Genomic DNA, 56,366 nt, shown 5'->3' with positions numbered 1-56,366 from the left:
GCGGGCGAGAGGCGCGCCAGGATGGGCAGGTCGCGCAGGGGCAAGCGCTCGGGGCGCGGGAGGAACAGCGTCGCGCCGGAGAGCTGCGTGGCGTGGCGCAGGAGGCCGTACGCCGTGGCCCGGCCCATGCTGGCCGGCGTCGCCACCCGCGCGTTCAGCCGCGGCGAGGCGAGGATCGCGCGGGCGAGGTCCACGCCGAGATCGCCGTGGTGGGCGGGCTCGGGCAGGGAGCGCCCGGAGAGGCCGGCGTAGATCAGCTCGCCCACGCCCCCGGAGAAGGTGAGGGTGGGCGCCGCGATCCCCTCCGGCAGCGCGAAGGGCACCTGCACGTGGCGCGCGGCCGCGGGCGCGGCGAAGGCGCCGGCGCGCCCCGAGATCGCCGCCTCGAGCAGATCGACGTAGAAGGCGACGACGGCCTCGGCCTCGGCCTGCGAGAGCACCTCGCCGGGGCCGCGGCGGAGCCCGAGGTGGTCGAAGGCGGCGCGGGCCTCGGGCGAGAGCGAGCGGATGCGGCGCGAGCGCGGGTCGAGCGCGACGTGCCGCGCGCCCACGAGGAGACAGCCGGTGCGCTGGACCTCGCCGGCCAGGCCGAGCGCGAGGTTGGTGGTGCCGCCGCCGATGTCCAGGTTGACGAGGGGCTCGCCGGGGCGCGCGCGCGACAGGGGAGCGGCGCTGCCCATGAAGGCCACCCACGACTCGAGGCAGGGATCCTCGGCGACGGCGAGCAGCGCGTCGCCGACGCGCGCGCGGATCAGCGCCGCGAGCGCGTCGGCGTTGCTCCGGCGCGCGGCGAGGCCGGTGATGATCGCCCCGCCGCCGAAGAGGGCCCCGGGCGCCACGCCGGCCTCCGCGAGCCAGCGATCGAGGAGCGCCGCCGCGGCGTCGAGGTCGAGGGCGTCGCCCGCGAGGGGTGTGAGCGCCATCTCCGATCGGTAGCGCTCCTCCAGCGCGCCGAGCTCCACCCGGCCGCTGCCCGCCGCGCGCGTGAGCGTCGCCGACGCGGCGACAGCGCAGCTCGTGGTGGAGCCGAAGTCCAGGCCGAGCAGCGTGACCTGGGCGCCCATCACCGGACGTTCCTGATCCTCATGGCCAGGCCACAGTCCTACCGCACCTGCGCTCGCGCGCCGCACTACGTCGGGGACGTCAGAGCACCCGCTCGAACGCGCCCTGCAGCGCGTCTCGCCCGCCGCGCTCGACGACATCGCCGTGCGCCACGACGATGCGCTCCGGCGCCCACGCGAGCATCCGCTCCACCGACGCCCGCACCGCCGCGCGATCGCGCATCATCGAGCGCGCGAGGCGCGACGGGCCGAACCGCCCGTAAGCGTCGTTCAGGCGCATGAAGAGGCGCGTCGGGAGGTGCTCGCTCTGCGCGATGTGAAAGCAGAGATCCCAGACGAAGAGCGTTTTGCTCGGCCGGTGGAAGAAGACCACCTCGTCGAGCTTCGGCATCCCGCCGACCACCCCCTGGTCGATCTCCGCGGACCAGAGCGGGTCCGGCGCGCCGTCGAGCACGCTGGTGAACGTCACGTCGGGGCGCTTCTCCTGGAGCCCCCGGGGGCCGTAGAGCCGCGCCCCCGGGAACAGCCGCGCCGCCGCCGCGAGGCCGAGGTGGTGCAGCAGGTTCGGCGCCACGATCGCCCGCACCTCCCCGAGCGCGCGGATCTCGTCCGCCTCCCGCTCCACGCTCGGGAGCGGCGAGAACAGCAGCAGCCCGCCGTCCTCGAGGCGCACGACAGGAGATCGCACGGGAAAACGGAGAAACCCGACCTTCAACGTGTCTTCCGCAGCCCAGAGGGATTGATCGAGCCGTCGCAGCATGGTCCAATTGGTAAATCATCTTGACCATTTGGTCAAGTAAGTTGACCATTATGAACAAGCACCGCCTCGATCCCTCCGACATCGCCGAGCTCGAGCGCCGCAAGCGCGCGAGCCTCGGGCAGCTCCTGCTCCGCTCGGCGCGGCTGCTCGACGAGCGGGCGGTGGCGCGCGTCGCCCGGCGCGGCGCGCCCGGGGTGCGCAGGGCGCACACGGCGCTCATGCCGTACATCGATCTCGAGGGCACGCGGCAGATCGACCTGGCGGAGCGCGCCGGCGTGACGAAGCAGGCGGTGGGTCAGCTCGTGGAGGAGCTCGAGGCGGCGGGCGTGGTGGAGCGGACGCCCGATCCGGAGGACCGGCGGGCAAAGCGGGTGCGGTTCACGCCGCACGGGCTGAAGGCGCTCCTCCACGGGCTCGGGGTGCTGCAGGAGCTGGAGGAGGAGCTCACGCGAGCCATGGGCGAGAAGCAGATGGCCTCGCTGAAGAAGGGGCTCACCGCGCTGCTCGCTGCCCTGGAGGCGCCGGAGACGGGGTAGTCTGCGGCCGCGATGGCCGGACGACCGGGACACGATCCGGATACGCCGCCCTCACGGGCTCGCCGCCGAGGGCTTTCCGTGGCGGCGCCGCCGCGATAGGACAGCGCCGTGACACGCACCATCCCACGGTGGATACCCCTCCTTGCAGCGCTCTCCGCCGGGTGCGCCCCGGCGCCGCCCCCCGCAGCCCCGACGGCCGAAGAGACCGCCGCGAAGAAGGCCGCCAGCATGGCGCTCACCGCGCTGTCGAACCGCAAGTTCGACGTCCAGGGCTGCGACGGCTCCAAGGCGCACGTGGTCCAGGAGGCCGAGGCGCGCGCGGGCACGCCCCAGGTCGACCACTGCGTCATCCTCGTCGCGCGCAGGAGCGACCGGACATGGCTCGTCGCCGTCCGCTCCTCGCTCTCGTCAGGCTCCGTCGGGGCGCAGGCGCTCGTGACCGTGCTCCCCGAGGCCGAAGGCGTCGGCGCCATCGAGTACACGCGCTGATCCGCGCGGCGCGGCGCTCACCGCGCCGTGGCGACGAGGAACAACCTCCGGAACGGAAACGGCGTCTTCCCATCCGCGGCCTTCGGATACGCCGCCGCCACCCGCCCGCCGTATTCCTCCAGGAACTCGGCCCGCTCCTGCTCGTCGAGCGCCGCGAGCAGCGGCCGCAGCGCCGTCCCCTTGGTCCACTCGACCACCGGATTCGCACCCTCGAGGACGTGCAGATACTCCGTCTCCCAGATCTCGATCCGCGCCGCGTGCGGCGCCAGCACCCCGTAATACTCCGCCGGCGCCGCGACCGGGCTCTCCCTTACCACCGCCGCCAGCTTGTCGCGAAAGCGAGGCAGCCGGCTCGCCTCCACCATCGCCGTGTGCGACGGCGCGCCGTGGTTCCTCGGCATCTGCACCGCCAGCACGCCGCCGGCCGTGAGCCGCCCGAGCAGCGCCGGGAACAGCGCCCGGTGGTCGTCCAGCCAGTGGAGCGCGGCGTTGCTGAAGATCAGCGCCGGCGGCGCCGGCGGCGCGAAGCGCGCGATGTCGCCCTCGACGAACCGCGCCCCGGGCAGCGCCGCGCGCGCCTTCGCCAGCATCTCCGGAGAGCTGTCGACCCCGAGGAGCCCCCGGCCCGGGAAGCGCTGCGCCACGAGGCGGGTGATGTTACCGGCCCCGCACCCGAGATCGACCATGTCGCCCGGCGCGGTGAGGTCGATCCGGCCGAGCAGGTCAATCGCAGGGCGCGCCCTCTGGTCCTCGAACTTCAGGTACTGCGCAGGATCCCAGTCCGCCATCGCGCCCTCCACCGGAGCACGGCAGAGCGTGAGCTCACGCGCCGCCCTGTTCTCTCCCTACTTTCAGCAGATCCCGGCGCGCCTGTCGACGCCGAAACCGAGCGCGACCCCGGCGACCATCGCGACCCGCGGCAGCGCCGGAGCGGCCGAGCGCCGCGCTGGACATCCCTGCACGGGAGCGGCACCCTCGCGCCGGTGGATGCTCCGGAGATCTCCGATCTCCTCGTCGCCTATGATCCCGACACCCTCGCGCGCCTGCCCGTGCGCCGGAGCGCGGTGGTCGAGCGCCTCCGCGCCGCAGGCCGCCCCGGCGCGGCCCGGCTCGCGGCGCGGCTCCCGGCGCGGGACGATCTCCTCGACGAGGCCGCCGTCGACGCGCTCCTGCTCCGCGTCCACGCCGAGCTGCAGCGGCTGTCCGAGGAGTTCGATCAGGGAGCGCGCGTCCGCTCCGTGCTCGCGCCGCTGCTCGACGCGCTGCGCGCCGCCGGCGCGCCCCGGCCCCTGCGCGTCGTCGACGTGGGCTGCGGGCTCGGCTACGTCGTCCGCTGGCTCGCCGCCCGCGGCGCGCTGGGCGCCGACGTCGAGCTCGTGGGCTGCGATTACAACCGCGCGCTCATCGAGAGTGCGCGCGCGGCGGCCCGCGACGAGGACCTCTCCTGTCGGTTCCAGGTGGCCAATGCGTTCACCCTGCGCGAGCCCGCCACGGTCTTCCTCTCGACCGGCGTCGTCCACCATTTCCGCGGCGAATCCCTCGTGTCCTTCTTTCGCGAGCAGGCCAGGGCCGGCGCCCTCGCCTTCGTCCACTTCGACATCAAGCCGACCCACCTCTCGCCCCTCGGCGCGTGGATATTCCACCAGGCCCGCATGCGCGAGCCGCTCTCCCGCCACGACGGCGTCCTCTCCGCCCTCCGCGCCCACGGCGGCGACGCGCTCCTCGCGGCGGCGCGCGCGGGCGCCGAGGGCCTCTCCTCCGCGCTGTTCGACGGCCACATCGGGCCCCTTCCCGTCCTGCGCATCATGCACGCCGTGATCGGCCTCCGCCCCGACCTGCGAGCGCCCTTCGTCGAGCGGCTCGGCCCGCGCGGCCGCCGGCTCGGAGCGTTCTCGTGATCCCCGCCCTGCTCGCGCTGCTCGCCCTCGTCGACGCCGCGTTCTGCGGCTTTCGCGACGCCGCCGGCCGCAACCCGCGCATCGAGAAGCGCTCCTATTTCCTGCGCGCCGTCCGCCGCGGCGCCCTCGCGGGCCTCGCCGCCGTCGCCGCGCTCGCGGCGCTCACCTTCGCCGTGCTCGGGCTCGCGCCCGACCCCGCCGGCCTCTGGGTCGATCTGCTCGCGGCCGGACAGCGCCTGATCCTCGTCTACGGCGCCTACGCCGCCCTCGTCTGCGCGGCCCTGCTCGCCTACGCGCTGCCCGTCCACGAGGCGCGCGTGCTCGCCAGCGTCATGATCCTGGGCCCGTTCACCATGGTGCGCCCCTGGGTCCTCGCCGCGGGCGCGCTCCTCGCCGCGCTGGGCGCCGCGCGCGCCGAGACGGCCGCCCTGACGCTCGCCTCGGCGCTGGCGATCGGCCTGATCGAGCGGCTGCTCGGGCGCGGCTGGCGACGCGGCCGGCCGGTGCCGTTCCAGCCTTCGTAAACTGCCTTTCTCAAAGAGCAAACCGCCCTTCTCTAGGGGCTCAGGCCGCTACCGCTCACCGCGCGCGATCTGCGCGAGCAGCACGTCGGGGGCGATCGGCTTGACCAGGTGCGCGTCGCACCCGGCCTCCCTGGATCGGCGCAGATCGTCCTGCTGGCCGTAACCGGTGAACGCGATGATCTGCAGCGCCCTCGCGCCCGGCCCGCGCCGCATCCTCCGGGCGACCTCGTAGCCATCCATCTCCGGAAGGCCGATGTCGAGCAGGACCACGTCGGGCGCGAAGCTGCGCGCCATCTCCAGCGCCGATGCCCCGTCGTGCGCCAGCCCGATCGCGTGGCCAGCCTGCTCCAGGAGCAGCGCGAGGGCGAACGCGTGATCGCGGTTGTCGTCCACGACGAGGATCCGGCGCGGGAGCGCGCTCGGGCCCGGCCCGGCCGCCTCCCCTGGCCGGGCCGCCGCCTCGGTGGCCGGCAAGCGGACCGTGAACTCGCTGCCGCGGCCCTCCCCCTCGCTCGCCGCCGCCACCGAGCCCTGGTGCATCTCGACCAGCCTCTTCACGAGGGTGAGCCCGAGCCCGAGCCCGCCGCGCGCGCGGTCGAGCGTCGGGTGCGCCTGCTCGAACAGGTCGAAGATCCGCGGCAGCATCTGCTCCGGGATGCCGACCCCCGTGTCCTTCACCCGGACCACGATCTCCGCCCCTTCCCGGCCCGCGGAGAGCCAGATGCGCCCGCCTTCGTGGGTGTACTTCGCGGCGTTCGTGAGGAGGTTGACGATCACCTGCTCCAGGCGCGCGGTGTCTCCGAACACCGGCAGCGGCCGCGGACCGACGTCGAGCGCGAGCTCGTGCTTCGAGGCATCGATCAGCGGCGCGGCCGCCGCCACCGCCTGGCGGACGACGTCGCGGAGATCGAGCGGCGCGCGCTGCAGCGCGATCTTGCCGCGCGTGATCCGCGAGACGTCGAGCAGATCGTCGACCATGCGGCCGAGCTGGCACAGCTGCCGCTGCATGACCGACCGCGCCCACGCCCGCCGCGGCTCGGGGACCGAGGGCATCTGCGAGACGCTGAGCGAGAACTGGATGGCCGAGAGCGGGTTCCGCAGCTCGTGCGCCAGCATCGCGAGGAACTCGTCCTTGCGGCGATCGGCCTCCAGGAGCGCCCGCTCGGCGTGCTTGCGCGCGGTGATGTCATGGCAGGAGACCGCCACGCCGTCGCCGATCTTCACGGCCATGCTGCGCATCCACACGCGGTGCCCGGCGACCGTGAACTCGGCCTCTATGTCGTGCGGCTCGCCGGTCTCGACGGCCCGCACGTAGAGCGGGAACATCTCCGCCCGATCGTCGGGCATCACGTCGAGGAGCCTCCGGCCGACGAGCGCCCCCACCGGCACGCGCAGGAGCCGCGCGGCCGCCGGGTTCGCGAAATCGAACAGGAAATCGACGATCGTGCCCCCGGCGCCGCGCACCGCCTGGAGCACGACGAACGCGTCGGGCGAGAGCTCCTGGGCCGCGCGGAAGCGCTCCTCGGTCTGGCGCAGGTCGGTGATGTCGATGTTGATCCCGATCCACTCGCGCACGCGCCCCTCGGCATCGAGCAGCGGCACCGCCCGGGCCTGCGTGCGCCGGTAGCTGCCGTCCTTGGCCCGGATCCGGTACTCCGTCTCGTAGCGCGACTTCGTCTCGACCGCGCGCCTCCAGGCCTGCACCGTCCGCTCCCGGTCGTCCGGGTGGACGACGGCCAGCCACCCGCGGCCGAGCATCTCCTCGGGACTCTGACCGGTGATGGTGCACCAGTGCGGGGAGTGCTGCTGGGTGAGCCCCTCCGGCGACGTCGCCCAGACGACCTCCGCGGTGGCCTCGACGAGGCCGAGGTAACGGTGCTCGCTCCAGCGCTGCGTCTCCTCGGCCTGCTTGCGCTCGGTGATGTCCTTGACCACGCTGATCGTCCGCACCGGCTCGCCGCGCTCGTCCCTGATCACCGCGCCGCGCACCACCGCCCAGCGGACGCGGCCGTCCTTGCGGACGTAGCGCTTCTCGCTGCGCCACTCGAGGTGCCCTCCGTTCAGGGCCTGCATGGAAGTGGCGGTGTCCCGGGGGCGATCGTCGGGGTGCGTGAGGTCGGCGAAGGGGCGATCGAGGAGCTCGGCCTCGGAGTAGCCCGTCAGCTCGCAGAAGGCCCCATTGCACCCCACGATCCGCGCCGTCACCGGATCTCCCACGACGAGCGGCACACCGGCGAGCTCGAGCGCCTGGAGCAGGTCGCGCACGCTCACGAGGTCCGCGCAGATCCCGCTCGCGCCCGGGCGCGTCCCCCCCGAGCCAGCCCTTTTTGCCTCGGAGAGCGCGGAGCTCGCCGCGCCCTCCAGCTCTTCTTGAGTCGATGTCACCCGCCCCCCGCGACGCCCCCGCCGAGGCAGCCGGCCTGCGTACCGGTGGCCGAGCACGTGGCGTCGCGGACAACGTAGAGCAACGGCGCCCCCCCGGGAGCTCTGGAATCGAGCCGGCTCGGCCCTCCACAGCGGCTCCGGCGCGGCGAGGGCGCGGCGTGGATCGGAGTCGCCTCTCGCGAGCCCCCCTCGATACGGCGCCTCTCACCGCGGCGCGGGGCGCGAGGTCGAGGACTCGCCGCGCCGACGAACTCCTCGACCCGCCGCGCGAGCGCGGAGTAGCATCGCGCGCCGCAATCCACCGTTCACAGAGGACCGCCGCGCGACCCGTCGCCGGCCGCACGCAAGACCTATGAAGCTCGCCGTCATCTCAGGCAGTCACCGCAATGGCTCCGAATCGGGGAAGATCGCCCGCTACGTGCAGCAACAGCTGACACCATCGGCGGACGTCTCCTCCACGTACACGCTCGATCTCGCCGACAACCCCCTTCCGCTCTGGGACCCGGAGGTATGGCAGCCGTCCGAGAAATGGGAGCGCGTCTGGGCCCCCATCTCCGCCGAGCTCAAGACGTCCGACGCCTTCGTGATCGTCGCGCCGGAGTGGGGCGGCATGGTCCCGGCCGGACTGAAGAACTTCTTCCTCCTCTGCTCCCGGGGCGAGCTCGCGCACAAGCCCGCGCTCATCATCGGCGTCTCCGCGAGCACGGGCGGCTCCTACCCGATCGCGGAGCTGCGCATGAGCAGCTACAAGAACACGTACCTCTGCTACATCCCGGACCACGTGATCGTGCGCAACGTCCGCGGCCTCCTCAACGACCCGGAGGCGCCGCAATCCCCCGACGACGAGCGCATCCGCGAGCGGCTCCGCTACGCGCTGGGCATCCTCCTCCAGTACGGGAAAGCCCTGCGGCACGTCCGCGAGAGCGGCGTAGTCGATCTGGCCAAATACCCGTACGGGATGTGACCGGCCCCCGGCGCCGAACAGGCTAGTCTCGCCGGGTGCCGAAGATCCTCGTCATCGACGATCAGCCCGCCGTCTGCGTCGCGCTGACGACGCTGTTCGAGCTGCACGGGCACGAGGTCCGCGTCGCCGCCACGCCCGACGAGGCGATGGCGGCGGTGCTCGGCGACGAGCTCGGCGCCGTGGTCCAGGACATGAACTTCCGACAGAGCGCCACCTCGGGCGAAGAGGGGATGGATCTGCTCCGCCGGATCAAGGCGGTCGACCCGGAGCTGCCCGTCGTGGCCATGACCGCGTTCACGTCGATCGCGGGCGCGGTCGAGCTCATCAAGGCCGGGGCCAGCGACTACGTGCCCAAGCCGTGGGACGACCAGAAGCTCGTCGCCACCGTCGGCAACCTCGCGCGGCTGCGGGCGCTCGAGCAGGAGAACGCGCGCCTCCTGGCCCAGCGCGGGCGCGCGCGGCACAGGCTCGCCGAGCGCCACGATCTGGCCGGGCTCGTGTACGTGAGCGACGCGATGCACGAGGTCGTGAGCCTCGCCGTCAAGGTCGCGCCCGCGGACGTGCCCGTCCTCGTCACCGGGCCGAACGGGACCGGAAAGGAGCTCCTTGCCGCCATCGTCCAGGCCAACTCGCGGCGGCGGGACCGGCCGTTCGTCAAGGTGAACGCCGGGGCGCTCCCCGACGAGCTCGTCGAGGCGGAGCTGTTCGGCGCCGAGCCAGGCGCGTTCACCGGCGCGACCCGCCTCCGCATCGGCCGCTTCGAGGAGGCCGACGGCGGCACCCTCTTCCTCGACGAGATCGGCACGCTGTCGCTGAACGGCCAGAAGAAGCTGCTGCGCGTCCTCCAGACCGGCGAGTACCAGCGGCTCGGCAGCAGCGTCACCCGCAAGGCCGACGTGCGCGTGCTGAGCGCGACGAACCGCGATCTCCCGCGGGCGATCGCCGAGGGATCGTTCCGCGAGGACCTGTACTTCAGGCTGAACGTCATCGAGTTGACGATCCCCGCGCTGCGCGATCGCCCCGAGGACATCGTGCCGATCGCGAGCCACCTGCTCGATCGCCTCGCCGCGCGCGCGGGGGGCGGCGAGCGCGTGACGCTCGGCCCGCGCGCGCGTCACGCGCTCACCGAGCACGACTGGCCGGGCAACGTGCGCGAGCTCGAGAACCGGCTCACGCGCGCGGCGCTGGTGCGCAAGGGCGAGACGATCGAGCCGCACGACCTGGGGCTCGACGCGGCCGCGCGCGTCCCGCCGGGCCCGGGGGGCGCGCACGGCGTCGCGCCCTCCACGCACGCCGCGTCGGCCGCGTCGGCCGCGTCGGCCGCGCCTCCCGCGTCATTCGCCGAGCGCGCCGAGATCGAGCGCGCGCTCGTCGAGGCGCGGGGCGTCGTCGCAAAGGCCGCGGCGTCGCTCGGCCTGAGCCGGCAGGGGCTCTACCGGCGCATGGACCGGCTCGGGATCCAGATAGAGCGGAAGCTCAAGTAACGCGCTCGGGGAAGCTGGAGCAGGGCGCTCGCGGGAGCTCAGGGAGCGCGCTCGTCCGGCGGCGGCGGCAGCCGGCACTCCGCCTCGGCCCCGCCCCCCTCGCGGCGCCGGAGCGCGAGCGCGCCGCCGTGCGCGGTCGCGATCTCGCGGCAGAGCGCGAGGCCGAGCCCGCGGCCCTGCTGCTTCGTCGAGTAGAAGGGCAGGAGCGCCTTGCCCGGCGCGTCGTCGGGGAGCCCGTGGCCGCGATCCGCCACCGTGAGCGCGAGCTCGCCGGTCGAGAGGCGCCGCACCGAGACCTCGATCTGCTCGGGCGGGCTCCCGGCCTCGACCGCGTTCTTGAGCAGGTTCAAGAGGAGCTGCTGGATCTGCGCAGGGTCGAAGAAGCCGGGCTCGGCGGGGGCGTCGCGGAGCGTGAAGGGCGCGAGCCCGCGCAGCCGCTCGAGGAAGGGGTGCCACGCGACCCGCTCGGGGGCGGGTGGCGGGAGGCGCGCGAGCTCGGCGTACGCGGCGAGGAAGCGGGCGAGGTGCGCGCTCCGCTCCTCGATGGTGTCGAAGACGACGCGGAGGCGCTCCCGCTGCTCCGGGCGATCGAGCAGGAGGCGGCCCGAGTGGATCAGCGACGAGACGGGCGCGAGCGAGTTGTTGAGCTCGTGGCTGATCAGCCGGATCGCGTTCCTGTAGAGCTCCGCCTCGCGGCGCGAGATCTCGCGCGTGAGCGACCGGACCGAGACGAGGACGTGCGCCTGCGTGTTCAGGCGGAAGGCCCGGCGGGCGACGTACAGCGTCTCGAGCTCGCCCCGGCGCTCGACGGACACGAGCGCGTCTCGGCCCGAGGCGATCGCGGCGCGGAGCTCCTCGGGCTCCCCCGCGAGCAGCGCGGAGAGCGTCCTCTGGCCGATGCGCTCGCCCGCGGCGAAGAGGGCGCGCGCGGCGCCGTTGCCGTACACGATCCGGCCCGCCTCGTCGTGGAGCACCATGGCGACGGGCGTGGCGTCGAGCGCCGTCTCGAGCAGGAGCTCCTTCTGGTAGAGGTCGTCGCGCTGCGCGCGCAGCGCGTCGCCGAGGCGGTTGTGGCGCTCGACGAGATCCCCGAGCTCGTCCCGGCGGTCGCGCCGGACGCGCCAGGTGTAGTCGCCTTCGGCGAAGCTCGCGAGGCCGTCCGTCACCGCGCGGAGCACGCCGAGCGCGCGCCCGAGCAGGAGGCGGGAGCCGATCGCGCCGGCGATCAGCGCGAGCCCGAGCCCCGCGAGGGCGCACAAGGGCAGAGGCACCTGCGCCCGCGCCGCGGCGAGGCTTCCGGCGCAGGCGGCGGCCGAGCTCAGGAGGCTCACCGCCGCGTGGCGCGCGCGGAGCGGCGCCGGCCTCATGATCGCGACGCCTCGGCGGGGGAGACGGCGCTCGCGCGGAGCGCCGGCAGGAGCGCCGCCACCATGCCGGCGAGCCACACGGCCACGGCGACGAGGGCGACCGTGCGCGGATCCAGCGGCAGGTCGAGCTCCGGGGCCGCCGCGCGCGCCGCGGCCCGCAGCGCGGCGAGGGCGGCGGCGCCCACGGTGAGGCCGGCGGTCGTGAGGAGCGCGTTCTCCATGAGGATGAGGCGCGCCACGTCGGCGCGGGTCGCGCCCAGGGCGCGGCGGATGCCGAGGGCCTGGCGGCGCTCGGACACGAGCAGCGAGGCCATCCCGATGCGCCCCAGGAAGACGACGATGAGCATCATCCCGATCAGCGCGAGGGCGAGGGCGCCGGCGCCGCGGTTCGTGTGGGTGTCGAGCTCGGCGCCCTCGTCGAGCGCGCGCACGAGCACGACGCGGCGCGGATCGGCGCGCTCGAGGGCCTCGCGCACCCGCGCGCCGGCGCGGTCGTCGCCCCCGTCGGAGTCGAGCCGGATCAGGTAGGCGAGCGTGCGGCCGAGCGGCGGCCCCTCGGCGGCAAAGAGCACGCTCCCGGCGTCGGGCCCCAGGGCGGCGCGGAACGACGGCACGACGCCGACGATGGCGAGCGGCTTCTGCCGGGCGCTCCGTCGCACGATCTGCCCGACCGCGCGGCCGTCCGGGAAGAGGCGCGCCGCGAGCGCCTGCGTGACGACGGCGGGCGTCGCTGCCGTGTCCGCGGCGTCCCCGGGGGCGAGCAGGCGTCCTTCGAGCGGGGCCAGGCCGAGGACGGCGGCGACGCCGCCGCGGTCGTCCAGCATCCACGCGAGCGCGCTCGCGCCGCCCGGGGGCGTCGCCTCGACGAGCTCCCGGTGCGTGATGTTGAACGGCGCCGAGCTCGCCTCGGCGGCGCCGCGAACGCCGGCGACGCGCGCGAGGGCCTCGGTGTCGCGGCGGACCGCGGCCTCGTGCTCGCCGCGGGACGCGAAGCTCGGGCCGTCGCGCTCCGTCACGGCGAGGAGCAGCGAGCGCGTGTCGATGCCGCGCGGCGCGGCGGCGGCGCGGGCGTAGTGGACGGCGAGCCCCGAGGCGTGCACGGCGACAGCGAAGCCGAAGGCGGTCTCGAGCACCATCAGGAGCGCGGGGATCTTCTGGCGGGCGAGCGCCCTGACGATGGGGCCGATCACGAGCGCCGGAGCCCTTCGGCGGGGGGTTGCCTCGCCGCGCGCCACGCCGGGAACGCGCCGGCGAGGAGGCCCAGGACGAGCGCGGCGGCGAGCGTCGCGGCCGAGGTGCGCGCGTCCAGGTGGTAGTCGATCGGCCGGAGGCGGATGACGCGGTTGACGACGGCGAGCACCGCCGCGGCGACGCCGAGGGAGAGCGCGGCGCTGCCCACGGCCACGAGCGCGGCCTCGAGCAGGAGCTCGAGGAAGACGGCGCGGGAGCTCGCGCCGAACGCGCGGTAAACGGCGATCTCGGCGCGCTTCGTGCGGAATTTCCCCTCGAGCAGCCGCGCGGCGTTGAGGGTGCAGGCCCCGAGGAGCACGTCGGCGAGCAGGGCGAAGAGCGTCGTGCCCGGGTCGTCCACGAGGAGGGCGTGCACGCGCTCGCGCGGCACGATCTCGGCCCCGAGGACGCGCCGACCGCGCGCGCGCTCGCGGGCCACGTGGGCGTCGAGCTCGGCCTGAAACGCGGCGCGGCGAGGCGCGTCGGGGAGCTCGACCACGAGCTCGATCCAGCCGTTGTCGGAGGCCGCGAGGGCGTCGAAGCCCCCGCTCGGGTCCTCGCGCTCGTGGATCAGCGGCGGCCGCACGCCGAGCGCGATGCCCACGGCGCTCGGCGCGAAGACGATGGGGTGGACCGGGGCGCGCCCGCCGGGAGGGGCCGGGATGGCGACGACGCCGGCGACCCGGAACGGCTCTCCGAACAGGCGCAGCGTGCGCCCGAGGCCGCTCGCCCCGGCGAACAGCGCGCGCTCGGCCGCCTCGGTGAGCACGACCGGGCGATCCTCCCCGGCGCCCTCCGCCAGCGACCAGAGCGCCCCGCTGCGGACCGGGATCCCGAACATCCCGAACAGATCGTGGGTGCAGAACGCCACCATGACCGGAACGAGCGGGCCGCCGTCGGCGCTGCCGGCGGCCATGGCCGCGAAGAGGTCGGTCTTGCGCGAGGGGTGGGGGCTCCCGAGGAGGACGCGATCGCGCAGGCTCGGGGGATGGATCGCCCCCGGCTTCACGGGCGAGCCGCCCTCGTGCGGCACGGAGACGAGGTAGACCCCGCGCGCGGACGAGAGCGGGTCGGAAACGCGCTCGGAGAGGACCGCGCGCGCCGCCGTCCACGCCGCGAGGCCGAGCGTGAACGCCAGCAGCACGATCGCTGTATGGCCCGGCTGCCGCCCGAGGCTCCTCCGGGCCAGCCAGAGCGTGTGGCCGAGCCTCATGCGCGGCCCGCCGCCGTCGCCGGCGCCTCCGCGCGCGCGGGGTCCGAGGGCGCCGCGCCAGGGTCGGAGGACGCCCACGGAGGGTCGGAGGACGCCCACGGATCGATGAGCTTGCCGTCGAGCACGTGCACCTTGCGGCGCGCGCGCGCCGCGAGCTCGGGGTCGTGCGTGGTCATGACGATCGTGGTGCCGCCGGCGTGGATGCGCTCGAGCAGGTCCAGGATCTGCCGCGCCGAGCGGGAGTCGAGGTTGCCGGTGGGCTCGTCGGCGAGCAGGAGCGAGGGCTCGCCGACAAGCGCGCGTGCGATCGCGACGCGCTGCTGCTGGCCGCCCGAGAGCTCGCTGGGCCGGTGGTGGAGCCGCGCGCTCAGACCGACGTCCGCGAGCGCACGTTCGACGCGCTCGCGCCGCGCGCGCGCGCCCATGCCGCGGACCCGCAGCGGCACGTCCACGTTGTCGAACACGTCGAGATCGGCGATGAGCTGAAAGCTCTGGAAGACGAAGCCGATCTTCCGGTTCCGGAGCGCGCTCGCGCGGACGTCCGACAGCCCCTGCACCGGCTCGCCGTCGAGGAGGTACTCGCCCCCGTCGAGCGGGTCGAGCAGCCCGGCGACGTTGAGGAACGTCGTCTTCCCGGAGCCGGAGGGGCCCATCACGGCGAGGAACTCGCCGCGCGCGACGTGCAGCGTGAACCCGGAGAGCGCGTGGGTCTCGACCAGGCCGCGCCGGTAGACCTTTGTGACGTTCGTCATCCGCATCATGTCGGTCTCGGAGGCGCGTCGAGGGCGCCGTCCCTCCTGGCGGGCGCCGGTGTCCGGCGGCTCTCGGTCGTCGGGGCCGCTGGGCACGAGCCATCGGCCATCGTCACGAGCGAAGCAATACCCGATCTTCATCCGGAAATGACGGTCAATGAAGGTCAACGACGGTCAACGACGGTCATCGATGGTCGCCGCGCTCGAGCGCCGCCCCGCGGGCGACGACCCCTCCGCCGCGACGGCGCCTGTCGCGCCGCACGCCGCTCGTCAGGCCGGGCGCGACGAACCGGCCCGCGCCCACCTCCCGCCGAAGGGCGCTTGGCAGGAAATGCAGGTACTTTATCTCCACGGCCATCTGCCCGACAGCTACCGTCGTCGCGTGAAGCGGCTCCCTGCATCGAAATTCGCTCCCTGGGCCACACCGCGCGCGCACCGCCATGGACCGACGCGCAGGGTCGTGGCCGTGGCCTACGACGGCGCGAGCGCCATCGACGTGGTGGGGCCGACGGACGTATTCGCCCTGGCCTCGGAGGTCGCCAGGGCGAAGGTGCCCGGCGCGCCCCCCGCGTATGCGATCGAGATCGCCGCCGTGTCCGGCGGCGTGATCCGAACGTTCTCGGGGGCGCAGATCGTCGCCCACAAGGCGCTCGCGGAGCTCGCCCCCGGCATCGACACGGTGCTGGTCGCAGGAGGCGAGACCCGTGAAGCGACGCGGGACGCCCGGCTGCTCGACTGGCTCCGCGCGACGACACCCCAGGTGCGGCGCCTGGGCTCCGTCTGCACCGGCGCCTTCATCCTCGCCGCCGCGGGGCTGCTCGCGGGGCGCCGAGCGGCCACGCATTGGCATTCCGCGGCCGCGCTCGCGCGCGAGTTCCCCGGTGTCGAGGTCGACCCCGACGCGATCTTCGTGCGGTCCGGGAAAATCTATACGTCGGCGGGCATGACGGCGGGCATCGATCTCGCGCTCTCGATGGTCGAAGAGGATCTCGGATACGACATGGCGCTCACGGTGGCGCGGGGGCTCGTTGTGTTCCTCAAGCGCCCGGGCGGACAGTCCCAGTTCAGCCGCCCGCTCCTCGCGCAGACGGTCGCCACGGGCCCGCTGCAGGGCGTGATCGACTGGGTCCTCCGGCACCTCGACGCCGACCTGCGCGTCGAGGCGCTGGCGGAGAGGGCCGCGATGAGCCCGCGCAACTTCGCGCGGACGTTCACCCGCGCGATGCGGATGACCCCGGCGAAGTTCGTCGAGGCGGCCAGGCTGGAACAGGCGCGCTCCTGCCTCGAGGGGGGCCGAGCGTCGATGAAGCAGGTCGCCCGCGACTGCGGCTTCGGCACGGACGAGCGGATGCGGCGCGCGTTCCAGCGCACCCTGCAGGTCACGCCGGAGGACTACCGGCGGCGCTTCGGTCGATCGTGAGCTGACGCCCGGCGCGCGGCCGAGGGCGGTGGTCGCTCGCCGGCTCCCTCGTGCGCGGCCGCGCGCGATGGGGGCGCCGGGGCCCTGCGCGTGTGTGTCCTGAAAGCAGGGGTCGATGTCCTTTCGGTCCCCGTCGGCGTCGCTCACACTCAGGTCCACGAAGCGCGTTCCGTCGAGCGTTCGTGAAAGCCAGGCGCGGGGACGCGTCGAGGCGAGGCTCCGCGACGGGGGCGCGCACCAGCAGATGACGGAATGAAAGGATCGAGGACAAAAAGATGGCGAACGCAGTCGAACTCAAGCTGCCAGATCCACAGCCGCCGCTCCAGGTCGGCATGGTGCTCTACCCGGGCCTCACGATGCTGGATCTGATCGGCCCTCACAACGTGCTGACCGCTCACGCGACGACCTATCTGCTCTGGAAGACACGCGACCTCGTCACGTCGGATTCCGGGGTATCCATCCAGCCGACCGCGACCTTCGGCGACTGTCCCGACGACCTGGACATCTTGTTCGTACCGGGCGGCATGGGCACACCCGACGCCATGGCGGACGAGGAGATCCTTCGGTTCTTGAGGGATCGGGGCGCTCGTTCCAGGTACGTGACCTCCGTATGCACAGGATCGCTCGTCCTGGCCGCGGCAGGTTTGATGCAAGGATACAAGGCCACGACGCACTGGTCGACGCGCCACATCCTGGAGGCGTTCGGCGTGGAGTGTGTCCGGGCGCGCGTGGTGGTCGATCGCAACCGGGTCTCGGGCGGCGGGGTGACAGCGGGCATCGACTTTGGGCTGGCGCTCCTGGCGCTGCTGCGCGGGGACGACGCCGCGAAGATGACGCAGCTGATGCTGGAATACGACCCCGCCCCGCCGTTCAACGCCGGGGTGCCCGAGGCCGCGGGGCCCGAGCTGACCCGGCGCATCCTGAGCGTCCTCGAGCCGTATGATCTGAAGATGCGGAAGATCGCCGCGGAGAGCGGCGCGGCGATCGCGAGCGCCGGCGCGTGAGATCACGTCACGCGCGCCGGCGCTGCGCGCGCCGCGCGCGGATGCATCTGGACAGGCCAGGACTGGCTGAACTTGCGAGGCTGTTGCATTGGGATTGCCCCGGCACGCTTGCCCGCTCGTGAAGCAGCTCGCCCGCCTCGCGGCCGCGACGCGGCGACGGCGCCTATCGCTCTGGTGCGCTAATGTCGCTGCGGATGAAGCAGCAGCAAGAGCAGCTCTGGCTCGACGCCTTCATCGGAGGGCTCCCCCTCCCCGTCCTCGTGCTGAGCCCGGCTGGGGTCGCGACCTACGAGAACCCGGCATATCGGGCGAGGTTCGGCCCGGGCGCCGACGAGGGCGGCGAGATCGCGTCCGCGCTGCGGGGCGGTCACTCCTCGGCGCTTCGCGCGGCGCTCGACGGCATGTCGCGCGAGGTGCCGCTCGGCTCGATCCGGGGCGCGCCGTTCACTGCACACTACTTCCCGATCCGCGATGCTTCAGGCGCCGTGGCGTTCGTCGGGATCCTGTTGGTCGAGGAGCGCGCCGCCCCGGTGCCGGCTGCTCCAGCGCTGACCCCCGAGACCAACAACATCGCGGAGGTCGAGCGCAGCCTTCGCCGTATCCTCGATATGATGCCGCAGCTCGTCTGGTCGACGCGGCCCGACGGCTATCATGATTTCTACAACCGCCGCTGGTACGATTATACCGGCGAGACGCCCGACGCCACGCGCGGCGCCGGCTGGAACGACCAGGTGCACCCGGACGATCAGCAGCGTGCCTGGGAGCGGTGGAAGCACTCCGTCGACACGGGGGAGGACTACCAGATCGAGTACCGCTTCCGGCGCGCCGACGGCGAATACCGCTGGTTCCTGGGCCGCGCGCTGCCGATGCGCGACGACGCAGGGCGCATCCTCCGCTGGTTCGGCACCTGCACCGACGTCGACGATCAGAAGCGCCTCGAGCAGCAGCGCGCCGAGGTCCTGGCGCAGGCCGAGGAGACCAGCCGGCTGAAGGACGAGTTCCTCGCGATCGTCTCGCACGAGCTCCGCACGCCCCTGACTGCGATCCTCGGCTGGGCGCGCATGCAGCGCTCACGGCCGGAGCTCGCGGCCAAGGCGATGGAGGTCATCGAACGCAACGCCGTGGCGCAAGCCAAGCTCATCGAGGAGATCCTCGAGAGCTCCCGCATCGTGACCGGGAAAACCCGCCTCTACCTGAGGCAGACGCGCGTGAACGAGCTCGTCCGCGCCGCGGTCGACGCCATCCGGCCGGCCGCTGACGCAGCGGCCATCGGCCTCGAGGTTCACCTCGATCCCGGTATCGGCGACATCGTCTGCGATCCCGATCGTCTCCAGCAGGTGGTCGCGAATCTGCTGGTCAACGCCGTGAAGTTCACGCCGAGCGGCGGGCGAGTCGTGATCGAGACGGCGCTCCGCCCCGGCGGCGTCGAGGTGACGGTGACGGATACCGGAAAGGGCATCGCGGCCAGCTTCCTTCCGCACGTGTTCGAGCGGTTCCGCCAGGCGGAGGCGGCCACCACGCGGCAGCACGGCGGGCTCGGTCTCGGGCTGGCGATCGTCAAACACCTGGTCGAGCTCCATGGCGGCACCGTCCAGGCGCGGAGCGACGGCGAGGGGAGAGGGGCGTCCTTCAGCGTGCGCTTGCCGGTGCGGGCCGTGTCCCTGGCGGCGAGAGAGGGCTCCGAGGTCTCGTCCGAGGTCGAGCGTCCCTCGGCCGGGACGATCACCCGGCTCGACGGGCTGCGTGTGCTCGTCGTCGACGACGAGCCGGACGCGCGGGAGCTCGTCACCATGGTGCTGCGCGAGGCAGGCGCCCAGGCGGACGAGATCGGCTCGGCCTCGGCCGCGCTGGAGATGATGAGTCGCGCTCGACCCGACGTGCTCATCAGCGACATCGCCATGCCGGAGCAGGACGGCTATGCCCTCCTTCGCGAGCTCCGGTCCCGCGCCCCGGACCTCGGTGGGTCCGTGCCGGCGCTGGCGCTCACCGCGTTCGCCCGGCGCGAGGACATCGTTCAGGCCCGCGACGCCGGGTTCCAGCTCCACCTCGCCAAGCCGGTCGACCCGGGCGAGCTCGTGGCGGCGGTCCATCGGCTCGCGCGCAGCGGCGCCTGAGACAGCACAGATCTCCTCGCGGCGGTGGCGCCCTCCAGCGGACGAATGCCACCATCCAATAGAACGCCTCTTCGAGCATGCGCCGTATCACACGGCCTCGAGCCCGCGCCTCCGGGGTGTGGTGGGCGTCGAGCTCGTCGCCATGGGCGCGCTCCGACGTCCACGTAGATTGATAAGGACGAAATCCCTCGCTCGTCCTCCGCAAGAAATCGACGCCGGACCGCGAGCGGACGACACCTGTCCGCCTCCCCGCGGACACCTGTCCGGACGCGGACACGCGCCCTCGCGCGCGGCCTGCCGATTGCGGCCGTTCCTTTCAGGCACGCTCGCTGCTTAGACACCCTGGCATGCGTCATCTCCTCTTCTTATTTCTCCCCTCCGTCGCGGCGCTCCTCCTCGGCTGTTCCCCCGAGGCGGCGCCGGGCGCGAGCACACCGACATTCCACAGGGACATCGAGCCGCTGCTCCAGAAGAGCTGCCTCGGCTGCCATGCGGAGGGCGGCACCGCGCCGGTGAGCCTGGCCTCGTACGAGAGCGCGAAGGCCCTCGCGCCGGTCATCGCCGACGAGACCGAGGCGCGGCGGATGCCGCCGTGGGGCGCCCTGCCGACCGACGAGTGCGCGCCCCCTCGCCCGTTCCGGGGGGATCTGCACCTCTCCCTCGACGAGATCGCCCTGCTCCGCGCCTGGAGCGACGCCGGAGCGCCCAAGGGCGATCCCGCGGACGCCCCGGCCCCCTACACCCCCGTCGCGGCGGGCCTGTCGCGAACGGATCTCGAGCTCTCGCCCAAGGCCCCCTTCGCCGCGGCGGAGGGCTCCGACAGCTTTCGCTGCTTCGTCCTCGATCCGGGGCTCACGGAGCAGGCGTGGGTCCAGGGCTACGATGTGCTGCCAGGGAACCGCTCCGTGGTGCACCACGCGCTGCTCTTCATCGACCCGAACCGCGAGAGCGCGGCGCTCGGCGGCGAGAGCGGCAGCTACGAGTGCTTCGGCGACGCGCGCCTCTCCGAGACGGCGTTGCTCGGCGCCTGGGCGCCCGGCGCGCAGGCGTTCGAGCTGCCGCCGGACATCGGCATCTCGGTGCCGGCGGACGCGCTCCTCGTGATGCAGGTCCACTACCACCCGAAGCCCGGCGAGGCGCCCTCGCCCGACGCGACCCGCGTCGCGCTCCGCCTCGCGGACGAGAAGCCGAGCCGCGCGCTCTCGAACCTGATGCTCGGCAACGCGGAGGCGCCGCTCCGGGACGGCAACGGGCTCCTGCCCGGGCCGGACGATCGCGGGAGCGTCGAGTTCCGGATCCCGGCCGGCGCCCGAGGGCACGTGGAGCGGATGCGGTACACCATCGACTTCCCGATCCCGGAGATCTCGATCTACGGCGCCAGCGTCCACATGCACCGGGCCGGCGTCGACCTCAAGGTCGACCAGCTCCGCGCCGATCCGCAGGGCGACGAGGTCGATCGCGAGTGCCTCGTCCAGACGCCCGCGTGGGACTACAACTGGCAGCGGCTCTACAGCTACGACGCGCCGATCGACGACCTGCCCACGCTGCGGTCGGGCGACATGATCGAGCTGCGCTGCACGTACGACAACACAACCGAGAACCCCGCGCTCGCGGCGCAGCTCCTCGAGGAGCGCCTGCCCGCGCCGCAGGACATCCTGCTCGGCGAGTCGACGCTCGACGAGATGTGCGTGGCGTTCCTGCCTGTCGTCCACCCGAACCTCTGAGGAGACGCCGATATGCTCTCAAGACACCGTGATGCACTGTTCGGTCTCGGCGCGCTCCTGCTCGCCGCGTGCTCTTCACCCCCGAGCGCAGCGCCGCCCGTGAGCACGGCGCCGCACGAGGACCTCTGCCCGGCAGGCTTCGCCGACTGCGACGGCGACAGCGACAACGGCTGCGAGGCCGCCCTGCTGACGAGCGTCGAGAGCTGCGGCGCGTGCGGCGCGCGCTGCGCGGGCCGCGACGGCGCGACGGCGCTCTGCGCGGCGGGCGCCTGCACCCTCGCGTGCGACGCCGGGCGGGCCGACTGCGATGGCAACGGCGACAACGGCTGCGAGGTCCTCGTCGCGGAGGACCCGCGCCATTGCGGGGCCTGCGGCGTGACCTGCGCCGACGCCTGCTGGAACGGCACCTGCGACGCCTCGGTGCTCGCCGGCGAGCTCCGGCTGCCCACGTTCCTCAGGATCGACGCGACCGGGCTCTACTGGACGAACCAGGGCTCGGGCGACGCGCCGGACGGCAGCGTCATGCGGCTCGATCCGGGCGGCGGGACGCCGGTGGTGCTGGCGGCGGAGCAAGAGCTCCCCGGCCCGCTCGTGCTCGACGAGACGGCGGTGTACTTCGCGCACGCGCGCGGCGTCGCGGCCGTCCCGAAGGCCGGCGGCGAGGTGACCGAGCTCGCCCCCGATGCCCGCGGCGTCACGGCGCTCGCGGTGGACCAGGGCGCGCTCTACTGGGTCGAGGCGGGGACGCCGCCCGCGTTCGAGGGCGCCGGGCTGTTCGCGCTGCCGCTCGGCCCCGAGCCCGGCGCGAAGGTGATGCTCGCGGCCATGCCGGGCGCCGCCAGCGGCGTGGCTCTCGACGCCGGCCATATCTACGTCACCGTGCAGGGCACCAGCGCGGGCGGCGCGATCTACCGGGTGGCGCGCGACGCGGCGGCGCCGAGCACGCCAGAGAGGCTGCACGAGGCGCTGGTCGCGCCGCGCGCGCTCGAGGCGCACGACGGCGCGCTCTGGCTCATCGAGGGGCGCGGGATCGCCACGTTCTCACCAGGGGGCCCGCTTCGCAGGGTCGTCTCGGATCTGCCGCAGATCCCCGCGCAGCTCGCGTTCGACGGCGCGCGCGTCTTCTGGACGACGGCGCGGGAGGCCGACGGCCAGGTGCAGAGCGCGCGGCTCGACGGCAGCGATCTCGCGACGCACGCGCGCAACCTGAGCTACCCGTGGGGCATCGCCGTGGATGGGACGAACGTCTACTGGAGCCTCGCATGGGACGGCGGGCCCGCGACGGGAGCGCTGGTGCGCGGGCCGAAGGGCCCGTGACCGCCCTCTCTGACGGCTGAGCCCGGCCTCAACGCCGGCCGACCTTCGCGCTCGCCGCGGCGTGGCCGCGCTGGAGCGCGCGGGCCCAGAGGTCCGCGCGCTCCGGGCCGTGGTCGCCGGCGCGCGCGATCTCGGCGCAGACCGCCGCGGTGAACGCGTCGCCCGCGCCGGCCGCGCGGGCCGCGGCCACGACGGGCGGGGAGAGCGCGATCTCACCGAAGGGACCGGTGGCGCGGGCCGCGCCTGCGCCCTGGGTGAGCACCAGGGCCGCGCTCGGCCGCATGGCGGCGCGCACCTGGGCGTCGTCGACCCCGAGCCCGGCGAGGTCCGCCGCGCTGCACCGCACAACATCGGCCTCGCGCAGCAGGGCGTGCAGCGTGCGCGGATCGCGCCCGGCCCAGTGGCGCCATCGCGTGTTGAGGTCGACGACGACGACGGCGCCTGTGCGGCGCGCGGCCCGCGCGGCCCGGCAGAGCCCGGCGATGGGCGCGAGCGCGGGAGAGATCCCCGAGAGCAGCAGCACCGGCGCCGCCCACCCCTCGGGCACCGACAGGGGCAGATCGTCCTCGGCGCGATGGGCGACCATGTGCCGCGCCCCGCCGGTGTCCTCCAGCACGATGAGCCCCGGGCGGCTCGGGATCAGCGCCACACCTGCGACGTCCACGCCGGCTGCCGCGACCCTCGCCAGGAGCGCCCTGCCGGGGGCGTTGTCGCCGAGCGCCGCCGCGAGCCCGACGCGCAGCCCGCTCCGCGCGAGCGCGACCGCGGCGTTCACCGCGCCGCCGCCAGGCCGGAACCGCAGCGAGGCCCCGCCCGGAGGCGCGAGATCCCAGAGGGCCTCGCCGGCGCAGATGACGTCCAAGATCGACCCCCGCGACGACGCGACCCGCGCCGCCGTGGCCCGCCCAGCGCTCGCAAACATGGTTGTCATGGGGTTCCCCATCTTACAGCACGGGGATCGCAGCAGCGCCCCGTGACTTGGAGAGGCGCGCGGCGCGGCCCAGCACGACCTGCACCGCAGGCGCACGTGTTGCGCCGCAGCGGACAGGCTCTCCGGCCTGCGCCGCGCCTGCGTCGGCCGGCACGAGCCGTGCAGTCGCCGGTCGTGACGAGCGCACAAGCGGAGCGCGGGAGGCCCCAATGCCGAACAGACTGGAAGACGTCAGTGAATTCCTCTCACACCGGCGGGTGGCCCTGGTGGGCGCATCGCATGACGGCAAGGACTTCAGTCGGATGGTGATGCGGGAGCTCATCGTTCGGGGCTACGACGTCGTTCCGGTGAACCCGGGGGGCGGCGTGATCGAAGGCCGCGCAGCGTACGCCGAGGTCAGCGAGATCGATCCCCCGGTCGAGGCGGCGATCGTGATGACCCCGCCCCGGGTCACCGAGCAGATCGTGCGGGAGTGCGCCGCTGCCGGCATCCAGCGCGTGTGGCTGCACCGGGGGGTCGGTCAGGGTGCAGTGAGCGCGCCTGCCGTGCAAGCCTGTCAGGAGCTCGGGATCCGCGTGGTCGCGGGCGAGTGCCCGCTGATGTTCCTCCCGAACTCGGGCTTCGTCCACCGGCTCCACCGATTCACCAAGAAGATCGCGGGGAGTTACCCGGCGCGCGCGTGAAGCGCCATGAACCTGGGAGATCTCGAGATGACATCGTATCCTGTCACCTTCACCGTCACGCGTCCCTGGAAGCTCGACCGCGTCCAGCTCCTCGCGCGTGTCCTCCTGCTCGCGGCGCTCTCGATTGCCGGCGTCACGGTGGGGTTCGTCATGATGCTCGTCTATTTGGCCCTGCCCGCCTTGGCGGCCGCGCTGATGTATCAGAAGGGCTCGGCCCGGTTCCTGGCCGAGGACGGCCCGAGGCTGACGCGCGCGCTCGAGTGGCTACAGGCCGCGTTCGCTTATCTCTTCCTGCTCACCGACAGGCTCCCGCTCGATCGCCCCGCCGAGACCGCGCGCCTCGCCGTCGATCCGACCGGCGCGCCGACAGCGAAGGACGCGCTCCTGCGCCTCTTCATGAGCCTCCCCTCGGCCATCGTCCTCGCGCTGCTCTCCTGCGTCGCCTACCTGGCGTGGCTCGTCTCGGCGATCGCGGTCCTCTTCACCGAGCGCGTCCCGACGGCCATCTACGATTTCCAGTGCGGCGTGCTCCGGTGGCAGGCGCGGCTCCTCGCCTACCATGCGTCGCTGGTCGACCAGTACCCGCCGTTCGCGTTCGATCCGGGTCCCGTGGACGGCACCCCGCGCGATCACGCGGGCACGTTCGCCTAAGGCGTCCCCCTAGCGCCGAGGAAGGAGGGTAGCCGTTCTCGAGCGCGAGCCGGGAGCTCGACGCGCCTTCTTGCAGCTCGAGCGCGTAGACGAACCACTCGAAGCCGAGCTCCGAGGTGTGGCGCCGCAGCAGCTCGGTCACGCCGTGCAGCGAGTCGGCGGTAGAAAAGCCCTGGAGCTCCTCGTGAAAGCGGCCAATCTGCGCTGGTTCGACGTTACACGCCCCCTCGCCCCGGTCGAGCCGCGCTCACGGATCGGCTCGATCGCGCCCCCCCGCGCCCGCGGGCGGCGGGGAGGACAGCGCGTCCACCTCGCCGCGCGTCACGCGCTTGTCGCCGTCGCGGTCGAGCGCCTTCATCATCTCGCCGACGACCACCTGTGACGGCGTCTCGGAGGTCGCCCTCGAGACGGCAGCCCCCAGCTCTTCGGCCGAGATGCGGCCGTCCCCGTCGGCGTCGATCGCCTCGAAGGCCCCGAGCTGGCGGACGAGGTCCGCGGCGAACGACTCGACGAGGACGAGCTTCGGATCGCGCCCGCTGTCCTCCGGCGGCACCTTGTCCGGGTGCTCCCTTGCGAAGCGGACCAGCGGCGCGATGTCATCCATGCCGCCGAGGAGCCCGCGCGGGACGGCGATCCGGTAGTCGCGGTCGTCGACCAGCGGGAGGCCGTCGATCGCCGTCAGGACGCCTCGAGCGTCCGTCGCCATCCGGTCGTCGATCTGGAGGTAACCGGCGTGCTGGGCAGGGGCGCGCGACCGCGACGCGGCGACGGCCTCGCGGACGACGCGGCCAGGCATGCGGGTCACCACCACCTCGTTGCTGAAGGGCACCTCGGCCTTGAGATCCCCGTAGGTGAAGCGCTCCTGGTACACGCGAGCGCCGCGGATGCCGCCGCCGTTGAAGAGGCACCCCTCTGCCTCGAGGGCGTCGCGGATCCGCGAGCAGAGGAGCGCGCCGAGCGACGTCTGCCGCACCCGCGTCCCGATGGACGAGAGCGCGCTCCCCGGCGGGAGCCGGAGGAGGGTGGCCGCGTCGAGGTCGTGTACGACCTGCATGTGGCGGTCGACGCGCGCGCGCATCGCCGGATCCTCGGGGTAGGCGCCGACCTCCTCGATCCGGAGCGTGACCTCGGGCAGATCGGGCACCCCGGCGGGCGGCGCCTTGGCCGGCCACGCGAGGTCGATGATCGCGGCGTTCTCCGCGTCCGTACCGGCCTTGACGACCCAGCAGCCGTCGACGTCGTCGAGGATCACCTCGTGCTCATGACCGCCGAGGATCACGGGAAAGCGCGGATCGCGCTGCGCCCGCGCGAGCGCGAGGTCCTGCTCGCGGCTCTGGTGCGTGATCGGGATCACGCACGCGCAGCCCTCGTCGCGGACGAGCCGGCGGGTCCAGCGGAGGGCCGCCTCGTTCGCCGGCTCGATGTCGATCCCCCCGAACGCATCTCGCCGGTAGAGGCCTTGCACGTGCACGAGCAAGCCGAGGAGGCCAATCCGGACGGTCCGCCCGCCGGGGCTCGAGATGTCGAGGATCTCGTGCGTCGGCAGCGCCGGAGCGAATGAAGGCATGTTGGTGTTGAGCCACGTGCCCCGGAACTCCTGCACCCGCGCCCTGAGCTCCGCGAGCTCGACGTCGGCCTCGTGGTTGCCGAAGATGGTGTGGGTGATCGGCAGCGCGTTCATGCAGTCGACCATGCCCCTGCCGTGATCGAGGCTCGAGAGCAGGCTCGGCGCGAGGAAGTCGCCGGCCATCACCACCATGAAGCGATCCGCGGGCGCGGCGGCGTGGCGCTGCACGAGCGTCGCGAGGCGCGGGAGGTTGTCGAGCGAGTACACGTCGTTCACGCAGACGATCCGCAGAGAGGGGCCTCTGGGCAGGGCGTGTGCGCCGGCGGTCATGCCATCCACACCATAGACCATCGCTCGGGTGCGCGCTCTCGTCGCAGGGGCTCCGCGCGATCGCCATTTCGCGCGCGGGCGTCGACAAGGGGCGTGCCCGGACAGAGCGGCGGCCGCCGCCGAGCTCCTCGGATCGCGTGGACCTGCGAGGGGCGCGCCTGTTGCGCCGGCGCGAATCCCGCGCGCGCTTACGAGCGGCGGCGCGCTCCTTCGGCGGCGCGTTGCGGCGGCACCGCGGTTGCACTGTCGAGACGACCGAACGACATGCACGTCCCCGCCCTCCTCCCGCTGCCCCGCGATCCTGCGAACCGCGGGTCCGCAGCGCTGCGCCGCCTGCGCGCCGTGGCCGTGAGCCACCCGATCGCGACGTACTTCGCGCTGGCGTATGCGCTCTCCTGGGCGCAGTGGATCCCGCTCGCGCTCCGCGGCGCGCGCGTCGCCCCCGGCGCGCCGGTCACGCACTTCCCGGGGCTGCTCGGCCCGGCGCTCGCGGCCTTCCTCGTCACGGCGCTCACGCGCGGTGGCCAGGGCGTCCGCTCGCTCGCGCGCAGCTGCGCACGAATCCCGAGGGGCGCCGCCTTCTGGACGCTCTCGCTCAGCCCGCTCGCCTTCCTCGCGCTCGCGATCGGGATCGAGCTCCTGCTCGGCCTCCCGCCCCCGTCGCTCGGGTCTTTCCGCGTCTACTCAGGGCTGCCGGAGACGTCGATCGCGGCCATCGTGGCGCTGGCCATCCTGGTGAACGGCCTCGGCGAGGAGGCCGGCTGGCGAGGCTTCGCGCTGCCCAGGCTGCAGGCCCGCTTCGGGCCGCTCGGCGGAACGCTGGTCCTGGCGCTGCTCTGGGCAGGCTGGCACGCGCCGCTCTTCCTCACGAACGAGGGCTACCGGCAGATGTCGGCGGCGACCCTCCTCGGCGGCTTCCTGTTCGGCCTGACGTGCGGCGCCATCGTCCTCTCGTTCGTCACGGCCCGGACCGGCGGGAGCGTCGCCGCCGCGGCGATCTGGCACGGCCTGTACAACATGACGTCCGCCACCGGCGCCGCCGCGGGCATGCTCGCGGCCATCACGACGGCCTGCGTGATGACGTGGGCGGCGGCGCTCGTCGTGCTCGAGCTGCGCGCCCGCAAGCGCGGCGCGTCGGTGCTGCGCGTCGAGGTGCCGGCGCCCGCCGCCTCGGCGCCCTCCGATCGCGCGCAGGCGGCGGCGTAGCTGCGCGGATCACCGGCGAGCCCCGGCGGGCGAGGCCCACCTGTCCTACGGCTGGCCAGCCAGCCCGGTCTGCGCGTGCGTCAGCCTCTCCCACGCGATGTGGAGGTTGGATCGATTCGGGTACGGCGCGCGCCGCTCCAGCATCTCGAGCGTGTGTGGCAGCGACGCGCCGCGGCGGTTCACGTACGCGTTGAGCGCGATGTCGCCGGGAAGCCGGTAGGCCGACCCGCCCAGCAGGAGCTTGCCGTTCGCGCACACACTCGAGCTCATGGACTTGAGCAGATCGCTGTCGGGGGGCACCCCTTGAGCGATCTGCGCATCTATGTAGTCCATGAAGAGGACCAGATCGCGCGAGAGGAGCTCGAGCCCCTGCGTCACGCGCCGGTGCTCCTCGGCGTAGAGGTCGACGCCCTGGAGCCACGCGGTCTCCGCGGCGTTGATCATCGCGCCGACGCCGAGGGCGACGTGCGAGAGGTCCCGGCAGGTCTCTTGCGACAGCCCGTCAACGAACGCCGCCGGCCTGTGCCAGAAGGCAGGCATCTCCGCCGGGGTCGCCTCCCCGCGGCGCGTCTTGCCGTCCGGCGTGAGCGGCGCCACGGGCGTGGGCCCATCGCTGCTCAGGTAGATATACGCGGGGACACGCGCCCTCCACATCGCCACCGCGCGATCGAAATTCTCCCCATCGTCGGTGAACACGGCGATGTTCATGAGCGCCTCGATCATCGAGAGATCCCAGTTGCCGTTGCCTCCCCAGCCGTTCCTGACCTCCACGAGGAAGATGGTCTTCAACATGCGCTCGAAGCTCGCGATCTCTTCCTGCGGCCAGCCGGTATAGGTGTGGCGCATCAGCTCGCCGGCGCGGGTGAGCGGCTCCGCCACCCACGCCGCCTGCAGCGCGTGCTCCGCGCCTGCGTGCCCCTCCAGCTGCGCGGACCAGGCGTTCAAGATGGCGATCGACCGGCGCGCGTAGGCCTCGTCGCCGGTGAGGTTCCACAGGATCGCCTGCGTGTAGGCCGCGATGGCGTCCATGCGCTCGGCCTCCCCCTCCTTCTCGTCCTTGTGCGGGTACGGCACCGCATGAGGCGTCCGGGTGGCGAGGGAGCTCCTCGTGGCCGCCGCGAGCTCGGTGCGCCACGGCTCCTGCGTAAGGCGCGCCTTGACGAACTCGAGCTGTTCGCGGCTCACCAGGACCCCCGGATGGCGGAAGCCCTCGGGCTCGGCCTGCGCGCGCGCGGTGATCTCGCTGATGGATGCCCAGTCGTTCTGGGTGTTGCCGTTCACCGTGATCTGCACGTACCGCGCGTCGCCCGCGACCGCATACCGCTCGACCTCGGCGGTCGATCCGCCGCTGGTCCCGGCGTAGACCTGATCGAACCGCGCGCCGTCCGTGGAGAGCGCGATCGTGAAGCTGCTCTTGCGGGCCGCGCCGCCGTACCACGCGATCCCGAGCTCGCAGACATGCGCGGTCGCGCCGAGATCCACCACGATCTGCGCGCCCTTGCCGAGGCCCGACCAGCGCGTCGCGAGATCGCGGTCGATCGCGCGAGCGGCGCCGTTCCCCGCCTGCTCAACGCTCGCCCGCGCGCTCGCGAAGGCGAGCTCCGCTCCACAGGCGCCCGGCGCGCCGGCGAGCGCCTGCGCGGGCTGGGCGCGCGCGTCGTTCTCCTCCTCCTCGCCGCCCAGCAGATCACCCGAGCACCCCGAAAAGACAAGCGCCGTCATGCCCACGAAGGCGCTCACGAACTGCCATCGTCGCCCCGTGGGCGCCGTCGTCGATCCAGGCCAAGAGTCCATAAGCTCTCCCAAAGCCGGCGCCGTCAGGCGCTGCCCTTCACAGGATGACCCCGAGGCCGGCTGGAGACCACCCCAAACACCCCTTGATCGATACCCACGAATCCTTATGAGGTCTGAACAAATCGAACGTCACCAGAACACCATCGCTCGTCATCCATCGTCTGTCACTCGCGCGCCTCGCGCGCCTCGCGCGCCCCTCGCCTTCGGCGGGCGCCAGGCGCGCAGGCTCTCCGCGAGCGGCTCGAGCACCGCGCGCACCCGGGGGATGGCGCGGGCGCTGCGCGGGCAGAGCAGGACGAGCGGGCGTCGCGCCGGCGGCAGGTCCACCTTCAGCTCCACGAGCGGCGGGTGCCTGGGAAAGCGCGGGTGCTCGCGCGCGAGCATCATCGCGCCGAGCCCGAGCTCGCACGCGCGGATCTGAACGAGGTAGTCGTCGGACGCAAACGACGGACGCCACCCCGGGATCACGCGGCTGAGCGCGCTGTTCGGCGAGAGGTCGTCGAGCGGCGGCGCCCAGCCGATCCACGCGAGATCGGCCGGGTCGGTCTTCCCCGCGACCCGCGCCGCGTACTGCTCCGACGCAAAGGCGCACAGCCCGATATCGACCGACGCGACGCTCTCCTCGTCGGCGGGGACGCCCAGCCGCAGCGCCAGGTCCGCCTCCCGCCTCGTCAGATCGAGGGGGCGCACCGTGGACACGACGTGCAGCTCGATCGCCGGCGCGCGCCGCGAGAACGCCGCCGCGAACGGGACGAGGAAGCCGTGCGCGATGCCGGGCGGCGCCGTCACCCGGACCACGCCCGCGGGCGCGTGCCGCCGCTCCGCCGCGCGGGTCAGCTCGGCGGCCCAGTCGGCCATGCGCCGCGCGGGCTCGACAAGGCCGGCGCCGTACGCCGTCAGCGCCGTGCCGGCGACGCCGCGGTCGAAGAGGGGCTCGCCGAGGAGCGCCTCCAGCTCCGCCAGCCGCCGGCTCACCGTGGGCTGGGTCATCTGCAGCTTGCGCGCGGCGGCGCTCAGGCTGCCTGCCTCGGCCACCGCGAGGAACAGCCGCGCGTCGTCCCAGGAGATATTCATTTTCGTATGACTACATGCGATCTTCGCCAGTTATCCATTCATTTTTCGAAGAGCACACTGGCGGCATGTCCAAACCCACCTTCCGCTTCGTATCCCGCACCCTCCTCGCCTCGGCGCTTTTGCTCGGCGCGTGCGCCGAGCCGCCCCCGGCGCCCAAGGACCCGCCGGCGTCGACGCACGGCGCGGTGAGGGCCACCCTCGGCAAGCCGATCCGGCTGCGAGCGATGGAGGCGCTCCTGGATCAGGCGGGTCCCGTCAGCGTCGAGACCGTCGTCAGCGCGCGGTGGGAGACCAGCCGCGCCGGGCTCATCAACCTGGCCCACGAGCGCGCCGCCGGCCTGACCGACGGCCCCGAGCCGGTCGACATCACCTTTCACGCCCTCGCGCACCCGGCCCGGGGCCTGTACCTCATCGACACCGGCGCGCCGCAGGCGCTCGCGGCGAGCGATCATCCCCTGCGCACGGGCCCCGTCGGGCAGGCGCTCAACTTCGGGGCCTTGCGGGTGGAGGCCAGCCTCGGCGCCTGGCGCGGCGACAGGGCGCTGGCCGGCGTGCTCCTCACGCACCTGCACATCGACCACGTGCTCGGCCTGGCCGACGTGGCGCGCGACGTCCCGATCTTCGTCGGCCCCGGCGAGTCCACGTTCGAGAGCCCGTTCCACGCGCTCACCCGGCCCGCCGTGGACCAGCTCCTCGAGGGCCGCGCGCCCCTCGAGGAGTGGGCCTTCGAGGGTGAGGGCGTGATCGACGTGCTCGGCGACGCCTCGCTCTTCGCGCTCGCGGTGCCGGGGCACACGCCGGGATCGATCGCTTACGTCGCGCGGACGCCCGACGGCCCGGTGCTCTTCACCGGCGACGTGTGCCATACGGCCTGGGGCTGGCGGAACGACGTCGAGCCCGGGTACTTCTCGTCCGACCCCGCCGCGAGCGCCGAGAGCCTCGCCTTCCTCCGCGCGCTCGCCGCCCGCCACCCGTCGATGCAGGTGCGCCTCGGCCACCAGTCGCTGTGACCGCTGCCCCTGTCCAGCAGACGCACCGATGACCCTAGGAGGGGGCGAGCGTCACGGCGGCCCCCGGCTTCGACACGTGGTGCGAGGCGACTACCTCGGGTTCAGCGGAGTCCTCGGGGTGGAGCTAGGCAACGGCCGCTGAGCGGCGTCCCTGCTCCTGCGGGAGCTCACGAGCTCCGCGCCGGCTCCGCGAGCCAGCGAATCAGCGCCTCGCTCTCGAGATCGAGCAACGCATCCTCGACCTCGCCCGGACCGATCACGCGGGCTCGCTCGATGATCGAGCGCTCTTCTTCCGCCGTCGGCCGTCGGCCGATCCGCCGCGCGAAGAGGCGGCCGAGCAGCTCTGTAATCGCCTTCTCCTCCCCGCGCTGCTCGCCCCTTCTCTCGCCTCGTTGCTCTCCTCGCTGCTCCCCGCGTTGCTCCCCTCGTCGCTCGGCCTCGATGATCATCTCTCCGATGATCGGCGTGCGCCGGAGCAGCCCCTCTTCCTTGTCCTCCACCATACCGACGAGCTCCTTCCGCAGATTATGCCCCCAGGGATCGATGGCCGCCATCACCAGGAGCGCCGTGTACAGCTCGGCCCGCTCCGCGGCCGTCGCCGCCCCCGCGTGGAGCTCCGCAACGACCTCACGCAGCGCCGCCGCGGTCGCGTCCCGCGCCAGCGGGGCGAACACCAGCCAGAGCACGCTGCCGCGCGCCCGGAGCTCGCCGATCGTGTGCTGATAAACGGCATCGATCCGGAAGTGCGCGCCGCTGAACGGCCGACCCGGCCACGCCGTACAGCGCTCGCCTGTCGCAGGCAGGCGCCGCCTTCTGCCCGAGAGGACCACCACGACGCTCTCTATCGGCGGCACCGGCTCGCCGGGGGCTTCGAGGCGGAGCGCGGCGAAGAGGCCGAAATCACGGGCTCCCCGCACGAGGTATGCGCCTCGGGCGGGTGGCGGCGCCATGGCGGGCTGCCCTCAGGGGTCGTACAGGTAGGTGGTCTCGCCCGCGGACGCTCGCGCCGCGAACCGTCGACAGAAGCCGTTCAACTCCGGATAGGGATCGGTCGGCAGGACGCGCCGGAACTCCAGATGAGTGACGAGGCAGAACAGCGCGACCTCCAGATAGCTGAGATCCCGGTCCGACGGGAGCGCGGCGAGCGCATGGCTCACGTTGTCCTCCAGCCACGACATGGTGCTGAGCAGGCTCTTTCGCTGCTTGCCATGGAGCTCGCTGCCGTCACCGGCCCCGGCGACGCCGGCCATGATCAGCGCGACCTCCGTCGCCATGGCGTGAACGACGAGCTCCTGGGCGTTCGCGAGGACGGGTTGGTCGAGGTCCTCCGGCCATACCGTCCGTAGCCCGCGGCTCGACTGCCGCGACAGCTCGCGGCAGATATTGAGCGCGCCGAACCACACGCCACGGCGCGTCCGGAGAGCCGGCATTTTGAGCGCGGGGTTGCCCCCATAGTCCGCCGCATCGGACGACATGAGATTCCGCACGACCTCGAGCGAATAGTCCACCTCCATCTCCGCGGCGAAGATCCTGGTGACGCGCGTGAAGTGCGAGCTGGAACGGCCGACGATCACGGGCTTGACGAGCTCTCCTAGAGCATCTGACATGCTTGCTTCTCCGAGCTGGGAAACGAGTGCCGAGTTGGGTCCGACGCGTGGAGCGCCTCGAGCTCCAACCCGGCCCCGTCGGGCCGCTCCCACGCATCGCGGATAGACAGCGTACCCGACGCCGGACCCGCGCTGTCAAGCGTCGCAGGCAGCACCCCAATCGGTCATCCGGAGCCCTGTATCCAGGGGCGCCACGCGCTCACCGAAGCTATCGAACGCGCATCCTCGCAGCGGCCTCGCCGGCCTCTGGCCCGTCCGGAGGCGGCAGCGCGGCCGTCAGCGCCTCGATCCGGGGGAGCTCGCGCCGCAGACGCGCGCGCTGGAAGTCCACGTCGAACGGCCCCTTGAACCACAGCACCAGCACGTAAATCCCTCCGAACGACTCGGCGAGGTACGAGTCCTCGGGAGACGCAGCGGGGCGAGCCACGCGGAGCCGGCCGCCCCGGCGCAGGGGTGGACGCGACGGATCGGCCATCTCCCGCTCGGCAAAACGCGCGGCGAGCGGGAGCACCGTGGGCGCGACCGGCCAGGCACACCAGATGTTGTTCGATTCATCGATCACGGCCGCGGCGGCGGCGCTCGCGCGGGCGACCAGATCGCTCAAGGTGTCTCGCAGCGCCTTCCACTCGGGGATGTCGTCGCTGAGGGGCATGCATCCGAGTGTAGGCTCTTCGCGAGAGCAGGCAGGCTCATCCTTCGCCTCTGCGGCGCCCCAGCCCGGCCCGACCAGGCCGGGCGAGCGATGCCCCCGCGGCGACGCCCCTGTCACACTCTCGCCCGCTGGCGCGATGGTCCGGGCATGAGAGCCGCCGCCCCGACAGCCCTCGCCCTCCTCGCCCTCGCCTGCACCCCTGCCTCGCGCGACCAGGCCCCGGCCCCGCGCGACCAGGCCCCGGCCCCGCCGCCGAGCGCCCCCGCCGCAACGAAAGCGCCGCCGCCGCCCGCCTGCGCCCGGCGCGCTGCGGGCCCTGCGCCCGCCCCCCTCGACCCGACGCACGCAGGCTCCGGCGTCGCCCTCGCGGAGCTCGGCGGCCGCACCCTCGCCTTCGTCGCCGACGAGGACGACGCCGCGATCCACACCGTCGACGTCGACGCCCGCGCCGCGCTCGCGCGCACCCCGCTCGCGGGCCGGCCCGCCCAGGTGATCGTGCTGGGCGACGGACGCGTCGTGGCCTCGCTGCGCGACCGCGCCCTGCTCGAGGTGCTGGAGCCAAACGGCGCCGCCTCCCCGCTCGAGCGACGCTGCCTGGTGCCCGTGGCGAGCGAGCCGGTGGGGCTCGCGATGACGCCGGACCGCTCCACGCTGCTCGTCGCGAGCCGGTGGGGCCACGCGCTCACCAGCCTCGCGACCGCCGACCTCCGGCGCACCGGCGAGCTCCCTCTCGCGCGGGATCCCAACGCGGTCGTCGCGTCGAGCGACGGCCGGCGCGCGTTCGTCTCCCACGTGGTCGGCGGCCGCATCAGCGTGGTGACGCTCGACGAAGGCGGCGCGCCGACCGGCGCCCGGGAGCTGTCGACCGACGGGGTGGAGCGGCGCGCCCCGAGATCGACGTCGAAGCTCGCCATGCCGTTCCCGCCCAGATCGCGCAAGGCCCCGCGGAGAACGTCCCTCGATTTCGAGGACGCGATGCCGTTCCACGCGCACCGCCCGACGGTGAACGTCGATCGCCGCGGCTCCCAGGGCTTCGCGCTGGCGCGCGCGGCGAGCGGCGCGGTCTTCGCGCCCATCGCGCTCGTGGATCCGGGGCCCCCGACGGGCGGCGGCGGTTACGGCAGCGCGCTCGTCCAGACCGTGATCGAGCACATCGCGGTCGTCGACGCGACGGGCGAGCGCGCGGACGTCCCGCCGGTGTCGACCCACCTCGGGCTCCGCGGCTGCCGGCTCCCGCGCGCGGCCGCGATCGAGCCCGGAGACGAGGTCCTGCTCGTCACCTGCCTCGGCCACGACGAGGTGATCGCCTACGACGCCCGCCCCCAGATCCCCGGCAAACCGCCGCTCACCGGATCGGTGCGGGATCGGGCGCTCTTCCGCGCCCGCGTCGGCGCCGGGCCCACCGCGATCGCCGTCGACGGCGCGCGCCGGCGCGCCGTCGTCTTCTCGCGGTTCGACGGCGCGCTGACGATCCTGCCCGCCGCCCGCGACCCGGGGGCGACCAGGATCAGCGCCGTCGGCAAGGAGCTCGCGGGCGAGCTGCCGGTCATCACCCTGCCGCGCGCGGCGCGCCTCGACGAGCAGCGCGCCGAGGGCCAGCGGCTCTTTCACGCGGCCGGAGGCCGGCGCATCGCGTTCGACGGCCGCGCGTGCGCCAGCTGCCACCCCGACGGCCGCGAGGACGCGCTCACCTGGTCGACGCCGGACGGCCCGCGCCAGACGCCGGTGCTCATGGGCCGGCTCGATGGGACCGCGCCGTACGGCTGGGAAGGCGGCAAGAAAGACCTGGAGAGCCACTTCGCCCGGACCATGTCCCGGCTCGCAGGCGCCGGCCTGAGCGCGGAGGAGCGCGACGCCATCTTCGCGTACCTCCGCGGCATGGATCCGCCCGCCGAGACGGCGGCCCTCACGGCCGAGGAGCGCGCCTCGCTCGTCTCGCCGCCGGCCAGCGCCGCGGGCTCAGCCTTCGGCGAAGCGGCCGCCGCGACGGCCGGCGCCCGCGCGGCCCTCGCCGCGCGCGGCGAGGCGCTCTTCCACACCCGCGAGGCGGGCTGCTCGAGCTGCCACCTGGGTGACGCGCTGACCACCGACGGCGCGCGGCACGACGTGCGGAGCGCGACGCGCTTCGAGACGGAGCGCGCCTTCGAGACGCCCTCGCTGCGCTTCGTCGGCCGGTCCGCGCCGTACTACCACGACGGCCGCTACCCGACGCTGCTCGCGCTGGTCGAGGGGGTCGACGGATCCATGGGCCACACGGCCCACCTGTCGACCGAGGATCGGCGCGCCCTGGCCGCCTACCTGGAGTCGCTCTGAGGGAGGCGCGACCGCCCCGACACGCGTCGCATCGAGCGGCGCGACCGCCCCGATACGGGTCGCATCGAGCGGCGCGCCGCTCGGCGGCCACGCGCCCGGTCTCCGCTCCGCTTGCGGGAGCTCACGAGTGGCGAATCGGCTCCGCGAGCCAGCGAACCAGCGCCTCGCCCTCGAGATCGAGCAAGGCATCCTCGACCTCGCACGCGCCGATCGCGCGGGCTCGCTCGAGGATCGAGCGCTCTTCTTCGACCGTCGGCCGTCGCCCGATCCGCCGCGCGAAGAGGCGGCCGAGCAGCTCTACGATCGCCTTCTGCGCTCGTTCCTCACCGCGAAGCTCGCCTCGAAGCTCGCCTCGTCGCTCGGCCTCGATGATCAGCTCCCCGATGATCGGCGTGCGCCGGAGCAACCCCTCTTCCTTGTCCTCCACCATACCGACGAGCTCCTTCCGCAGATTATGCCCCCAGGGATCGATGGCCGCCATCACCAGGAGCGCCGTGTACAGCTCGGCCCGCTCCTCTGCAGCCTTTGCCCCCGCGTGGATCTCTGCGACGACCTCCCGCAGCGCCGCCGCGGTCGCGTCCCGCGCCAGCGGGGTGAACACCAGCCAGAGCACGCTGCCGCGCGCCCGGAGCTCGCCGATCGTGCGCTGGTAGACGGCGTCCACGCGGAAGTGCGTCCCGCTGAACGGCCACCCCGGCCAGGCGGTGCGGCGCTGGCCCGTCGCAGGCAAGCGCCGCTTTCTGCCCGAGAGGACCACGACGACGCTCGCTATCGGCGGCACCGGCTCGTGGGGGGCTTCGAGGCGAAGCGCGGTGAACAGGAAGCCGAGGTATTCGAGGACGCGATCCGGTACGTCGTCACGGAGCGCAAAACAGAACTCGACGTGCAGCACCCGCGGCTCGCCGTCGACCCGCAGGCGAAGCGCCTTGTCGACGCGGCGCTCGATGTTCGTGACCTGGCTGTCGACCCAGCCGAGGATCTCGATGGGACGGCCCTCCGGGATGAAGGCGCGCGCCAGGTCCCCGGGGCGCCTTCGGGCGAGGTGGCGCAAGGTGATGTCCGCGTCTCCCATGCGCGACGCCGCGGCAGATCCCATGCCAGCGAGGCGGCGGCTTCAATTACGGGATACCCGCGTGAGTCATGCACGTCAGGGAGCTGGCGGCGCCATGGCGGGCTGTACGCCGGTCTCGAACCGAGCTGCGATCTCGCCGGCAGACGCCCGCGCCGCGCAATGTCCACAGAAGCGGGTGCCCCTGCGGCGACTCGACGGCGTCGCGCCGTCCCTGCCTGGAGTCGCCCTGATGGCCGCGCGGTCCGCGCCGGGCGCGGGTCGCGCGGTCACTCCTCAAGCCGCGAACCCGCCGTCGACGGCGATCGTCGCGCCGGTGATGAAGCGCCCGCCTTCGCCGGCAAGGTGAGCGACCGTGGCGGCGATGTCGTCGGTGCTGCCGTAATGGCCGAGCGCGAGCATGCTCCGCTGCATATCCGCACCAGCGCCGTTGGCCGGGTTCATGTCCGTGTCGATCGGGCCGGGCTGGACGAGGTTGGCGGTGATGCCGCGCGGCCCGAGATCGCGGGCGAGGCCCTTCGTGAGGCCGACCAGCGCGGCCTTGCTCATGGAGTACAGCGTGATCCCCGGCCCCGGCACCCGGTCGGCGAGGCAGCTGCCCATGCTGATGATGCGCCCGCCAGCGCCCATGTGCCGCGCCGCGGCCTGCGAGGCGAGGAAGACGCCCCGCACATGGATCCCCAGCGTCTTGTCGAGGTCCGCGAGCGTCACGGCGTCGAGCGGCGCCATGATGGCGACGCCGGCGTTGTTGACGAGGATGTCCAGCCGGCCGAGCTCGGCCACCGTCCGCTCGACCGCGCCGACGATCGCAGCCGGATCCGCGGTGTCCGCCGCGATCCCCATCCCCCTCCGGCCCGCCGCCTCGACGTCGGCGATCACCGCCCGCCCCTTGTCCGCGGCGCTCACGTACGTCAGCGCCACATCCGCCCCGCCCCGCGCCAGCCGCCTGACGATCGCCGCGCCAATCCCGCGGCTGCCCCCGGTCACCAGCGCCACCTTGCCTGCAAACTCAGCCATAAGCACCTCTTTTCTGTACAGATCGATACAGAATGTATACTCTGCGCTGTGACCGGTGGTCAATCGGTTTTTTTATCGATCGGCACAGAAAGGTCTCGATGATGGTCGGACGGGGGCGCCCTCGCAGCTTCGATCGGGACGCCGCCTTGCGGCGGGCGATGGAGGTGTTCTGGGAGCGGGGTTACGAGGGCACCTCGCTCAGCGATCTCACGGCCGCGATGGGCATCAACTCGCCGAGCCTCTACGCCGCGTTCGGCTGCAAGGAGGCGCTGTTTCGCGAGGCCGTGGCGCTCTACAGCGAGGTCGAGGGCGCGGCGACGAACCGGGCCATGAGCGACGAGCCGACGGCGCGCAGGGCGGTCGAGGCGATGCTGCGCAACAACGTGGAGGGGTACGTGACCCCGGGCAAGCCGAGCGGCTGCATGGTCGTGCTCGCCGCGACGCTCGGCACGCCGGAGAACGAGCGCGTGCGCGCCTTCCTGGCCGGGTGCCGGCGGGCGGCGCTCGACGCGCTCCGGCGCCGGCTGGATCGCGGCGTCGTCGAGGGCGACGTGCCGGCGGGCACCGACACGGCGGCGCTCGCCGCCTTCTACAGCACCGTGCTCCAGGGCCTCTCCATCCAGGCCCGCGACGGCGCCTCGCGCGAGGCGCTCCAGGCGATCGTCGACTGCGCGATGGCCGCCTGGGAGACGCTGGCGAGGCCGCGCGCCGCTGTCTGAGCGCGCGCGGCGCCGCGCGAGGCGGCCCACGACCTACGTGGCTTCGTTCATCGGCCGCATGACGATCTGCACGATGCGCGAGCGGTCCCGCGGCAGCGCCGCGAGCACCACGGCCTCGGCGACGTCCTCCGCGGTGGAGAAGCCCTGCATGCGCTCCGATCCGGCCGTGCGGCCGTCGCCGAGGGCAAAGTGGGTCTCGACGCCGCCAGGACAGACGGCGCTCACCTTGATTTTGTCCTGCCAGAACTCGCGATCGAGCGCCTGGGTCAAGCCCATCTGCGCGAACTTGGAGGCGCAGTAGATGGCCTCGCTCGGATAGCCCTGCAGGCCGGCGACGCTGGCGACGTTGATGATGTGGCCGCCGCCCTGGCGGCGCATGTGGGGGATGACCTCGCGGCAGAACAGCCATGTCCCCTTCACGTTCGTCGCCATGATGCGGTCGTAGTCCTCCTCCGACCACTCGAGGAAAGGCCGGTAGCCGCCGATGCCCGCGTTGTTGACGAGGATGTCGATTTTCCCGAGCTCGCGGATCGCCCGCTCCACGCACGCGGCGACGGAGGCCGCGCGGGTGACGTCGGCCTCGATCATCAGCGCGCGGCCGCCCGCCGCGCGGATCTCCCGCTCGAGCGCGGAGAGATCCGCCCCGGTGCGCGCCACGCCGACGACGACGGCCCCCTCCCGGCTCAGCGCGAGCGCGCTGGCCCTCCCGATTCCCCTGCTCGCCCCGGTGATGAGCGCGATCTTGTCCTTCAGCCGCACGGTGTCCCCCTCTCTGCCGCGCGCAGGGGAACAGAGCGTCGCCCCCCGCGCCGGCGGGAGGCACGCTATCACGGGCGCGGCCCGCCGGCGTGGCGCCGGTACCCGGCCTCAGGCAGAGCGCCGGCCTCGAGCCAGGCCAGGGCGCGGTCGCCCTCGCTCCCCGGGTTGACCCACACGGCCGTCCGGAGCGCACGGACATGCCGCGAGGCGCCGGTGAACACGCCTCGCGCCGCGTCGCCCAGGGAGAGGGTCGTCCGGTCGACCGCCCGCGCGGCGTCGTCGCGGCACACAGGTTACCGAGATGTAAATGCATCACATTTGCAATTGACTTCCGGTTACACAGATCGCATACGGTGCGCCGCCGGCGGCGATGACCCCGGCGGCCCAGCCATGCTCAAGGCGAACAAGCTTTCGAAGTCTTACGGGGGCGTCCCCGCGCTCGACGCGCTCGATCTAGAGGTCCCTGCCGGAGAGGTGCTCTGTCTCCTCGGCCCCAACGGGGCGGGCAAGACCACCACGCTGAACCTCTTCCTCGGCTTCACGCGGCCTTCCTCCGGCGCCGCGTACGTGGGCCCCGCCCACGTGGAGGCCGATCCGATCGGGGCGCGGCGGCGGATCGCCTACGTCCCTGAGCAGGTGGGGCTCTATCCGCACCTCACCGGCTGCGAGAACCTCGCTTATTTCCTCGGCCTGTCGCGGGCGCGCGCGCCCTCCTCCGCGGAGCTCTCGCGGCTGCTCACGGCGGCCGGGCTGCCCGAGGGCGCCGTTCACCGCCCTGCGAGCGGCTACTCCAAGGGCATGCGGCAGAAGGTCGCCCTCGCCCTCTCTCAGGCGAAGGGCGCCTGCGCCCTGCTCCTCGACGAGCCGACGTCGGGCCTGGATCCGGGCGCCGTCCGCGATCTCTGCAGCGCCATCCGGCGCGAGAGCGACCGCGGCGCCGCCGTGCTGATGGTGACCCACGACCTCGGCGCCGTCGCGAGCATCGCGCACCGGATCGGCATCATGAAGGCCGGCCGGCTCGTCGAGGTCACGCGCGCCGCCGGCGTGTCCGAGGCCGATGTCCTCGCGCTGTACCGCCGGCACTTCGACCCCCCCGGCGACGCAGCGCCCTCTCTCCCCTCGCGCAGCGGCGCGGCCGCCGCTCCCGCGGCCGAGGCCCTGTCATGACCCCGCGCGCGCGCACCTCCGGCCTCGCCACCGCGCTCGCCGCGCTCCTCTCGCTCGACGCCTCCGCCGCGCTCGGACAGGAGGTCCTCGTCATCGGCCAGCGGGTCGGCCCGCTCGACAGCGCCGATGTCGTCGCCTCGGTCGACGTCCTCGGCGGCGAGGAGATCCAGAAGCAGAGCGCGGCCGAGCCGCTCGAGCTGCTCCGGCGCGTGCCGGCGGTCACCATCGAGTCGTTCAACCAGGGGATCATCAACGCCGACGTGGGGCTCCGCGGCTTCAACACGCAGGGCGACGTCGCCCACACGAAGCTCCTCATCGACGGCATCCCCAGCAACCACCACGTCGGCCTCCCCGACATGAAGGCCGTCTTCCCGCTCGAGATCGAGCGCATGGAGGTCGTCAAGGGCACGAACGACCCGCGCTACGGCCTGAACAACGTCGCTGGCAACATCCATGTCATCACCCGGAAGAGGGGCAATGAGCGCGTCGCCCGGCTCCTCGCCGGGAGCTTCTGGACCGTCGAGCCCCAGGCGCTCGTCGCGACCGAGCACGGCGCGCTGAGCCAGACCTATTTCGCCGGCTACCGCGGCTCGGACAACTACCGCGATCACGCGAGGACCGACAAGGTCGCGGGCTCGGCCAAGTGGTTCTACGAGCCGTCCAGGGAGCTCCGGGTCGGGCTCATCCTGCGCGGCATGCTCCTCGACGCCGACGCCCCAGGCTACCTGTCCGCCGAGGACGCGCGCTCGCGCCCCACGGCGTCCCCCGCCCAGTCGGCGACCGACGGCGGCCGGCAGGCGACCCTCCACGCGAGCGTCCACCTGGATCACGAGCTCGGCCGGGGCCTCTCGTGGCAGCTGAAGGGCTACGGGCAGGCGTTCCTGCGGGACCGGTGGGTGAAGTTCGATCCCGACCTCGACCAGCAGCTGCGGGTCGAGGACGATCGGCAGTACGGCGCGATCTCGGTCCTCACGTACCGCACGCGCGACCCCCGGGCGCTCGGCCTCACCGTCGAGTGGGGGGTCGACTACCAGCTTCAGGACAACCGGTACCAGCGCATCCCCACGGTCGCTCGCGAGCGGCGAGGCCCCGCGTTCCGCGACGAGGACTTCATGCTCCACGCCGCCGGCTCCTACGTGCAGGCGAGCGCGAGCCCGATCAAGCCGATCAAGCTCGTCGCCGCGCTGCGGGCCGACCGCCTGGCCGGCGCCGGCAGGTTCCTGGAGCAGCCCGAGGGCGAGGCGCCCCGCATGGTCGACCACGACCTCAACGACTACGGCTTCATCTGGCAGCCGAAGGCGAGCGTCATGGTCACGCCGGCGAAGGGGCAGAGCCTGTATGCCAACTACGGGCGCACGTTCCAGATCGGCACGGGCAAGGGTGCTTATGCCGTCCAGGGCACGCCGCTCGATCCGTCGATCAACGACGGCTGGGAGATCGGCTATCGGTCGAGCGTCTTCCCGTGGATCACGAGCCACCTCGCCTATTGGGAACAGCGCGCGAGCGGCGAGGTGCGGGACAAGGGCGACGGCTCCGGCGACCTGGAGAACGTCGGCGAGACGGTGCGGCGCGGCTTCGACGTCGAGCTCACGCTGCGGCCGCACGATTTCCTCTCGGTGTGGGGCGCGTTCAGCCGCACCTCCTCCGAGCAGGTCGAGCCCGGGCCGGCGCTCGCCGCGAACAAGGGCAAGGAGCTCAACCACGTCCCGAGCTTCAGCGCCAAGGCGGGAGTCGACGTTCACCCCGTGCAGGATCTGCTCGTCTCGCTCTTCTTCTACGCGCAGGGCGATTACTACCTGAACAAGGAGAACTTCACCCCGGAGCACGGCGCGCGGAAGGTCGGCGACTACGTCGCCGTCAACGCGAGCGCGGCCTACGAGGTCGACGAGGCCATCTCGGTCGGCGTCGAGGTGAACAACCTGCTCGACCAGCCCTACGACACGTCCATCTGGTACAAGGACTTCGGCGCCACAGGGGCCCAGCACAACCCGGGCAACGCTCGCTCGGCGTACGTGACTGGCACCTTGCGCTTCTGACGCCGCCGCGGTCCGACGAGCCCATCAGGGAGTCAGCGCATGAGAGCCCTCTCGACAGCGGCGCGGCACGAGGCCATCCGTGCGCTGCGCAACCGCACCGTCCGCATCGCCGCCGCGCTCGTCGCGGCGCTCCTCGTCGCCGCCTTCCTGCTCGAGGCGGCGAGGCACACCCACGAGGCCCGCCAGCGCGCGGCCTTCCAGGAGCTGGTCCATCGCCAGTGGGTCGATCAGCCCGATCGCCACCCGCACCGCGCCGCCCATTACGGCACCTTCGCCTTCCGCGCCCCGAGCCCGCTCGGCTTCTTCGATCCAGGCCTCGAGTCCTTCGCTGGCACGTCGATCTTCCTGGAGCCGCACCAGCGCAACCCGCTGAGCTTCAGCGAGGCCGGGCAGTCGAGCGAGCTCGCGCGCTTCGGGACCCCGAGCGCCGCCTTCGTCCTCCAGGTGCTGCTGCCGCTGCTCATCTTCTGCATGACGTTCGCGAGCGTCGCCGGAGAGCGCGAGTCGGGGACATGGCGCCTCGCCGTCTCCCAGGGCGTCGACGCGCGCGTCCTCGTCGCCGGGAAGGTCCTCGGCGCGCTGCTCGCCGTCGCGCTGTGGCTCGCGCCGCTCCTCGCGCTCGCGCTCGCGGGCGCCCTGCTCACGGGCGTGCTCGACGCGTCCCGGGATACGCTCGTCCGCGCCGCCGTGCTCGCGGGCGGCTACGCCGCTTATCTGACGGCCTGCACGGCGCTCGGCGTGCTCGTCTCGTCGTTCCACCGCCGCGCGCAGGGCGCGCTCCTGACGCTCCTCGGCCTGTGGGTCGCGCTCTGGATCGTCGTACCACGGCTCGCCACGCAGGCCGCGAGCCGCCTCCACCCCACGCCGTCGCGCGCCCAGGTCGAGCTCGACCTCGCGCACGCGATCCGCGAGGTCGGAGACAGCCACGATCCGAGCAACCCCCATTTCCAGGAGCTCCGGCGCCGCACCCTGGCCGAGCACGGCGCGTCGCGCGTCGAGGACCTCCCGGTCAACTACGGCGGCGTGGTGATGCGCGAGGGGGAGAAGGTCACGACGGCGGTGTTCAACGACTACTACACACGCCTGTTCGAGGCGCACCGCGCCCAGGACGCGCTCGCGCTCCGCGCCGGCCTGTTCACGCCGCTGCTCGCGATCCGGTCGTTCTCGATGGGGATCGCCGGCACCGACGCCCACCACCTCGGCGACTTCGAGGAGCAGGCCGAGGCGTACCGCTATGCCTTCATCCAGCACCTGAACCACCTGCACATCACGAAGATCCGCTGGCACAACGACAAGGCGCAGCGGGTCGATCGGGCGGAGTGGAACGAGTTCGACCCCTTCCAGCACAGGAGGCCTCCCGCCGCGTGGGCGCTGTCCCGCGTGACGCCCGCCGGCCTCGCGGTGCTCGCGTGGGCGGCGGCGCTCTCGCTCGCCGTCGCGCTCTTCACCCGCCGCCAGGGAGAGGCGTCATGAGCTCGTTTCTCGCTCGTCTTCTCGCGCGTTTTCCCTCGCGTGCGCGCCTGGAGCTCCGCCAGATGCTCCGCGCGCGGATGGTCCTCGTCGCCGCCGCGCTCCTGCTCGTCGCCGGCGTCGCCGCCATCGTCGACGGCGCGGCCCGCGTCTCCCACGAGCGCGAGGTCATCGCGGCGCTCGAGCCGGCGCTCCGGGAGGAGGAGCGCTACCTCCGCAAGACACACGCGCCGGAGGACGATCTCGGCCTCGTCCTCTACTACCTCGCGATGCCGGTCGCGCACGAGCCGAACGAGTGGACGGCGCTCTCGACCGGCCTGCGCGACGTGCACCCGTACAGCCGTCACCTGCGCTTCATCGGCCTCGTGCCGCAGCTCTACAAGACCGACATCGCCAACCCGCTGAAGCAGCTCTCCGGCACCTTCGATTACGGGTTCGTCCTCATCTTCCTCGTCCCGCTCTTCATCATCGGCGTGAGCTACGATGTCCGCTCGCGCGATGACGACCTCGGCACCGAGGCGCTCGTCTGCTCCCAGCCGACGCGCCTGTCCCGCGTGCTCGCCCTCCGGCTCGCGCTGCGCGCCGGGCTCGTCTCGGCCGTCGCGCTCGCGCTGCTCGCCTTCGCCATCGCCTGGCTCGGCCTCCCGCTCGACGCGCGCGCCGGCGCCTTCACGCTCGCGTCGCTCGCGTACATCGCGCTCTGGTTCGTCCTCGTGTTCCTCGTGGCCTCGCTGCGCCGATCGTCCACGTGGAACGCGATCTCGCTCGTGGGCGTCTGGATCGCCTGGTGCGTCTTGCTCCCCGCGCTCGTCAACCTCGCGATCATCACCGCCTCTCCCGCGCGCGGCGGCGTCGAGCTCACGCTCACGCAGCGGCAGGAGATGAACGCCGGCTGGGACCGGCCGAAGCGCGCGACCCTCGACCCGTTCTTCGCGCGTCGGCCCGAGTGGGCCCAGACCCCTGTACCGGAAGATCGCTTCTCCTGGCCCTGGTATTACGCCATGCACGAGATGGGCGACGCGCACGTCGCCCGACAAATCGAGGACTACCACGCGGCGCTCGCGCGCCGTGAGCAGTGGACCGCGCGGGCCGCGCTCGTCCTGCCGCCGCTCGCGCTGGAGCTCGTGCTCGACCGGATGGCGGGCGCGGACATGGCCACGGAGCTCGCGTTCAGGGACAGCATGGCGGCCTATCACGAGCAGCTCAAGCAGTACTTCTATCCGCTCATCTTCAACTACAGGGGCCTCGCCGCGTTCGACATCGACGACGTCCCGCGCCACCGCGAAGGCGGCGCCCCGCGGCCCTTGCACCTCTCCGGCCTCGCCGGCCTGCTCGGCGTCCTCGCGCTGCTCGGCGCCACGATCCCGCTGGCCGCCCGCCGCATCGACGCGACGCCGTGGCCGGAAGACTCGAGCGCCTCGCGCAAGGGATCTGCCCGGCCGACCGCCGGCCAGGAACCGTCGAGCGAGCCTTACATGCTGCTGACCCGCGACAGGAAAGCACGGGAGACCTGAGCCATGGACAATCGAACGCCGCGGATCGAGGACATTCACGGGCTGACGCTGGACGGTCGCGAGATCGCCGCGCTCGCCGAGCCGCTCCGACGATTCTATCTCTCGCTGCCGCCCATGCTCTCCGCCGAGGAGATCGAGCAGGTCAACCGGGGCACCAAGGTCCTGGGAGGCGATTACGTGTACCGCGGGCTAGAGTTCGCGGTCCCCTCCGGCGTCCTCGTGCCGGGCGGGACGAGCGAGGTGATCTTCGACGCCCTCCACGACGGGCTCGTCGAGACGCAGGGCGCCTCGGTCGTCGTGATGGGGTGCGGGGCGGGCGTCGAGCCCGTCCTCGCGCGGCAGCGCGGCGCCCGCGAGATCTACGCGATGGACATCCATGAAGCGAGCGTCGCGTCGAGCCTCGCGAGCTTCGAGCGGCACACGGGCGCGCGCGACCCCGGGAGGCACCACTTCCTGGTCTCGGATCTCTTCTCCGCACTTCCGCCCGGGCGGCGCGCCGACGTGATCGTCTTCAACCCGCCCGCGAACCCGCTGCGCTCCGACGATCCCTATCTCACGCGGGTCAATTTCTCGGGCTCCGCGATCATGGTGCGCTTCTTCGACGAGATCGCCTCTCGAGAGCTGCTCGCGCCGGGGGGAGAGGTCATCACCGTGCTCTCGAACGCAAGCAACCTCCAGGGCATCACGGGGCACGCGATCCGCAGGGGCTTCAGGCCCGAGCTCCTGAGGCGGAAGACCTGGTCCGCTCCCTACGACAAGATCCTGACACACCTCCTCTCCTTCTCGTTGGATTCACGCTGAACCTCACGTTGTGACGAGAGCTTGACCGATGGCCCAGCACCGCACGCAGCCCCACCAGGAGGCATTGAGCTTCGGATCGTACTGGAAGCTCGCCCTCCCCCTGACCCTCGCTGGCCTGTCGGGGCCCATCATGAACGCCACCGACACCGCCGTCATGGGGCACTTCGGCGACGCGGCCACGATGGGTGGAGTCGCCGTCGGCAGCCAGATCTTCAACACCCTTTACTGGCTCCTCGGCTTCTTCCGGACGAGCACGAGCGGCTTCACTGCCCAGGCGCGCGGCGCCGAAGATCGCCAGGAGGCCACGTTGCAGCTATTTCGTCCGCTGGTCTCCGCGGGCCTGGTCGGCTGCGTCTTCGTGCTGCTGCAGGGCCCCCTCGGGGCCGCCGGCATCGATTTGATGGGGGCCCACGGACAGGTCGCGTCCCACGCGGCGGCCTATTACGAGGCGCGCATCTGGGGGGCTCCCGCAGTGCTGATGGGCTACGTGGTCGCGGGCTGGCTCATCGGCATGGCCGAGGTGCGTTGGGTGACGCTGCTCTATATCGGGATGGATCTGCTCAACCTGGCCCTCACCGTCACCTTCGTCACGGCGCTCGACCTCGGGGTGAGCGGCGTCGCCTGGGCCACCGTGCTGGCCGAGGTGACCAAAGTCGTCGTCGGAATCCTGGTGATCTGGCGCAAGGGCCACCTGCGCGGAGTCCCGATAAGGTGGCAGCACCTCGCCGATCTCCGCGCCATCACCCGCATGTGGCGCGTGAACGGCGATGTCCTCGTGCGCACGACCTGCCTGCTCGGCGTCTTCGGCTGGATCACCCGCCAGAGCGCGCTCCTCGGCCCCGAGGTCCTGGCCGTCAACGCGATCCTGATGCACATGCAGCTCGTCATCTCCACCGGGCTGGGCGGGCTCGGGAACACCGCGGGCATGCTCGTAGGCCAGGCGATAGGGGCCCAGTCCCAGGAGCGCTTCCACGGCACGATCCGGCTCTCGTTCTGGACGGCATCGCTGTCCGCGCTCGCCATCAGCCTCGCGTGCCTCGCCGCGCAGCCGGCCATCCTGGGGCTGTTCACGCCGCTGGAATCGATCGCGCAGATGACGGGCCGCTACTTCATCTGGATGGTCCTGTTCCCGGTCGCGATCTTCTGGAGCATGATCCTCGAGTGCGTCTTCACGGGCGCGACGCGGGCCGGCCCCGTCCGCAACTCGCTGCTCGCGGCCACCCTGGTCTTCTTCGCCACCTGGCCTGTCGCCTCGGCCCGCTGGGGCAACCACGGGCTCTGGATGGCCTTCGTCCTGTTCAGCCTGACGCGCTCCGTCTATCTCCACCTGGCGCTCCCGAGGCTCCTGCCCCTGGCGTTCCCGGCGCGCCGTCGGGAGCCCGTCATCGCCTGACGCGCGCCTCTGGGCCGCGCTCCGCGTCACGTCACTTCACGTCACTTCACGTCACTTCACGTCACGTTCCGGTCCCAGCTCCAGGAGAGTGCTCGATGTGTTCGATCGCTGGCATCTTCAACAAGAAGCGGCCCATCGGCGCCGCGCAGCACGACGAGATGGCGTCGCTCCTCGAGGCGATGCACCACCGCGGGCCGGACGCGCGGGGCAGCCTGCAATGCGCGAGCTGGGCTCTCCTCGGCAGCAACCGGCTGCGCATCACCGACGCCGGGAACCCCGGCGCGGACATGCCGCTCACCTCGGACGATCAGCGCCTCGCCATCGTCTTCAACGGCGAGATCTACAACCACCGCGACCTGCGCGCGCGGCTGTCGGGGTTCCCGTTCAAAACCGCCTCGGACACCGAGGTCATCATCGCGGCGTACGATGCCTGGGGGCTCGCCTGCGTGGAGCAGCTCGAGGGCATGTTCGCCTTCGCCCTGTTCGACAGCGCGACGCAGACGGGGCTCATCGCCTGCGATCCCACCGGACAGAAGACCGTTTACCTGTGGGAGGACGACGACGCCCTCGTCTTCGCCTCGGAGATCGACCCGCTCATCAAGGACCCCTACCGCAAAAAGGACTGGGACCTCGACGGCCTCGCGGAGTTCACCGCGCACCGCTTCATCCTGGGCAGCGCCACACACGTCCGGCAGATCCGCAAGCTCGAGTCCGGCACCTGGCTGACCAGGACGCCCGAGCGGCAAGAGACGGGGCGCTTCTACCGGATCCCGCGCGGCGACCTGGCGAGGACCGACGTCCCCGCGATCCGGCAGGACATCAGGGACGCGGTCATCGACGGATGCCGCAGGACGTTTGACCTGGAGGTCCCCTACGGTCTCCTGCTGAGCGGCGGCATCGACTCCACGGCGGTCCTCTCGGCGGCCCGCCGCGCCGGCCTGCCGATGAGGACGTTCTCCATCGGCTTTCAGCCGACGGGTCAGCTCCTCCCGAGGAGCACCAGCGTCTTTGACGAGTTCGCCTATTCGAGAGCGCTCGCGCGCGAGCACGCCACGCAGCACACCGAGATCACCCTGTCGGACACCGACTACTGCGCTTACCTCGACCGGTGGATCGAGACCGCCGGGGAGCCGCTCGGGTCTCAGGAGGCGCCCTGCCTCATCCGGCTCTTCGAGGAGGCAGGGCGAGAGACGCGCGTGATCTTCTCCGGGAGCGGGCCTGACGAGATCTTCGACGGGTACTCCTATGGCCGGGCGATGGCGGACGTGCCCCTCCCCGAGCTCGCCGAGCGCTACTTCGCCACCTTTCACTGGTCCGGCAAGACCGACCTGAGGCAGCTCATGCCGCACCACGACGCCGCGCGCCTGACGACCCGAAAATACCGCCAGATCCTCTCGCTCTACAGCGACTGGCCGCTCGACAGCCTGCAGGCCGTCCAGCTCCTGCACTTCCACGGCCGGCTCGTCGTCTACGAGTTCCGGCAGATGGACCTCATCAGCATGCGCCACAGCGTCGAGGCCCGTTCGCCCCTCGCCAGCACCGAGCTCGCCCGCGTCGCCTTCGATTTCCAGAGCAAGCTGAAGCAGCAGGGCGGCTCCGAGAAGGGAATCTACAAGCACGCCCTCGTCGATCTCGTGCCCCCGGTGATCGCCTCGCGCAAGAAGCAAGGGTTCCCCATCCCCGCGGAGATGTGGTTCTCGAGGCCGTTCGCGGACAGGGCCGCCATCCTCTTCGACCAGGGCTGCGTGCTGAGCAGCGCCGGCCTCGTCGACCCGAACTACTTGAGAAGGCTCTGGGAGGATCCGGACCCGGCCACCCGCAACCTGTTCTCCCGCCTGTACACGGCCGAGGGCATCCTCCGGCGCCAGGCGCCGCACCTCGCGCCGTCGCGGGCCGCCTGATCCCAGGCGCAGCAGGACGGGAAATGACAGCCTTGGCGCAGCGCTCGCGCCCACTAAATGCAACTCATTTGCAATTGACATTTAGTTTCCAATGACGCATAAGTGGCCTGCCAGCGTCGGCGAGCTCGCCGGCGGTCCCGTCATGCTCGCGACACAGCGGCCTCCGGAGCCGCGCGGAGAAGCCCTCGCGCGCGGCGCGCCTGGCCTCGAGATCAGACGGCACGCCCGGCGAGATCGCGCCTGATCTCCCGCCATCCCCGGTGGGCCCTCCGGCGCCACCGCTCGCGCTCCCTGCCACCTGTCGGTCGCGGCGCCGTGAATTCGAAGGGGGCACGTTGCTCAGGAAGGGGGTCCTCATGGAGTCGATGGTCGAGCCGCTCGCGAGCCCTCTTCCCGGACCATCGAGGGGAGCGCCGCTCCCTTGGCCTGGCACACCGATCCTGACGAACGGCTCCGCTGATCTGGAGGACCTCATGAACACGGTCATCGATTCTTCGCTTCCGACACGCATTCACCGCATCTACCAAGAGCTCGCGACCCTGGGCTCCCTCGAGCCGAGCCAGCGGGTGAACCACCTGTTCAGCGAGCTCGTGAGCATCTCCATGTCGCGCTCGCGCGGCGAGGCCGACGTGGTGCTCGGAGATCCCGCCGTGAGCGCGATCCGGGAGGGCCTGTGGCGCATCTGCTCGCGCGGCGAGTACGAGCTGGAGCGCCACTGGACGCGGCGCATCGCCGCCGCGGACGACCCGGCGGCCGAGCTCCGGAGCTTCCCGTACGCCGTGAATTACGAGAAGCTGACCCGGCTCGAGCTCTCCGGCCTGCTGGGCGTGCGCGACGAGCCGCCGCGGCGCGTGCTGTTCATCGGCGCCGGTCCGCTTCCCTTCACCTCGATCCTGCTCGCCGAGCGCCTCGGCTTCCCGGTCAGCAACATCGACGTCGACGAGGAGGCGTGCGCCGACGCCCGCGCGCTCGCGCGCCGGCTCGGGCTCTCGGAGAAGCTCAGGTTCATCTGCGCCGACGCCCTGGCCTGCTCCGACCTCTCGGAGTTCGACTGCGTGTTCCTCGCCGCGCTCGTCGGCATGAATCGGCGCGAGAAGACCCGGCTGCTCCACCACCTCCACGGGGTGATGCGCCCGGGCGCGCTGCTCCTCGTCCGCAGCTCGCAGCGACTACGCACGCTGCTCTACCCCGAGGTCGACATCCATGGAATGGCGCCTTTCGAGCCGCTCCTGGAGATCCATCCGCACGACGAGGTGATCAACTCGGTCATCATCGCGGAGCGGCCGGGGCACGACCGGATCGCCGGCTGAAGCGGTGACATGCTAAGGTCCCGGCCTGTCAGGATCTGGCCGAGGAGCCCATCATGTTCAACCCTGCGATCCCATCGAAGCTGCCGTCGACCGGCGTCAGCATCTTCACGGTGATGACGCGCCTCGCGAACGAGCACGGCGCCATCAACCTGTCGCAGGGCTTCCCGGATTTCGACTGCGCGCCAGAGCTGGTCGAGACGGTCGCCCGCCACATGCGCGCCGGCCACAACCAGTATGCCCCCATGCAGGGCGTGCTGGCCTTGCGCGAGGCTCTCTCCACGAAGATCGAGCGGATCTACGGCCGCCGCTACGACCCGACGACCGAGATCACGATCACCTCGGGGGCGACCGAGGGCATCTTCAGCACGCTGACCGCGTTCGTCCGGCCCGGGGACGAGGTCATCCTTTTCCAGCCTTGCTACGACTCGTACGCGCCGGCCGTGCTGCTGAACGGCGGCACGCCCGTGTTCGTCACGCTCCGCTTTCCGGACTACCGCGTCGACTGGGACGAGGTGCGGCGCGCGATCACGCCGCGGACCCGGCTCCTGCTCATCAACTCGCCGCACAACCCGACCGGAACGATGCTGTCGGCCGACGACATGCGCGAGCTCGCGCGGGTGCTGGAAGGGACCGACGCCCTCGTCGTCGGCGACGAGGTGTACGAGCACATCCTCTTCGACGGGCGCCGGCACGAGAGCCTCGCGCGGTATCCGGAGCTGGCCGACCGCTCCGTGGTCATCAGCTCGTTCGGGAAGACGTACCACACGACCGGGTGGAAGGTCGGCTACTGCGCGGCGCCGCAGCCGCTCTCGGCCGAGATCCAGCGGGTGCATCAGTTCGTGACCTTCGCGGTGAACGCGGCCATCCAGCTCGCATATGCCGAGGTCGTGGCGCACGATCCGCTCGCCGCCGATCTCGCCCCCTTCTACCAGGCAAAGCGCGACCGGTTCCTGAAGCTCATCGAGGGCTCGCGGCTGCGCCCCCTGCCGTGCGAAGGCACGTATTTCCAGCTCGTTGACTATTCCGAGATCACGACGGAGCGAGACGCCGATTTCGCGCTGCGCCTCATCCGCGAGCACGGCGTCGCCTCGATCCCGATCTCCCCGTTCCTGTCCGGCGTGGAGCCCGGGCCCGTCCTGCGGTTCTGCTTCGCCAAGCGGGACGAGACGCTCGAGCGCGCGGCGGAGCGGCTGCGCCGGGTCTGAGGCGCGGCGCCCCGCGCCCCTCAGGCGCCCGCGCGCGCCCGCTCCGGGAAGAGCGACAGCAGCCCGCCCGACGAGGCCTCGCACACCCCGCGCTCGGTGATGAGCGCCGTGACCAGCCTCGCGGGCGTCACGTCGAAGGCGTGGTTGGCCGCCGGGCTGCCCGGCGGGGTGATACGCACCGTCGCCAGCGCGCCGGAGGGCAACCGCCCTGCGACGTCGCAGAGCTCCGAGGGGTCCCGCTCCTCGATAGGGATCTCGCGCACGCCGTCGTGAAGGGCCCAGTCGATGGTCGGCGACGGGAGCGCCACGTAGAAGGGCACGTCATTGTCCCTGGCCGCGAGCGCCTTCAGGTAAGTGCCGATCTTGTTCGCCACGTCGCCGCGGGCCGTCGTGCGGTCTGTGCCCACGATGCACAGGTCCACCAGGCCATGCTGCATGAGGTGGCCCCCCGCGTTGTCGGCGATGACGGTGTGCGGCACGCCGTGCTGGCCCAGCTCCCACGCCGTCAGGCCGGCGCCCTGGTTCCGCGGCCGCGTCTCGTCCACCCAGACGTGCACGGGGATGCCCGCGTCGTGCGCCATGTAGATCGGCGAGAGCGCCGTGCCCCAGTCCACGGTGGCCAGCCACCCCGCATTGCAGTGGGTGAGCACGTTCACGGGCCCCGCGCGCCCTCTGCGCTCGCAGACCTCCTGGAGGAGCCTCAGCCCGTGCTCGCCGATCGCGCGGTTGATGGCGACATCCTCATCGCACAGCGCCGCCGCGCGCCGGTAAGCGGCGGCCACGCGCTCGGGCGGCGGCAGCGGCGCCACGGAGCGCCGCACCTCGTCGAGCGCCCACCGCAGGTTCACCGCCGTGGGGCGCGCGCCGACGAGCAGCGCGTACGCCTGCTCCAGCGCCCCATCGGACGCATCCTGCCGCAGCGCGAGGCACACCCCGTAGGCGGCCGTGGCGCCGATGAGGGGCGCTCCGCGCACCAGCATGCCGCGGATCGCGCGCGCGGCGTCGCCCGCCGTGGCCAGCCGCACCGTCGCGAAGTGGTGCGGCAGCCGGGTCTGGTCGATGACACCGATGGACCAGCCGTCGGCCTCGACCCAGATGGATCGCATCGGCTTGCCAAGGACCTTCATCGGCGCAGCACCCGGCCGGCCACCGCGTAGAGCCGCTCGACGAGCGCGGGATCGCGCGCCTCCGGGGCGGTGACGATCGCGCTGTCCAACGCCGTCTGGCAGCCGTGGCGGCAGGGGCCCTGGTGGCTGCCGAGGAGCGGCGCCACGTTCCTCACCAACGCGCGCCCTGTCCGCGTTGCGCTGCAGCACGGAGAGTCAATGCTCTGCTCTGTTCGACTCACGCTATTGGGCCATCCATCCGCTCGCTGCGCGGGAGCGCGGACGGATCGAGGCGTTCGAAGCTCGTGAACACGGGGTGGCCGTGCCCAGGGGTGATGGGCGCCTCGCCCCGATCCAGGCACGCGGTGCGCAGCCCGGCGTCGCGGGCCGCGCGGAGCTCGGCCACGCTGTCCGACAGGAAGAGGATGCCTGCAGGCAGCAGATCGAGCTCCCGGGCGATGAGGGCATACGACCGAGGCTCCACCTTCGGGCCGGTCGTGGTGTCGAAGTAGCCGGAGAACAGCGGTGTCAGGTCGCCGTGGGCCGTGTGGCCGAACAGCAGCTTTTGCGCAGCGATCGAGCCGGACGAGTAGACGTACAGGCGGAGCCCGCGCGCGTGCCAGGCCCGCAGGGCCGCCGCCGCGTCCGCGTGGACGTGCCCTGTGAGCTCGCCCCGCGCGTAGCCCTCGGCCCAGAGGAGCCCCTGCAGCGCCTTGAGCGGCGTGACCTTGCGGTCCTCGTCCATCCAGCCCAGCAAGAGCGCCACGGTGCCCTCGTCGCCCGGCGCCACGTCGCCGGCGAGCGCCCGCGCCTCGTCGAGGTGCCGGCGCACCGCCGGGTCGTCCCGGCGCGACGCCACGAAGGCAGGGAGGCGCTGCCGGGCGAAGGGGAAGAGGACCTCCTTCACGAAGGCGATGGAGCTCGTCGTCCCCTCGATGTCGGTGACGACCGCGCGCACCGCGCTCACGGCGCGTACCTGGGGAACCGGTCCGCGATGTCGCTCCCCGTGAAGTTACCCACCCAGCCCTCCGGACGCTCGAAGAAGCGGATCGCCGTGAACAGGGGCCGAGATCCCATGTCGAACCAGTGCCGCATCTCGGCGGGCACGCTGATGAGATCGCCGCGCGTACACACGATCTGGAGCACCCGCTGCCCGGCGTGGAGGTAGAAGCAGCCGCTGCCCTCCACCAGGATACGGGACTCGTCCTCGGTGTGCGTGTGCTCGGACAGGAACTTCTTCCGCGCCTGCTCCGCGTTCGGCGCGTCCGGCCTCATGCGCACCACGTCCACGATCTCGTAGCCGTGCGCCGCGCGCTCGACCTCCACCACGTGGCGGTAGGCGGCGAGCACCTCCTCCTGGCCGGCGCCGTCCGGCAGCGGAATGGAAGCGTCGACGCGCTCGAAGCGGACGCCGACGGCGCCGAGCTCGCGGCAGATGTCGTCGAGATCGGTGTACACACCCGACGGCTGGTCCGGCTGGTCCTCAGGATAGATGGTCAGGTGACTCATCGAAAGAGCCTCATCTTTTCGAGCTCGCAGGTGAGCAGGTGTTCCAGCGCCACCGTGTGGCGGCGCGCCTCGCGCACGGATCGGCCCCAGGCATAGAGCCCGTGACCCGCGATGAGGTAGCCCACCGCCTCCGGGCGGCGGGCCAGCTCCGCGGACACGCGCTCGGCGAGCCGGGGGACGTCCTGGTCGTTTGAAAAGACGGGGATCACGACGGTCGCCTCGTGGGTGCGCGTGTCGCCCAGCGCCTTGAGCAGCTCGAGGCCGCGCAGCGCGATCGCCCCCTCGGGCTCGCGCAGCGAGGACAGGAGCGCGCTGACCACCGAGTGGGTGTGCAGCACGGCGCCCACCTCGGGGCGCTCGCGATAAAGGTGGAGGTGCAGCGGCGTCTCCGCCGACGAGCCCGGCGGCGGCGGCGCGTGAATGTCTGCCGCCAGGATCTCGGCCTCGGTCAGCTCACCCTTGTCCACGCCCGAGCGCGTGACAGCCGCGGTCCACGCGTCCAGCCGGCGCGAGAAATTGCCGCTCGTCGCCGGCACGAACCCGCGCAAGCTCAAGAAACGACCCACCTCCACGAGCTCCCACGCTGCCTCGGCCAGGGCGGACGAGGCCGGGGAGGCGGCCAGGGCAGAAGCTGCCGACATGCTCACCTGTCCTCTCCTCGGCCTCCATGTACAACGGGACCCAAGAAAACGCAACTCGTTTGCATTTATTCTTCGCCGCTCGAACATCTTCACTGTGTGCGCTTGATTCATTTTGCAATTAAGTTGCTGTAGTAGTAACAGCGGCGCGCCCGGGATGACGCCAGTTCGCCGCGGCGCGCGCCGCAGCGGCCTATCCACGTGGACAGGCGTGGCTCGCCCGTCACCCCCTTCCGCCGGGCTCCGCCGAATGGAGGCTTCATGCTGAAGTACACGTCCCAGCTCCGAGAGATCCCCCGCGACGTCGTAGGCGGCATGCTCGACGACGTGGCGCGCGCCGACATCCCGTGGACCGAGAACTACTCGCGGTATCAATCCGGCGGGTGGAAGACGGCCGCGCTCTACAACGCGAGCGGAGACTCGCAGGAGAACGATCTCGCCGACTGCACGCCCGTCCCCACCGAGGTCGTCCTGCAGCTGCCCCGGGTCCGCGCCTTCATCGAGGGGTCAGGCCTCCAGCTGATGTGGGTCAGGCTCCTGCGGCTCGATCCCGACGCGTTCCTGTGGGAGCACACCGACTACGGGGCTCACAACCTGAGCCGCGTCCCCAGGCTGCGGCTGCACGTTCCCCTGAAGACCAACCCGGACGCGCTCATCGTCCTGCCGTCGCGCTCGGTCCACATGAAGAGCGG

The 56,366-nt window shown here is 72.4% G+C and carries 49 protein-coding genes and 2 pseudogenes (2 of these 51 running past the window's edge); 27 read left to right on the top strand and 24 right to left on the bottom strand.

Annotated elements, in window-relative coordinates; all coding sequences use genetic code 11:
* Together WME90_RS46525 and WME90_RS46520 are read right to left on the bottom strand one after the other, a co-directional pair.
* A protein-coding gene (locus tag WME90_RS46525) for an ethanolamine ammonia-lyase reactivating factor EutA (RefSeq protein WP_437278555.1) crosses the window boundary here: on the bottom strand, positions 1–1,064 show its 5' portion. It extends 349 nt beyond the left edge of the window; the window shows 1,064 of its 1,413 coding nt (coding positions 1–1,064); its start codon is at positions 1,062–1,064; the stop codon falls past the left edge of the window.
* Between the two features lie 79 nt (positions 1,065–1,143).
* A complete protein-coding gene (locus tag WME90_RS46520; protein WP_437278554.1) occupies positions 1,144–1,821 on the bottom strand; it encodes a DUF4336 domain-containing protein in 678 nt (225 codons plus the stop codon).
* 50 nt (positions 1,822–1,871) lie between these two features.
* On the opposite strand from WME90_RS46520, the gene WME90_RS46515 reads away from it, so the two are divergent.
* Both WME90_RS46515 and WME90_RS46510 read left to right on the top strand, forming a co-directional pair.
* Positions 1,872–2,357: a MarR family winged helix-turn-helix transcriptional regulator gene (locus WME90_RS46515; protein WP_437278553.1), complete on the top strand. Its 486-nt coding sequence runs from the start codon at positions 1,872–1,874 to the stop codon at positions 2,355–2,357.
* Positions 2,358–2,465: 108 nt separating this feature from the next.
* Entirely contained in the window at positions 2,466–2,846 is a 381-nt protein-coding gene (locus tag WME90_RS46510) for a hypothetical protein (RefSeq protein WP_437278552.1), read from the top strand.
* 17 nt (positions 2,847–2,863) lie between these two features.
* Here the strand turns inward: WME90_RS46510 and tam are convergent, their stop codons facing one another.
* Positions 2,864–3,634 (bottom strand): trans-aconitate 2-methyltransferase, encoded by a 771-nt coding sequence (gene tam / locus WME90_RS46505; protein ID WP_437278551.1) that lies wholly within the window; start codon positions 3,632–3,634, stop codon positions 2,864–2,866.
* 195 nt (positions 3,635–3,829) lie between these two features.
* Here tam and WME90_RS46500 point away from each other — a divergent pair, with 195 nt between their 5' ends.
* The gene (locus tag WME90_RS46500) at positions 3,830–4,744 is read left to right on the top strand and encodes a class I SAM-dependent methyltransferase (RefSeq protein ID WP_437278550.1); all 915 of its coding nucleotides are present in this window, start codon (positions 3,830–3,832) and stop codon (positions 4,742–4,744) included.
* On the top strand, positions 4,741–5,268 hold the full coding sequence (locus WME90_RS46495) for an oxidoreductase (protein ID WP_437278549.1): 528 nt from the start codon (positions 4,741–4,743) through the stop codon (positions 5,266–5,268). The genes WME90_RS46500 and WME90_RS46495 overlap by 4 nt, the downstream gene beginning before the upstream one ends.
* Before the next feature lie 48 nt (positions 5,269–5,316).
* On the opposite strand, the gene WME90_RS46490 is transcribed toward WME90_RS46495, so the two are convergent.
* A complete protein-coding gene (locus WME90_RS46490; protein ID WP_437278548.1) occupies positions 5,317–7,653 on the bottom strand; it encodes a PAS domain S-box protein in 2,337 nt (778 codons plus the stop codon).
* 352 nt (positions 7,654–8,005) lie between these two features.
* On the opposite strand from WME90_RS46490, the gene WME90_RS46485 reads away from it, so the two are divergent.
* Together WME90_RS46485 and WME90_RS46480 are read left to right on the top strand one after the other, a co-directional pair.
* A complete protein-coding gene (locus WME90_RS46485) occupies positions 8,006–8,617 on the top strand; it encodes an NADPH-dependent FMN reductase (protein ID WP_437278547.1) in 612 nt (203 codons plus the stop codon).
* A gap of 35 nt (positions 8,618–8,652) precedes the next feature.
* Complete coding sequence (locus WME90_RS46480) at positions 8,653–10,101, top strand: sigma-54-dependent transcriptional regulator (RefSeq protein ID WP_437278546.1); 1,449 nt, start codon at positions 8,653–8,655, stop codon at positions 10,099–10,101.
* Between the two features lie 38 nt (positions 10,102–10,139).
* Here the strand turns inward: WME90_RS46480 and WME90_RS46475 are convergent, their stop codons facing one another.
* From WME90_RS46475 to WME90_RS46460, 4 genes are read right to left on the bottom strand one after another with little or no spacing between them, the layout of a single operon-like run.
* Positions 10,140–11,468 (bottom strand): sensor histidine kinase, encoded by a 1,329-nt coding sequence (locus tag WME90_RS46475; RefSeq protein ID WP_437278545.1) that lies wholly within the window; start codon positions 11,466–11,468, stop codon positions 10,140–10,142.
* Positions 11,465–12,658, bottom strand: a complete 1,194-nt coding sequence (locus WME90_RS46470; protein ID WP_437278544.1) for an ABC transporter permease — start codon at positions 12,656–12,658, stop codon at positions 11,465–11,467. Before WME90_RS46470 ends, WME90_RS46475 begins: the two co-directional genes overlap by 4 nt.
* Positions 12,655–13,911: an ABC transporter permease gene (locus WME90_RS46465; protein ID WP_437278543.1), complete on the bottom strand. Its 1,257-nt coding sequence runs from the start codon at positions 13,909–13,911 to the stop codon at positions 12,655–12,657. Before WME90_RS46465 ends, WME90_RS46470 begins: the two co-directional genes overlap by 4 nt.
* Positions 13,908–14,672, bottom strand: a complete 765-nt coding sequence (locus tag WME90_RS46460) for an ABC transporter ATP-binding protein (RefSeq protein ID WP_437278542.1) — start codon at positions 14,670–14,672, stop codon at positions 13,908–13,910. The genes WME90_RS46465 and WME90_RS46460 overlap by 4 nt, the downstream gene beginning before the upstream one ends.
* A gap of 457 nt (positions 14,673–15,129) precedes the next feature.
* On the opposite strand from WME90_RS46460, the gene WME90_RS46455 reads away from it, so the two are divergent.
* From WME90_RS46455 to WME90_RS46435, 5 genes are all read left to right on the top strand, one after another.
* Positions 15,130–16,083, top strand: coding sequence for a GlxA family transcriptional regulator (locus WME90_RS46455; protein WP_437283751.1), 954 nt, complete (start codon positions 15,130–15,132; stop codon positions 16,081–16,083).
* Positions 16,084–16,358: 275 nt separating this feature from the next.
* A complete protein-coding gene (locus WME90_RS46450; RefSeq protein WP_437278541.1) occupies positions 16,359–17,087 on the top strand; it encodes a DJ-1/PfpI family protein in 729 nt (242 codons plus the stop codon).
* A gap of 194 nt (positions 17,088–17,281) precedes the next feature.
* Positions 17,282–19,201 (top strand): ATP-binding protein, encoded by a 1,920-nt coding sequence (locus tag WME90_RS46445; protein ID WP_437278540.1) that lies wholly within the window; start codon positions 17,282–17,284, stop codon positions 19,199–19,201.
* A 347-nt stretch (positions 19,202–19,548) separates the two neighbouring features.
* Positions 19,549–20,925 carry a hypothetical protein gene (locus tag WME90_RS46440; RefSeq protein WP_437278539.1) on the top strand — a complete coding sequence of 459 codons (1,377 nt, stop codon included), beginning with the start codon at positions 19,549–19,551 and terminating at the stop codon, positions 20,923–20,925.
* 12 nt (positions 20,926–20,937) lie between these two features.
* A complete protein-coding gene (locus WME90_RS46435; protein WP_437278538.1) occupies positions 20,938–22,242 on the top strand; it encodes a hypothetical protein in 1,305 nt (434 codons plus the stop codon).
* Positions 22,243–22,270: 28 nt separating this feature from the next.
* Here the strand turns inward: WME90_RS46435 and WME90_RS46430 are convergent, their stop codons facing one another.
* Positions 22,271–23,173: a PfkB family carbohydrate kinase gene (locus WME90_RS46430; RefSeq protein WP_437278537.1), complete on the bottom strand. Its 903-nt coding sequence runs from the start codon at positions 23,171–23,173 to the stop codon at positions 22,271–22,273.
* 209 nt (positions 23,174–23,382) lie between these two features.
* Here WME90_RS46430 and WME90_RS46425 point away from each other — a divergent pair, with 209 nt between their 5' ends.
* Positions 23,383–23,856 (top strand): CoA-binding protein, encoded by a 474-nt coding sequence (locus WME90_RS46425; RefSeq protein WP_437278536.1) that lies wholly within the window; start codon positions 23,383–23,385, stop codon positions 23,854–23,856.
* Positions 23,857–23,883: 27 nt separating this feature from the next.
* Complete coding sequence (locus tag WME90_RS46420) at positions 23,884–24,507, top strand: DUF4389 domain-containing protein (RefSeq protein ID WP_437278535.1); 624 nt, start codon at positions 23,884–23,886, stop codon at positions 24,505–24,507.
* Positions 24,508–24,754: 247 nt separating this feature from the next.
* On the opposite strand, the gene WME90_RS46415 is transcribed toward WME90_RS46420, so the two are convergent.
* Positions 24,755–26,404 (bottom strand): 5'-nucleotidase C-terminal domain-containing protein, encoded by a 1,650-nt coding sequence (locus WME90_RS46415; RefSeq protein WP_437278534.1) that lies wholly within the window; start codon positions 26,402–26,404, stop codon positions 24,755–24,757.
* Between the two features lie 264 nt (positions 26,405–26,668).
* On the opposite strand from WME90_RS46415, the gene WME90_RS46410 reads away from it, so the two are divergent.
* A complete protein-coding gene (locus WME90_RS46410) occupies positions 26,669–27,610 on the top strand; it encodes a CPBP family intramembrane glutamic endopeptidase (protein WP_437278533.1) in 942 nt (313 codons plus the stop codon).
* A 45-nt stretch (positions 27,611–27,655) separates the two neighbouring features.
* On the opposite strand, the gene WME90_RS46405 is transcribed toward WME90_RS46410, so the two are convergent.
* Both WME90_RS46405 and WME90_RS46400 read right to left on the bottom strand, forming a co-directional pair.
* Complete coding sequence (locus WME90_RS46405) at positions 27,656–29,404, bottom strand: discoidin domain-containing protein (protein WP_437278532.1); 1,749 nt, start codon at positions 29,402–29,404, stop codon at positions 27,656–27,658.
* A gap of 150 nt (positions 29,405–29,554) precedes the next feature.
* A complete protein-coding gene (locus tag WME90_RS46400; protein WP_437278531.1) occupies positions 29,555–30,478 on the bottom strand; it encodes a LysR family transcriptional regulator in 924 nt (307 codons plus the stop codon).
* A 65-nt stretch (positions 30,479–30,543) separates the two neighbouring features.
* On the opposite strand from WME90_RS46400, the gene WME90_RS46395 reads away from it, so the two are divergent.
* The gene (locus WME90_RS46395; RefSeq protein WP_437278530.1) at positions 30,544–31,488 is read left to right on the top strand and encodes an MBL fold metallo-hydrolase; all 945 of its coding nucleotides are present in this window, start codon (positions 30,544–30,546) and stop codon (positions 31,486–31,488) included.
* A 167-nt stretch (positions 31,489–31,655) separates the two neighbouring features.
* Here WME90_RS46395 and WME90_RS46390 read toward each other — a convergent pair.
* The 3 genes and pseudogenes from WME90_RS46390 to WME90_RS46380 form a co-directional block, all read right to left on the bottom strand.
* A pseudogene (locus tag WME90_RS46390) lies at positions 31,656–32,381 on the bottom strand (hypothetical protein); the annotation flags it as partial.
* 69 nt (positions 32,382–32,450) lie between these two features.
* A complete protein-coding gene (locus WME90_RS46385) occupies positions 32,451–33,095 on the bottom strand; it encodes a glutathione S-transferase N-terminal domain-containing protein (protein ID WP_437278529.1) in 645 nt (214 codons plus the stop codon).
* Between the two features lie 208 nt (positions 33,096–33,303).
* Positions 33,304–33,747: a hypothetical protein gene (locus WME90_RS46380; protein ID WP_437278528.1), complete on the bottom strand. Its 444-nt coding sequence runs from the start codon at positions 33,745–33,747 to the stop codon at positions 33,304–33,306.
* 147 nt (positions 33,748–33,894) lie between these two features.
* Here WME90_RS46380 and WME90_RS46375 point away from each other — a divergent pair, with 147 nt between their 5' ends.
* Positions 33,895–36,060: a cytochrome C peroxidase gene (locus tag WME90_RS46375; protein WP_437278527.1), complete on the top strand. Its 2,166-nt coding sequence runs from the start codon at positions 33,895–33,897 to the stop codon at positions 36,058–36,060.
* 121 nt (positions 36,061–36,181) lie between these two features.
* On the opposite strand, the gene WME90_RS46370 is transcribed toward WME90_RS46375, so the two are convergent.
* Together WME90_RS46370 and WME90_RS46365 are read right to left on the bottom strand one after the other, a co-directional pair.
* The gene (locus tag WME90_RS46370; RefSeq protein ID WP_437278526.1) at positions 36,182–37,132 is read right to left on the bottom strand and encodes a hypothetical protein; all 951 of its coding nucleotides are present in this window, start codon (positions 37,130–37,132) and stop codon (positions 36,182–36,184) included.
* 273 nt (positions 37,133–37,405) lie between these two features.
* Positions 37,406–38,146, bottom strand: coding sequence for an SDR family NAD(P)-dependent oxidoreductase (locus tag WME90_RS46365; RefSeq protein WP_437278525.1), 741 nt, complete (start codon positions 38,144–38,146; stop codon positions 37,406–37,408).
* 101 nt (positions 38,147–38,247) lie between these two features.
* Between WME90_RS46365 and WME90_RS46360 the strand changes: the two genes are divergently transcribed.
* Positions 38,248–38,865 (top strand): TetR/AcrR family transcriptional regulator, encoded by a 618-nt coding sequence (locus tag WME90_RS46360; protein WP_437283750.1) that lies wholly within the window; start codon positions 38,248–38,250, stop codon positions 38,863–38,865.
* Between the two features lie 33 nt (positions 38,866–38,898).
* On the opposite strand, the gene WME90_RS46355 is transcribed toward WME90_RS46360, so the two are convergent.
* Together WME90_RS46355 and WME90_RS46350 are read right to left on the bottom strand one after the other, a co-directional pair.
* Positions 38,899–39,624: an SDR family oxidoreductase gene (locus tag WME90_RS46355; RefSeq protein ID WP_437278524.1), complete on the bottom strand. Its 726-nt coding sequence runs from the start codon at positions 39,622–39,624 to the stop codon at positions 38,899–38,901.
* A 68-nt stretch (positions 39,625–39,692) separates the two neighbouring features.
* Positions 39,693–39,914, bottom strand: a complete 222-nt coding sequence (locus WME90_RS46350; protein WP_437278523.1) for a hypothetical protein — start codon at positions 39,912–39,914, stop codon at positions 39,693–39,695.
* A 100-nt stretch (positions 39,915–40,014) separates the two neighbouring features.
* Between WME90_RS46350 and WME90_RS46345 the strand changes: the two genes are divergently transcribed.
* The 9 genes from WME90_RS46345 (at position 40,015) to WME90_RS46305 (ending at position 52,421) form a co-directional block, all read left to right on the top strand.
* Positions 40,015–40,791 carry an ABC transporter ATP-binding protein gene (locus WME90_RS46345; protein WP_437278522.1) on the top strand — a complete coding sequence of 259 codons (777 nt, stop codon included), beginning with the start codon at positions 40,015–40,017 and terminating at the stop codon, positions 40,789–40,791.
* The gene (locus WME90_RS46340) at positions 40,788–42,827 is read left to right on the top strand and encodes a TonB-dependent receptor (protein ID WP_437278521.1); all 2,040 of its coding nucleotides are present in this window, start codon (positions 40,788–40,790) and stop codon (positions 42,825–42,827) included. Before WME90_RS46345 ends, WME90_RS46340 begins: the two co-directional genes overlap by 4 nt.
* Positions 42,828–42,866: 39 nt before the next feature.
* Positions 42,867–44,300 (top strand): DUF3526 domain-containing protein, encoded by a 1,434-nt coding sequence (locus tag WME90_RS46335; protein ID WP_437278520.1) that lies wholly within the window; start codon positions 42,867–42,869, stop codon positions 44,298–44,300.
* Positions 44,297–45,811 (top strand): DUF3526 domain-containing protein, encoded by a 1,515-nt coding sequence (locus WME90_RS46330; RefSeq protein ID WP_437278519.1) that lies wholly within the window; start codon positions 44,297–44,299, stop codon positions 45,809–45,811. The genes WME90_RS46335 and WME90_RS46330 overlap by 4 nt, the downstream gene beginning before the upstream one ends.
* Positions 45,812–45,814: 3 nt before the next feature.
* On the top strand, positions 45,815–46,612 hold the full coding sequence (locus tag WME90_RS46325) for a methyltransferase (RefSeq protein WP_437278518.1): 798 nt from the start codon (positions 45,815–45,817) through the stop codon (positions 46,610–46,612).
* Positions 46,613–46,640: 28 nt separating this feature from the next.
* Complete coding sequence (locus WME90_RS46320; RefSeq protein ID WP_437278517.1) at positions 46,641–48,005, top strand: MATE family efflux transporter; 1,365 nt, start codon at positions 46,641–46,643, stop codon at positions 48,003–48,005.
* A 95-nt stretch (positions 48,006–48,100) separates the two neighbouring features.
* Positions 48,101–49,906, top strand: coding sequence for an asparagine synthase (glutamine-hydrolyzing) (gene asnB / locus WME90_RS46315; RefSeq protein ID WP_437278516.1), 1,806 nt, complete (start codon positions 48,101–48,103; stop codon positions 49,904–49,906).
* A gap of 473 nt (positions 49,907–50,379) precedes the next feature.
* Entirely contained in the window at positions 50,380–51,216 is an 837-nt protein-coding gene (locus WME90_RS46310) for a nicotianamine synthase family protein (RefSeq protein WP_437278515.1), read from the top strand.
* A 53-nt stretch (positions 51,217–51,269) separates the two neighbouring features.
* A complete protein-coding gene (locus WME90_RS46305; RefSeq protein WP_437278514.1) occupies positions 51,270–52,421 on the top strand; it encodes a methionine aminotransferase in 1,152 nt (383 codons plus the stop codon).
* 20 nt (positions 52,422–52,441) lie between these two features.
* Here the strand turns inward: WME90_RS46305 and mtnA are convergent, their stop codons facing one another.
* The 5 genes and pseudogenes from mtnA to WME90_RS46280 all read right to left on the bottom strand — a co-directional run bounded on the left by mtnA (position 52,442) and on the right by WME90_RS46280 (position 55,677).
* The gene (mtnA, locus tag WME90_RS46300; RefSeq protein ID WP_437278513.1) at positions 52,442–53,548 is read right to left on the bottom strand and encodes an S-methyl-5-thioribose-1-phosphate isomerase; all 1,107 of its coding nucleotides are present in this window, start codon (positions 53,546–53,548) and stop codon (positions 52,442–52,444) included.
* Positions 53,545–53,706, bottom strand: a pseudogene (locus WME90_RS46295) (S-methyl-5'-thioadenosine phosphorylase); the annotation flags it as partial. The gene mtnA and the pseudogene WME90_RS46295, both read right to left, overlap by 4 nt.
* Before the next feature lie 59 nt (positions 53,707–53,765).
* Positions 53,766–54,494 carry an acireductone synthase gene (gene mtnC, locus WME90_RS46290; RefSeq protein WP_437278512.1) on the bottom strand — a complete coding sequence of 243 codons (729 nt, stop codon included), beginning with the start codon at positions 54,492–54,494 and terminating at the stop codon, positions 53,766–53,768.
* Positions 54,491–55,036, bottom strand: coding sequence for a 1,2-dihydroxy-3-keto-5-methylthiopentene dioxygenase (locus WME90_RS46285; RefSeq protein ID WP_437278511.1), 546 nt, complete (start codon positions 55,034–55,036; stop codon positions 54,491–54,493). The genes mtnC and WME90_RS46285 overlap by 4 nt, the downstream gene beginning before the upstream one ends.
* The gene (locus WME90_RS46280; protein WP_437278510.1) at positions 55,033–55,677 is read right to left on the bottom strand and encodes a methylthioribulose 1-phosphate dehydratase; all 645 of its coding nucleotides are present in this window, start codon (positions 55,675–55,677) and stop codon (positions 55,033–55,035) included. Before WME90_RS46280 ends, WME90_RS46285 begins: the two co-directional genes overlap by 4 nt.
* 258 nt (positions 55,678–55,935) lie before the next feature.
* Between WME90_RS46280 and WME90_RS46275 the strand changes: the two genes are divergently transcribed.
* On the top strand, positions 55,936–56,366 hold the 5' portion of the coding sequence (locus tag WME90_RS46275) for an aspartyl/asparaginyl beta-hydroxylase domain-containing protein (RefSeq protein ID WP_437278509.1). The gene runs 424 nt beyond the window's last position; only the first 431 of its 855 coding nucleotides appear in the window; its start codon is at positions 55,936–55,938; its stop codon lies beyond the right edge, outside the window.

The organism is Sorangium sp. So ce375 (genome assembly GCF_051473855.1).
Classification (GTDB): domain Bacteria; phylum Myxococcota_A; class Polyangia; order Polyangiales; family Polyangiaceae; genus Sorangium.
The sequence above is the reverse complement of the archived record's forward strand: the minus strand, read 5'-3'. Positions and strand labels throughout refer to the sequence as shown.

Coding starts and splice junctions, on each gene's coding strand:
- WME90_RS46330 (WP_437278519.1), top strand. CDS start 44,297: ATGAGCTCGTTTCTCGCTCGTCTTCTCGCGCGTTTTCCCTCGCGTGCG.
- WME90_RS46450 (WP_437278541.1), top strand. CDS start 16,359: ATGGCGAACGCAGTCGAACTCAAGCTGCCAGATCCACAGCCGCCGCTC.
- WME90_RS46520 (WP_437278554.1), bottom strand. CDS start 1,821: ATGCTGCGACGGCTCGATCAATCCCTCTGGGCTGCGGAAGACACGTTG.
- WME90_RS46285 (WP_437278511.1), bottom strand. CDS start 55,036: ATGAGTCACCTGACCATCTATCCTGAGGACCAGCCGGACCAGCCGTCG.
- WME90_RS46475 (WP_437278545.1), bottom strand. CDS start 11,468: ATGAGGCCGGCGCCGCTCCGCGCGCGCCACGCGGCGGTGAGCCTCCTG.
- WME90_RS46415 (WP_437278534.1), bottom strand. CDS start 26,404: ATGACCGCCGGCGCACACGCCCTGCCCAGAGGCCCCTCTCTGCGGATC.
- WME90_RS46420 (WP_437278535.1), top strand. CDS start 23,884: ATGACATCGTATCCTGTCACCTTCACCGTCACGCGTCCCTGGAAGCTC.
- WME90_RS46325 (WP_437278518.1), top strand. CDS start 45,815: ATGGACAATCGAACGCCGCGGATCGAGGACATTCACGGGCTGACGCTG.
- WME90_RS46320 (WP_437278517.1), top strand. CDS start 46,641: ATGGCCCAGCACCGCACGCAGCCCCACCAGGAGGCATTGAGCTTCGGA.
- tam (WP_437278551.1), bottom strand. CDS start 3,634: ATGGCGGACTGGGATCCTGCGCAGTACCTGAAGTTCGAGGACCAGAGG.
- WME90_RS46430 (WP_437278537.1), bottom strand. CDS start 23,173: ATGACAACCATGTTTGCGAGCGCTGGGCGGGCCACGGCGGCGCGGGTC.
- WME90_RS46460 (WP_437278542.1), bottom strand. CDS start 14,672: ATGATGCGGATGACGAACGTCACAAAGGTCTACCGGCGCGGCCTGGTC.
- WME90_RS46380 (WP_437278528.1), bottom strand. CDS start 33,747: ATGCCCCTCAGCGACGACATCCCCGAGTGGAAGGCGCTGCGAGACACC.
- WME90_RS46465 (WP_437278543.1), bottom strand. CDS start 13,911: ATGAGGCTCGGCCACACGCTCTGGCTGGCCCGGAGGAGCCTCGGGCGG.
- asnB (WP_437278516.1), top strand. CDS start 48,101: ATGTGTTCGATCGCTGGCATCTTCAACAAGAAGCGGCCCATCGGCGCC.
- WME90_RS46370 (WP_437278526.1), bottom strand. CDS start 37,132: ATGGGAGACGCGGACATCACCTTGCGCCACCTCGCCCGAAGGCGCCCC.
- WME90_RS46305 (WP_437278514.1), top strand. CDS start 51,270: ATGTTCAACCCTGCGATCCCATCGAAGCTGCCGTCGACCGGCGTCAGC.
- WME90_RS46365 (WP_437278525.1), bottom strand. CDS start 38,146: ATGGCTGAGTTTGCAGGCAAGGTGGCGCTGGTGACCGGGGGCAGCCGC.
- WME90_RS46385 (WP_437278529.1), bottom strand. CDS start 33,095: ATGTCAGATGCTCTAGGAGAGCTCGTCAAGCCCGTGATCGTCGGCCGT.
- WME90_RS46485 (WP_437278547.1), top strand. CDS start 8,006: ATGAAGCTCGCCGTCATCTCAGGCAGTCACCGCAATGGCTCCGAATCG.
- WME90_RS46410 (WP_437278533.1), top strand. CDS start 26,669: ATGCACGTCCCCGCCCTCCTCCCGCTGCCCCGCGATCCTGCGAACCGC.
- WME90_RS46280 (WP_437278510.1), bottom strand. CDS start 55,677: ATGTCGGCAGCTTCTGCCCTGGCCGCCTCCCCGGCCTCGTCCGCCCTG.
- WME90_RS46400 (WP_437278531.1), bottom strand. CDS start 30,478: ATGAATATCTCCTGGGACGACGCGCGGCTGTTCCTCGCGGTGGCCGAG.
- WME90_RS46360 (WP_437283750.1), top strand. CDS start 38,248: ATGGTCGGACGGGGGCGCCCTCGCAGCTTCGATCGGGACGCCGCCTTG.
- WME90_RS46345 (WP_437278522.1), top strand. CDS start 40,015: ATGCTCAAGGCGAACAAGCTTTCGAAGTCTTACGGGGGCGTCCCCGCG.
- WME90_RS46310 (WP_437278515.1), top strand. CDS start 50,380: ATGAACACGGTCATCGATTCTTCGCTTCCGACACGCATTCACCGCATC.
- WME90_RS46405 (WP_437278532.1), bottom strand. CDS start 29,404: ATGGACTCTTGGCCTGGATCGACGACGGCGCCCACGGGGCGACGATGG.
- WME90_RS46375 (WP_437278527.1), top strand. CDS start 33,895: ATGAGAGCCGCCGCCCCGACAGCCCTCGCCCTCCTCGCCCTCGCCTGC.
- WME90_RS46440 (WP_437278539.1), top strand. CDS start 19,549: ATGCGTCATCTCCTCTTCTTATTTCTCCCCTCCGTCGCGGCGCTCCTC.
- WME90_RS46395 (WP_437278530.1), top strand. CDS start 30,544: ATGTCCAAACCCACCTTCCGCTTCGTATCCCGCACCCTCCTCGCCTCG.
- WME90_RS46340 (WP_437278521.1), top strand. CDS start 40,788: ATGACCCCGCGCGCGCGCACCTCCGGCCTCGCCACCGCGCTCGCCGCG.
- WME90_RS46445 (WP_437278540.1), top strand. CDS start 17,282: ATGAAGCAGCAGCAAGAGCAGCTCTGGCTCGACGCCTTCATCGGAGGG.
- WME90_RS46515 (WP_437278553.1), top strand. CDS start 1,872: ATGAACAAGCACCGCCTCGATCCCTCCGACATCGCCGAGCTCGAGCGC.
- WME90_RS46435 (WP_437278538.1), top strand. CDS start 20,938: ATGCTCTCAAGACACCGTGATGCACTGTTCGGTCTCGGCGCGCTCCTG.
- WME90_RS46425 (WP_437278536.1), top strand. CDS start 23,383: ATGCCGAACAGACTGGAAGACGTCAGTGAATTCCTCTCACACCGGCGG.
- WME90_RS46335 (WP_437278520.1), top strand. CDS start 42,867: ATGAGAGCCCTCTCGACAGCGGCGCGGCACGAGGCCATCCGTGCGCTG.
- mtnA (WP_437278513.1), bottom strand. CDS start 53,548: ATGAAGGTCCTTGGCAAGCCGATGCGATCCATCTGGGTCGAGGCCGAC.